A 46,019-nucleotide genomic window follows, 5' to 3' on the forward strand; every position below is an offset into this window, starting at 1 on the left:
CGGCGAGAGACATATTGAATTTCTATACACCACTAGATAAAATACCTGCCAATAAAATGTATAAGTCACTAGAGGTATCGGATAAGACGTGGGCACCGACAGTGGGTGTTCGGTTAGATGATTTGATAACCAATTTAACGAGTTACGGAAAGGACGCAGTGCTGACAGGCATATTGATTCAAGGGGATAGTGAGGCAGGGCAGAAGAAGGAGAACGTGGAGCTAATCGAGACCCAGGCGCTATTAAAGTATTCAGGCATAGCCATCTTCAAGGGAGACAGACTCGTGGGGTGGATGAATGAGGCGGAGAGCAAGGGATACAGCAACTTGACGGATAATTTGCAGAACACCTACGTTCAAGTTCCTTGCAAGTCTGGGGGGAAGGCGGGGGTGGAGGTCATGCGCTCCAAGACCAAGGTGAAGGCGAAGGTTGTAAATAATAGACCAGAAATCAATGTCATCATACGAACAGAGGCTAATGTTGCAGATGTTGAATGCAATATCGATACAAGCAAGCAGTCTACTCTTGATCAATTGGAGAAGGCGGCAGAACAAGTGATGATTAACCAATCAACCAAATCACTGCAGCGAGCGCAGGCAGTAAGTGCAGATATATTCGGATTTGGAGAAGCTGTCCACCGGGCATATCCGGGCTACTGGAATCAGCATAAGGAACGGTGGGCTGAACTGTTCAAGGAGCTACCTGTCCACATTCAAGTGGATCTGAAAATCGTACGGACAGGGACAATTGGCAACTCATTCTTACGTGACGTAAAGGATTAAGGGGGATGTGGATAAGTATTGGCTCAATTGTAATTGCGGCGATCACCTTCCTGTCTGAATCCTCTCGTATGAAGCGGCAGCAATTATCCAAGGAACGCTGGATGCTGTTGATCATGCTGCTCATCGCTGCTGGGTTTGGTATAACCCTCGGGATGAAAATGAAGATACCGAATCCTATGGATTGGATAATGATGATGTTTAAGCCTTTGAGGGAATTTCTGTAGTAAAAAACGACAAGCTAGCTAGTGAGATACTGCATCAAGGGAGGTGATAGGGCGGATGAAGGATCAATCCATCATAAGTATTCGTCAGCTGACAATCTTGACGGCACTATTTATTATCGGAAGTGCGATCTTGATTATCCCATCGAGCCTAGCGGAAGAAGCTCGGCAGGATGGGTGGCTGTCCGCTCTATTATCCTTAGGGCTCGGCCTGCTCGTCATCCCCCTGTACTCCGCCCTATGCCGAAGATACCCGGGGCAATCGATAGCAGAATATTGTGAGTTGATTCTTGGCAAGGTGCTCGGCAAGGCAGTTTCACTCTGCTTCATTATCGGATTTGCACTTACTACAGCGGCGCTTACCCTGCGGGATATCGGCGACTTCATAACGATGCAAATTATGCCAGAGACACCGGCTGTGGCGACTCATATTGTCTTTATGTTCATCATCATTTTCGGTGCCTATCTTGGAATTGAAGTGTTTGCGCGAGGAGCCGAAATATTTTTCCCATGGGTGCTGCTTCTATTTATTTGCTTTATTTTGTTTGTAATGCCGCAAGTTGAAGTGAAACAGTTCTTGCCGGTTCTCGAACGTGGATTTGTGCCGGTCATTCGCGGGGGATTGACCTTCTTCTGCTTCCCTTTCCTCGACATGGCCATCTTACTGCTTATTCTTCCTTCAGTTAAGAACCAAGGCAAAGTGGCAAATGCTTTGCTATGGGGATGTATAATTGGCGGGGCGTTCCTTATTATTACAACGTTATTGTCTATATTGGCCCTTGGAGCCGAGAGTACGGCGAGGCATATGTATCCCACTTATGCGCTGGCCAAAAAAATCAGCCTCGGTAATTTCTTGGAGCGGATCGAGGCGGTGATGGCGGTCATTTGGTTTTTGACGACCTATTTCCGAATGGCGCTGCTTCTGTATGCGACTGCGGTCGGTCTCGCCCAATCCTTGAAGTTAGCTGAATACCGCTTCCTCATTATTCCGCTAGGGATGATCACGGTCAGTTGGTCGATCTTATTCATCCCGAATTCGTCCTATCTGAGCAAGCTGCTCGATCATTGGGCGACTTATGCGCTTCTGCCCGGGCTTGTCCTACCCTTGCTCCTGCTGTTAGTCGATATGTACCGATCCAACGCTCAGGCGAAGACGCGTCCAGAAGAGGATGCTCCGCAGAATGAATCATGCAAAGAACAAAGGTTTGCGACAACGGATGAATCTACCTCCCCGGATAGAGGAGGCGGAAGTGATGTGCCCATGGATGTTGCTCCTGCTGTTCTTCGGCCAAGCAGTGGACGAACATCTCCTCCTGAACGCTAAGTACATGAATGACTGAGCATGCACCTCTCTCATGGTACAATGGAGTCATCTTAAGAAACAGGAGCGGCTTATCTATGTGGACACATCTATTGGAGTTGGCGGCGATATGGATACCGATTATTAATCTACTATTTGCGGCAATTGTTATTTTTCTAGAGAGACGCAATGTAGGGGGAACGTGGGCATGGTTAATGCTTCTCTTGCTGCTCCCATTCATCGGATTCTTATTCTATATTTTGTTCGGTCAGAATCTGGCTCGACGGAAGGTCTATCGGATCAAGCCTCGGAATGAACGTCTTGTTCGAGATGAGATTGCTGCTCAAGTACGGCGAATTCAGGAGGGCGCCTTCGAATATCAGGATGATGGCTTGAAGTACTATGAACCGCTTATTTATATGAACTTGGTAAGCAGCTACTCTCCCTTAACACAGGACAACAAGGTGAATGTCATTGCGGACGGGGATGAGATGATGGATCGGCTTGTTGAGCGAATTCAGAATGCTGAAGATCATGTCCATTTGCTGTATTACAAGCTTGCGGGGGATGCGACCGGTCGCAGAATCATTGACGCTTTGATGGAGCGCGCTGCGAATGGTGTCGAGGTAAGGCTGCTGTATGACGATATTGGATCGCCTGCCTTGAAGGATAGGGATCTTGCAGCTCTGCGTGAAGCAGGTGGAGAAGTATACCGCTTCTTTCCATCGCGGATCCCGTATCTTAATTTGCGTGTCAACTATCGCAATCACCGAAAAATCGCGGTTATGGATGGCAAGGTTGGGTTTGTTGGCGGATTTAATATCGGTGATGAGTACGTCGGACTCGATCCGAAGATTGGACATTGGCGTGATACTCATCTTGAACTGCAAGGAGGGGCTGTTCATCGGCTTCAAGGGCAATTCCTGCTCGATTGGTCCATTGCGTCTGAACAGTATCTTGCCTTTAATGAGCATTACTTCCCTGCACCCGTTCACACCGGGACTACTGCTGTCCAAATTGTTGCCAGCGGGCCGGATTCGGATAAGCAGCAAATACGAAATGGGCTGCTTAAGCTAATATTTGAGGCCAAGGATCGCATCTATGTACAGACACCGTATCTCGTGCCAGATGATAGTGTGCTCATCGCGTTAAAGGTTGCCGTACAATCTGGGGTTGATGTGCGCATCATGATTCCGAAGAAGGGAGACAGTCAGTTGGTGCAATGGGCATCAAATGCATATTTGGGTGAATTGCTTCGTGCTGGTGCCAAGTGCTATTGGTATGAGAAGGGCTTCCTGCATGCCAAGACGATGGTTGTAGATGGATGGGCTGCTACGGTGGGTACGGCGAATCTGGATCATCGCAGCTTCAGCTTGAACTTCGAAGTTAATGCCTTCCTCTATGACAAAGCGGTAGCGGGAGAGCTCGACAAGTTGTTCGAGCAGGATATGAAGGAGTCTATCGCGTTAAATTGGGATACGTACCAGAAGCGGTCAATCCGTCACCGATTTGTAGAATCCATCGCACGGCTGGTGTCGCCGATATTATAATGTGCAATACCTAATTATGGACATACTTGACATCGAATTGCGATCACACTACAATTTGTAGTGGGAGGAATTCCACGATGAAAATTCATAACTTCAAATTCCACGAGAGTGGATTGAACCGGTTCTTCGGGCCGCTGGAGGCCAAGGTTATGTCTGTCCTGTGGGAAGGTTCTGAAATGACGATTAAGGACGTGCAGAAGAAGCTTGAGGCAGAGAAGTGCGTCAACTTCAACACAGTCATGACGGTCATGAACCGACTCGTGGATAAGGGAATCCTGGTCAAGCGTACGGAGGGGCGTTCTTCCTTATTCCGCCCAGTATTGTGTCGGGATGCCTTCCTCGATACACAGTCCAAGGAATTAACGCATGAGCTGATGGATGAATTCGGTCCGCTTGTCGTGAATCACATGTTGGATGCCTTGGAGGATGTAGATGAGGGACTGCTGGACAAGTTGGAACAAAAAATCAAGCAATTGAAAAAGGATAAATAGACAATGTGGAAAAATCGATCTACGTTCATTTTCAGTTCGATGCTTCTAATTGCAGCCGTGTTGTTCTGTCAAATGGTACTATATGCGATGAAGGTGCTTGCCGGATGGGAACTGCACTTCAATCTCGTCGAGGCGTGCTCCACGCTCATGCAGAACTACGGATTGTCCAAGTTCGTGTACGTGCTTGATGCCTATGTGTTCTGTACGCTTATTAGCGTGCTGATCCTGTTCATCCGGCAGATGTGGCTGTCTCGCAAAGCATACTGGAAGCTGCATGCGTATCGCAGTCAGGAGCTGACGCTTCAGATGAATAGTCGGTTCTATGAAGGCAAGCAGCGAATGATGATTGTCGAGCATGCTTCCCCGATCGCCTTCACGATGGGGCTATGGTTGCCAATCGTGGTCGTATCGACTGGCTTAATGGAAATGCTTGATGACGATGAGCTGGAAGCTGTTGTCCATCATGAGGCTTTCCATCAGATGCACCGAGATCCATTGCGGATGTTCATTCTGTCTCTTCTCGCTTCGGTCATGTGGTATATGCCGATTATGAGATGGTCGAAGCAGCAGTATAACATCATCCGTGAAGTACTGGCCGATCATTACGCCATTGGACGTCTTGGAACATCGGCACACTTAGGGAGCGCACTGCTCAAGATGTTGAAGCAAGGCAAGGCGCCGCGCATGCCATTTGCGTATGTCTCATTCGCAGATACATCGATTAATTACCGGATTCGTCAGCTGTTGGAGCCAGATACAGATATTCCGATGAAGCTGCCGTTTACGCCGGCTATTGTGTCACTGCAAGTATTGCTTGCATTATGTTTATTGTTCTTTGCTGCTATGCCTTAATTTTTTTTAGAGTTTTACACTACAATGCGTAGTTTTAATCAAAGATTCATGAATTAACCATACTAACACATATTATGTTAAATAGGAGGCGTTTTATTATGTCAGTAAATCAAGGATTAGGTACATTGTTCATCAGGCTTGCGTTAGGGATTATTTTCTTCATTCACGGCCTGGAGAAGTTCCAAGGGGGTCTCGACAATACAGCAGGCTTCTTTGAAAGTCTGGGTATTCCGGGATTCATGGGATACGTTGTCGCGGCTGTTGAATTGATTGGAGGCCTTCTGCTCATCGTTGGTCTGGGTACAAGATGGATTGGGGCGGCGTTTACCGTCATTATGCTTATGGCTATCTTCACGGTGAAGCTGCAAATGGGCTTCGTAGGCGGCTATGAATTGGATATTGCGCTTGCAGCTATGTCGTTGTACTTAGTAGTAAGCGGAGGCGCGGACTACTCTCTTGACCGCGTATTGTTCCGCCGCAGCAAGGTAACTCAATAAGACCGAAATAAGAAGCATTCTCTCATCAATGATGTCGATGGGAGAATGCTTTTTTTCATATTTATTTCATTTCTTGAGAAAATCGCTATACTAAGTTATACGTGTACGAATTAGCAATCAGGGGGATGCCATGCTTAAGAATCGAAGAACACTGCGCTACTTGGGGCTATTCACCATTGCAGTGATAGTGTACAAGCTCATCGATAATATCGGTTATGTGCTCAAGGGAGTCATAGCCCTATTGTCTATGCTTACACCGTTTTTTATCGCTTGTTTTATTGCCTACCTTCTTCGCCCACTTGTCAATCTATTGGAGAAGAGGCTGTTGGCTAGGACAAAATCGAAGCGATTTATTAGTATTATAGCCGTGTATACCTTGTTTTTTGGCATTATTGTGCTGCTAATTACGGTCATTACACCGCGGGTTATAGAGAGTGTAAGCACATTGCTGGCTGATATGCCGATCTATATGGAGAGTACGAAGATATGGCTGCAGGCCAATGTCATGAGTAAGGAATGGTTCATTCAATCCGGAATCTCGAGCAGCATTAGCGAGCATTTCAGCTCCGTCTCCAGTCAAATTAGCGACTTCTTGAAGCTGATGCTGAACAATTTGCTGTCCAGCTTGTTTACCTTTACGTCTGCGCTGCTGAATCTCGTTATCGGCTTTATCGTCTCGATCTACTTGTTGAAGGACAAGGAGAAGATCGGGACAGGCGCGAAGCACACTTTGCACGGCCTGCTTAAGAAGGAACGGGCTGAAGGCGTCATTGATTTCGTGAGAAAAATGGACATGATTTTCTCGCAATATTTTGTAGGGGTCATTTTGGATGCAACGGTCGTAGGCAGCATCGTGTTCGTTGGACTCCTTATTATTCAAGCACCATATGCGCTGTTGTCCGCTTTGCTCGTGGCCGTAACGAATGTGATCCCGTACTTCGGCCCATTTATGGGGATGTTGTTCGTCGGTATCATTACGTTGTTTGTATCACCAGAACAGACGCTATGGATTACGTTGTTTATTTTCATCGTCCAACAGTTCGACGGTTATTATATCGGTCCGAAAATAGTGGGTAATAAAGTGGGCATAGGTCCCATTTGGATTATTTTTGCGATTATTATTGGAGGCGCTATGTTCGGCATCTTGGGCATGTTCATTGCCGTCCCGGTTGTCGCAGTGATTAAGACGGCGGTAGATTCATTTATTCAACGTCGTATTGGTGAGTAGTAAGAACGAACAGATAATAAGGAATAAGGTGCCAAAGAGGGGGCGTTTGCTCTCCCTCTGGCACCTTTTTATATGTTAGCGGCACATCTAGTGAGGGCAGGACTGAACATGAGCAAGACACATATATGATTGAATACATATTCAAATTATTTTTTATGCAACATTATGCATACTTCCTCCGTCTATGAAGACAAACCGAATAATCGTAAGGCATCAAGAAGTAGGTACATAGGTGTGCCCTAACAACATGAGATTAGAGGAGGAATTTAAAATGAAAAAATGGAACAAAGGCTTGGCAATTGCATCAATTATGGCGGTACTTAGCGTACCATTCGCTGGAGCAGTAGCTGCTGAGACCATTCAAGGTCATGTCGTATCGTCTCACCCTGTAGAGGAGGGCTCGACATTGCCAGAAGAACATGTGACATCACAAGGAATTATTGAGTCGGGGAACGGAAGTAAATTTGTTCTCCGTGGTCAACAATATTTGCATATTAATGTACAAGACAACACGGTTATCGTGAACGAGAAGGGACAGACGCTCAGCAAAGATGCCTTGAAAGAGGGCGTAATTGTTGAGGTTCAATTTGGACCGATTATGCTCATGACCTTCCCGGGAACAGTCGGAGCCGAGAAAATTGTTGTCAAAGGTGAAACAACGGCTAAGGAAGGCAACGTGCTTAGCGTAACGAAGACAGAAGGCGATGTAAATGGTCGTGTTCATGTCGATGTTGATAATGATGGCAATATCAATAATGACGTCGTTTTGAATATCTCGAAAGAAACATACATTATGGACAAGCAAGGTGTAGCTTTGAAATTGGCGGATTTGAAGGAAGGGCAGAAAGTGAAGGCATTCCACTCTCTGGCAATGACTTTCTCCCTTCCAGGACAGTCGCACGCTAGCCTTATTATCGTTGAATAATCGAGACAACAGGGAATAAGTGGTGCGGAATACAACCATACTACGTGTAGCTTGAGATATGCCGCTGATGCAGGCATAAGGAGGTTATGCGTTATGGTGGAACATGTACCGATTCCGCTGCAAGTTACAGGAGCGGCAGCCAATGATGCATTGGCTGCCGTTTTTTATTTTATGGTCTACTCGTTCGGAGGGTGGCTGCTTGAGAACATATACAGCAAGTTAACAACGGGCCGTTTCTGGAAGGAGGGCTTCCTGCAAGGGCCATTCAAACCTATGTATGGAGTTGCCCCTCTTCTCTTGCTTCCTTATGTCGAAAAAGGGGGCAATTGGGGCCTCATTCTGCTGCTGAGCTTCGTCATTCCGACGGCTGTTGAATATGTGAGCGGCTTAATGCTGGAGAAGGTATTTTACCGCAAATGGTGGGACTATTCTTCATATCGGATACAGCTTCAAGGCCATGTTTGTCTGTCCTTTTCACTATGCTGGATGTTCTTATCGCTAGCAGTCGTGTACGGACTGCATCCCTTGCTAGAGGCTGGCTACGTGCAAATTTCAGCAATCTGGAATATGGCATGCCCGATGTTCGTGATCTACTTCTGGGTGGATATGGCGTGGACCATATGGTCGCGAAGACGTGAGGGGAAGTTGATGGAAAGCAGTCGAAGTTGAGTAAAATTTAGGCAAAAAATAATAAAAGCGAGATTGTAAGAGCGGAGATAAGTCGTCTTCGCTCTTCTTTTTGTTGATATTACCCATTTTCCAGGCAAAACATGTATTTACTAAAAGTTTTACTAGGTTCGCGTGAAAGTTAGTAAAAAAATATAAAGGCAGTAAATTATTTTACTAAAACAATTGTGGATTTTACTAAGGTCAGGTAAAATTTTATTAGAAAGTGAGGATGTGAATCATCCAATATCTCAGACGGAACGAATGGTGAAACGGATGGAAATGGACGTCGTTCGTGTGAGGAATCCCCGTGGGCAGGAGGCCGTACTATGCGTGTAATGAAGCAGTGGGAAAATGTTAGTGTTACAAATTGTAACCGTATGAAGGGGAGGGCGTACTTCCGCTCCTATCCGAATCGACAACTAGCCTTGCTGGACGAGCCGAAGTATACACATCAATGGAAGAGCTTGAATGGAACATGGAAGTTCGCTTATTTGGAAGCGCCTGAGTATTCGCCGCCGGGATTCGAGCAGCCATCATTTGATTGCTCGAACTGGGACGACATTACGGTGCCGAGCAACTGGCAGCTTGAGGGTTATGGCAATATGCATTACTCGGATCTATGGTACAACTTCCCGATTAATCCGCCTTATGTGCCGACAGACAACCCGACAGGGATATATAAGCGGAGCTTTGCGATTAGCCCGCAATGGCTGGACAATCAGCAGGTAATTTTACGATTCCATGGCGTTGACTCCGCATTCCATGTATGGGTGAACGGGCAGGAAGTCGGTTACAGCAAGGGTGCAAGACTGCTGAGTGAATTTGATATTACAAGCTATGTAGAAGCAGGGCAGAATGAAGTGTGTGTCCGCGTGTATCAATGGTCGGATGGAACGTACATTGAAGATCAGGACATGTGGTGGCTGAGCGGTATATTCCGTGATGTTGAATTGTATGCCCAGCCGCTTGCGGGGATTGAAGACTTTACAGTGGTTACAGAGCTGGATTCTGCTTATACGAATGCGATCCTGCGCCTGAGCGCCGATATCCGCGGTGCGAAGCAGGGACACACGCTGTCTTACGAGCTGCTTAATGCAGCTGGACAACGGGTAGCCTGCGGCGATATGCCTGCGGGCGAACGCGTCGCGACTGCTGTCCCAATTGCAGCTCCGAAGTTATGGAGTGCGGAGACGCCGTATTTATATACCCTTCTCTTCACCTTAACAGACTGGGATGAGGTCATTGAGGTCATTCCACAGCAGGTGGGCTTCCGTACCGTTGAATTGAAGGGGGACACATTCACCGTCAATGGGGTTGCCATTAAGCTGAAGGGTGTTAACCGTCATGATGCGCATCCGATTACAGGACGAGTGGTATCGCGCGATGATATCGAGAAGGATATCCGCCTCATGAAGCAGCACAATATTAATGCGATTCGTACGGCTCATTATCCGAATTCGCCTTGCTTGTATGAACTGTGTGATGTGTATGGCATGTATGTGATCGATGAGACGGACTTGGAGTGCCATGGTTTCGAACTAACGGGCAACTTCAATTGGATTACAGATGATCCGGCATGGGAGAAAGCATACGTCGATCGTATCGAGCGCATGATTGAGCGGGATAAGAACCGCCCTTGTATTATTATGTGGTCCCTTGGCAACGAATCAGGCTATGGCCGCAATTTCAGAGCGATGGGTCTCCGCGCGAAGGAAATGGATCCGACACGCCTTGTTCACTATGAAGGGGACAGGGATACGGATATTGCAGACGTGTACTCGACCATGTATACGTGGCTGGATCATCCGGAGCGGAAGACGATGCAGTATATTATTGAGAACTCTACGAAGCCGCATATTCTATGCGAGTACGCTCATGCGATGGGCAATGGCCCAGGCAACATGCAGGAGTATCAAGATTTATTCTACGCACATGATAAGCTGCAAGGCGGATTTGTCTGGGAATGGTGTGATCACGGCATCCAGACGATTGATGAGCAGGGCCACGTCTATTACCGCTATGGCGGAGACTTCGGCGACGATCCGACGAATGGAGCCTTCTGTATTGACGGGCTTGTCATGCCAGATCGTACTCCATCACCGGGTTTGCTGGAATATAAGAAGGTTATTGAGCCTGTTCATACGCATGAGGTTGATTTGCAGCGAGGCTTGATCCGTGTCAGCAACAAGTATGACTTTGCATCGCTGGATCAATTGGCACTGCGCTATTCAATTGTGAAGGATAACTGCATTTTGCAGACAGGCGAAACGGACATAACTGGCATCGCTGCGCGCACAAGCAAGGAAGTGGAGTTGGGATACTCGCTCGATTTCACACCTGAACCGGGAACGGATTATTATGTGAATCTTTCTTATACGTTAAAGAGTGACTGTGCCTGGGCACAAGCAGGACATGAATTGGCGACTGCGCAATTCCTCCTCCCGATTGCTGGTGAGATGCTGTACATCGAGCCGAGCGGCACGCTTACGATGGAAGAGGGACACTGTGAGCTCATCGTTCGCGGGGAAGAATTCAGCATTCGCTTCGATACAGTCAAGGGCCGCATGACCTCATGGACACATCATGGCACTACGGTTGTGGAAGAGGGGCCGAAGCTGCAGTTCTGGCGCGCGCCGATCGATAATGATATGTATGTCGTGGATGATTACCGAACTAAGACATTTATGCATTTGATACATGAAATTGTAGAAGGAGTCACCTATGCACAGGAAGGCGATGTTGTCCGTGTGACGGTGTCTGTCTTGAATGGAACGACGAACGCCGCTTGGCATTACCGTTCCCGCTATGATTATCACATCTATCCGAACGGCGATGTGCTGCTCGATGTGAGCGGCGAGCCGGGTGGCGTGAAGGATCAGGCGCCGGAGATGATTCCGCGCGTTGGTGTGGAACTTCGTGTACGTGCTGCTTGTGAGAATGGCAAATGGTATGGCAGAGGTCCTGGAGAGTCGTATGTAGATTCGAAGCAGGCAAATCAGTTCGGCGTCTATGAGCGTACGGTGGATGAAATGTTCACGAATTACGTGCACCCACAGGAAAATGGCAATCATACGGACTGCCGCTGGGTTCGCTTGGCGGATCGTTATGGGGTAGGGATCATGGCAGTTGCGTATCCGAAGATGGACTTCAGTGCTTCTTATTATGAAGTTAAGGATTTGGATGCTGCCAAGCATACGGTTGATTTGAAGAAGCGGGATTACATTGTGCTGCATCTCGATACGAAGCAGAATGGTCTAGGATCGAATTCCTGCGGACAGCGCCAGCTGAGTCAATATCGCAATGGATTTGAGCCGTTCGAGTTGAATCTGAAGCTGTCTGTATATTCGAATAAGGAAATCTCTGATGTGATGAAGGCGAAGGAAACGCTGCGCCGCAACTAGCAATCGCGAGGCTTTCCTCTATGCTTTTGGGCAAGAATACAGTACAATCGTAAGGAAATGAAAGAATGACGGAATGACGGATTGCTGGCGACGCATAACGATTGGAGGGCGAAATGGCTACCCTGAAACAAATTGCGGAGCGGGCTGGTGTGTCGATATCCACGGTGTCTCGTGTGCTGAACTTCGATGAGACATTGTCGGTATCAGACGAGACGCGGCGCCGCATTATGGAAACGACTGAAGAGCTCGGCTATAACAAGTACAAGCGGAAGAAGCGGACGATGGAAATGGCTGAGCCGGAGCCTTCGATGCCCGTGCCGATAGCGGAACCGCCTGCTCCTGTGCAAATCAGGGCGAGTCAGAACACGATCGGAATTGTCATGACATATGACAAGAGTGAGGAGCTGAATGATCCGTATTATTTAACGGTGCGACTTGCGATAGAAGAAGCAGCTCGGGAGCGAAGCGTGCAGCTTGTAGAGGTAGGCAAGAAGGGAGAACGCTCCCTTCCTGCTTCTGCTGCATCGGGGTTCATCGTGGTTGGGCCGATTGGGTCAGGTCAGCTGCATGAACTCCAGCGCTCCTCCTCTCCAATCGTATATGTGGATGATGTCCATTGGGATCGCAAGTCGGATATTGTGACGGTCGATCTGCATGATGCTGTAGAGCAGGCACTGGTGCATATTCGTGCATTAGGACATGAGCGAATTGCGTATGTCGGCGGAAGAGACGTGCTGGATGGAGCCTCAACAGCGGATCGGCGCGAGGTCGCCTATGAGAAGTGGATGAAGGAAGCGGGAATCTTCGATTCATCCTTGGTGCGTGTCGGAACCTTCTCAGCCGAAGATGGCTACCGTTTGACGAAGGAGCTAATTGCATCTGTACGCGGCTGTACCGCCGTCCTTGCGGCGAATGACTCTATGGCGATCGGTGCGATTCGAGCCATACAGGAGCGTGGCTTGCGAGTGCCGGAGGATATTAGTGTGGTTGGCTTCAATGATATTGCGGTTGCTCAATTCATGACCCCTGCGCTTACCACAGTAAGACTGCATAGTGACTGTATCGGGGATACGGCGCTGGAGCTCATGATGGAGCGGCTGGAGAAGCAGCGGATCATTGGCAAGAAGGTTATGATACCGACAGAGCTGATCGTGCGGGAGAGCTGCGGACCAGCTGCCAGACTGCGTTAAGATGTAGAACACAATGGTATATCCGGAACGATGAAGGAGCCTAATTCTTAGGAATTAGGCTCCTTTTGTGTACATGGAGGGATCTAGGAATGCATATGCACGAATAATGGAAGGGGCGGTCATACATTGTGGATGAATCCGCTAATAAGGAGTGGGTGGTTGTTGCTTATCAGGTAAATCTGAGAGGCAATAGCAGGTTGGATGCACTCACCCGACGAAAGTCCAGTTCAGAACCCGTCGCCAGCATGTATTGGAATAGATGACCAATGTATAAAATGGAACTAACATCAATACAGAGAGATTGGGGCGAATGTAGCATGGGTGGATGGATGGACAGCACAATCAATGCGGGAACGGGCACAGAACAGGGTGAAGGTAAGAGGTATCCGATTTATATCGTACTGACCGATACAGGAACACTATTTTCTAAGCTCATTCGAATGTACACTAAGGCACCGCTAAATCACGTATCCGTAGCCTTCGATCCGGCATTGCGGGAAGTATATAGCTTTGGACAGAAGCCTTCCCGAAATCCATTAACGGCAGGCTTCATGCGTGAAGAGGTAGAGCGAGATCTATTGCGTGCTGACGGTAAGCCGACGAGATGCGCCATGTACCGCTGTATGGTTAATACTGCTCAATACCATATGATTCGTGCCCGCATCATCACCATGATGTTCAATAAAGCTAAATATTCGTATAACTTGCTTGGCGTGCTAGGCATTCCATTCAAGCTGCAGGTTGAGCGGGAGAAGGCGTTTTTCTGTTCCCAATTCGTCGCTACGTTATTCGAAGAATGCGGACTGAACGTGGTAGGTAAGCCTGCGGCCGCTGTTGAACCCGATGATTTCCGCAGCTCCGAGCTGCTGGAACTTGTATTTAAGGGTGATTTGCGAAATCTGGTACGGCCTGTCTACCAAGAGGAATTGGAATGGAGCGGTATGTCTGTGGCGTTATAAACGTGAGCTTACTGATAAGGGAAGAACCCTCATGATGAGGGTTCTTTGTGCATTGGTGCAGGTAGATTCAAATTGAATCTACTTTTTATTTTTATCTGAAATTTCTTCCTTCGGGTGCACCGAACTGATCACTTCGAACGTCTTGTAATTGATAAGAATGTAAATTTTGTCACCGGGTTTGTCTTTTGCATGTCCGTATAGTGCAATGTGACTGGAGGCGCTCTCAGGTTGGAATTGATGCTCTGTCCATTCTGTCTCCAAATGGTATTTTTTCTTAAAATATTCGGTTCCAGTTGCCATCGCTTGTTGAACGGCTGCTTGTTCTTGTTCAGGCTTCATAGCGGCTTCACATCCTATTAAGATTGCAAAAATGAGAATCAAAAAACCTGTATAGCGGACATTTTTTGGCATAAACGTCTTCACTCTTACAGGAAGTATTTTTATAATATTGTATGATAGATACCAAAAAATGAAAAGACAGGAGAATGGTATGGCCAATAGAAGACGTATATCAGATGAAGATTATTGGAAGATGTCGAGTTCGGCTTATGATAAGGTTCCACCTGGTGTATATGACGGGGTGGACGGCTCTTGGGAGATCGTCGAACCGAAGGGAGCGAAGCTCCACGATTCAGAGTCGGGCTTCGATGCGGTGGTTTATCGAAATAAGGATACGAAGGAGGTTGTGGTTGGATTTCGAGGTACAGAAGGGTCATCTAGCCTTGATCGATCACTGCCCGATTTCAAGACGGATTTGAATGATGTCGTGCTCGGTAAGGCGAAGGATTTGGAGGAACGATTCAGTTCCAGAGAAAATATAATTCTCTCGTACCTAGACCCGAGGAAGAATATGGAGCAAGATGTACATGACTACAAGCATAATCAGTTCCGGCAAGCCGATGTGCTCGTAAGGCAGGTGAAGGAGGAGTACCCCGAATATGAGGTTACGTTGACCGGACACTCCCTTGGCGGCGGATTGGCGCAGTATGCCGGCGCTAAAAATAGTGTTGGTGCGGTAACGTACAGTGCACCAAGTGTAACGAATCTGCTGCCTGACAAATTAGCGGAAAAGGCCAAAAATGGAGAGTTTGACGACAAAATTATCAATTATGTGCACCCGAGCGATTCGATAGGAGCGGGACCGCTCAAAGAGTATGATAGTCATGTGGGCTCAACGTATTATCTTGGCGAAGATTTTAAGACCGCGAATAGCGAATACAAGGGGATTAAGGGACGAATCAAACGGTTTATTGATACCATATCCGGCGATAAAAATTTTCATTCCTTGGATCAATACAAGTTCGATAAGGATGGCGATATCAAGAATGAGCTGATCAATCGGGCGACAGGGGAACGATTGACGATTTCGCCGCGTGCGCTGCTTGAAGGCGATTCCGTCCTTCTTGCGGGGATGCCATTAGGCGGAGGGCTCGCTCAAGCTGTCTTAGGCAGAGCCTTGGGGGCGCTAGGCGGAGGCAAGCTGATTGCACTTCGTCCGGAAGAGCTCAGCAGCGTAGCGCGAACGTTGGAACAGCATGTTGGACAATTCCATGATCAGGCGGGCTCGGCAGTTGGCAGTATTACGAAGTTGATTCATACGAGCCAGAGCAAGCGCATCGTATCGATAGCAGAGAATACCACGCAAGAGCTCACGCAGATGACGGAATGGTATGCGACAGCAGTGCAGGAGCTTGCAGGCTATATTGATCGCAAGGCCAATGAGTTCAAGACAGCTGATTTAGCTTAATGGAATGAATGGAAGGTTGAGGAGCAAAGGAGGGAATGTGATGAACGACCGTATCCTGGTCGAATTGAATGATTTGCGCCAAGCGCACAAGCAGATTGGTCAGTTGGCAGAGCTGCTGGAGCGCAATGAACAGTATGTTCAGCAGCAGCTTGCGAGGCTTCAGGATTGGGTTGGCGTCTCTGCTGATGAGATGAAGCAGCGGTTAAGCAAGTTCCAATCAGAGCTTGTCATGCGAAGGCGCTTCCTGACAGAGCGTCAGCAGGAGCTGCTCCGGTATATTCAGGATATGGAACGTGCGGATCAGTCTGCGGCTTCGGCGCGCTGGATGTGAACGGTTGATCGCAGCAGCATGATAGATATCGCATGTTTGACTACATAAGAAGCAGGTGCATAACAGAATGGAAGTCGATTACGAGAAGTTCGCTGCTCTCATCGAACGGCTAGAGAAGTCCGCGAAGCGCTCTCCGCAAGGATACAAGCTGCGCGTACTCGGATTAACAGTTCTTGGATTTAGCTATATTTATCTCATTTTAGCAATTCTGCTTGGTTTAGTAGGCGGTCTCATCTGGTATTCCGTCTCCACTGGACGAGTCAATGCAGGGGAAGTGAAGCTGTTCATTATTCTTATTCCGCTTGCGCTCATTATTTTACGTTCATTGTGGATTCGCTTCGAGCAGCCGGAAGGACGCGTGTTGTTGCGTTCAGAAGCGCCGGAGCTGTATGCAGAGGTCGATCAAATGGCACGTGAATTGAAGGCTCCCCGCGTGGACAGCATCATCGTGGATGAACAGTTCAATGCTGCGATGCTGCAGCATCCGCGCTTAGGTATGTTCGGTTGGCACAAAAATATATTGATTGTTGGCTTGCCTTACATGATGGCCTCTACGCCAGAAGAGTTCCGTTCGACGATCGCGCATGAGCTTGGGCATCTGTCTGGCGGTGACAGCCGGTTCTCAGGCTGGGTATACCGGGTCGTGAAGACATGGGGAACGATTGTAGGCAAGCTGGAGGAGAAAAATCAGTTCGGTACAGGGTTGTTCAAGAAATTCTTTAACAAGTTCTATCCTTACTACTCCGCATATACATTCGTACTGCGGCGGGCGAACGAATATAGTGCAGACCGCGCCTCTGTGCAGCTGGCTGGCGCTGAAGTAACGGCCTCCTCCCTGTATAAGGTTCATGTGCTAGGCGCTTATTTGTCGGAAGTATTTTGGCCGAAGCAGTATCGGGCTGCACAGCGTGTATCGGAGCCTCCTCGTATTAACGTATCGTTGGAACAGTTCCTGAAAGAGGGACTTCCAGAACATACGGTGCGGCAATGGGGGCGGGCGGCACTAGCAGAAAGAACGGGACTTACGGATACGCATCCATCCTTGTCGGATCGGCTGCAGGCGATTCAGCAGTCTTCTGATGCGCCTCATGTTCCTTCTTGGGAATCGTTAAGCGGCTCTACAGCGGCAGAACATTTTCTAGGCAGCTTGTACAAGGTGTTGTTGGAAGAAGTGGACAACCGCTGGATTGCGCAAATTGCAGCAAGCTGGCAGGAGCGATACCAGGAGTATGCGCCGGTACGGGCGGAACATGGAGAGCTGAAACAAGAGCTTCAGCAACAAGGCAAGCTGAGCTTCGAGCAGGGGTGCCGCTATGCGCATACGACGGAATTGCTGTATGGCGTCGAGGAGGCGCTTCCTCTTCTGGAGCATATCAATGAGGAGTATGTGAACCAGATTGAATCGCTGCAAGAGGAAGGGCGCATTCGCTTGCAGCTGATGGATGAAGACGGAATAAATCTGCTTGAACGAGTGATGAAGCTGGATATGTTCCGTACGAATCAGATGTGTCGCTGGATATACAATTATTTGGTTCACATGGGGCAATATGATCAAGCTGACTTCTATGCGGAACGCGCGATGGAATGGATGGAAGAGAACAAGGATGCGATCGAGGAACGTACGCATCTGAGTTTTCAAGACAATATCTATATCCATCATGGGCTTAGTGGACAAGAGTTGAAGGATGCCAGAGAGAAGCTTGCTTCTATCCCCATCATCCAGGAAGCCTACCTGGTTCAGAAGCAGCTGGAACATTACCCGGATCAACATGGGGTGTATCTATATGGGGTAGTCGTTGATGTACCGCAGGAAGCTGCTGGACAGGAGGCAGAATGGCTCTCCACATTTACTGATAAGTGTGTAGACGAATTGGATTTGCCAGGAGCCTATGTATACATGATTGATCATTCTGCCTATCATGGTGTGATCGAGCAAATGAAATCAATTCCTGGGTCGTTTATTTATCATGCAGGTAATGTAGACAAGCAAGAAGTTAGTTGATGCTCCTTCTATCCTAACAAAGAAAGCAGCTTGCTGAGCAGTGACTCGGCAGGCTGCTTTCCATTATGGCGACAAGGATATTAGCGAGAATTATCTCTTACACTGGGTTAGCTTCTGCGCTCCCCGCTTGTTGCAAAAATTTTTTACCATATTCACCATGATCATGCATCGCAGGATGCTCAATTTGAATCGTGGTATGCTCAATGCCGTACTTCGTCTTAAGCATATGATTGATAGCCAGAATGACGCAGAATGGCTGAATATCTTCACGGATGAAGACATGCGCTGTCAATGAATAGTGATCGGTAGATACCGCCCACAGATGAAGCTCATGCACATCGTCCACCCCTTCCACCTGGTTCATTTCCGCGCGTATTTCCTCTAGATCATATTTGGCAGGGACAGCTTCCATTAAAATGAGGATGGATTCGCGAATGATTTTCGCGCCGCCAATGCAAATGATGGCCCCAATCACCATACTAATCAATGGATCCAACACGTACAGTCCCGTGAAATAGATGAGAATGGCCGATACAATAACACCTACAGAGCTAAGTAAGTCGCCGATAAAGTGCCACAAGGCACTCTTTACATTCAGGTTGTCCTCTTCCTTCATGCTATGACTCAATACGAGCGTCAGGACAATGTTCACGATTAAGCCGATCGTAGCGATAATCAGCATCAGCCGCAGATCGACATCTTGCGGATGAACCATCCGCTTAACACCTTCGACAACGATTCCAATTGCAATCACAATCAGAGCCAGTCCATTCAGGAAGGATGCAATGATTTCGAATCGGAGATAGCCGAACGTATATCGCTGGTTGGGTTCCCGAGTTGCCATGTAAATGGCGGTCATACTGAGACCTAACGCGATAACATCCGATATCATATGAGCAGAGTCGGATAAGAGAGCAAGTGAGTTGGACAGAAGCCCGCCCACAATTTCAACAATGGTGAAGAATAGGGTCAAGGCTAATGTAATCCACAATGTACGCTTCGAAGTGACTTGCTCCTTCACATGGTTGAGGTGGTGGTAGTCATGATGAGTCATAAGGAACCATCCTTTTTATTAAAGTAAAAAGATTCTCATTTAGTAATGAGTATAATGTATTGTATCCATACCTCGCTTATTTCTCAAATGAACGTTTTATGGATAATAGAATTGATTTTCATTCTTATTGCTTGTAATTGCTCGCATACGTATCGGGCGTGTTGGGGCGATTGCGGGAATAGGCTGCTCCTAGTTGTTTATTTTCGTCTATCGCAAATCCAGCATTGTTCACGAGAAGGCGCACGCTGCCATAAGTGCTAAGGATATATTGTGCAGCGGTGGCAATGCTATTCGGGTCGTTCACGTCGAGCACTTGAATGCGATCCGCTCCCTGACGCCCTGTGCCTGTGCCTCTGCCTCATGCAGCAGGCGGGAGGATTGATGGGGATTGCGAATTGCTACTATATATGTTCGAGTAGATTGCTTGCTTGTTAGCGTCGTTCCCCCTGTCTGTTTGATATAGAGATGAAGCGTGGAGTGTGTACGGTAGTGATGGTTGGATTTGCATGAAGTGCAAGGAGGCATATAGTAAGCTGAATATGCAAGAAATCATAAAGTAAGGGGAAAGATGCTGCCTGAGTCTGTACGGCACTTCTTTCCCCCTTCGCTGGCTGCTATGAATTTGCAGGTGAGAAGCCTTCCTCTTGCAAGTACTCCTCTGCTTCCTCGCGCGTCTCGAATGTCATTTCCAGGCTCTCGCCCGCATAGATGTTCCACAACTCAAAGTCATACTCGAGCCATAGTGTCTCGTTGTTGTCATTGATATAGCGCTCTCTGCTGCTCTCTTCAGCAGTGTCCTCCATCTCGAAGTCAGCTCCCTGTGAAGCAGGCGACATGGAATCAATGGAGGCGCGAATGAGCTTGCGAAGCTCCTCTTCCGAGTATTCACGGATGTTGACCATGCCTTTGGCATCTGTATCATAACCCGATACATAGCCGGCATAGACGAATCCGTTGCCGTTCGGATGCAGGTGATAGACGACAGTCTTCTTCTCCACAATGCTGTCTTCATAGTGGAAGTTCACTCGTCCCAGTGATACATTATTACGCTCAAGCTCTGGGAACGATTCGATAACCGCTAGTTTCTGTTCAAACGTCAGCATGTTACCTCCTGAATTTATACGATGGAATCGATCTTGATGGTCCATTATACCATAGGGACGTTTCCGTGTATAATATGTGGATACCGTTGTCGTACACATACATGAAAATGTTGGCGTAGTCGGTTCTGCTGCAAGTCAGCAGGTAAGGATAGAATGAGCAAGGAGCAGTGTCTTCATGGAACAGAATGGACAACAGCGAAAGCATATATTTGCTGGTCTTGAGGTGGATATTGTGCTAAAAACAGGATCAGCGTACGGGCAAGACGACAAGAGGTATCGTGAAGGATATTCTGACGAATTCTCCATCTCATCCGCATGGCATCAAGGTACGCCTGCAGGATGGACAAGTAGGCAGAGTGAAGTCGATTTTCCATACATCATCACAAGATAGGGACTAGATTGAATTATACAGAAATGGGGTGGCCTGTCTGACGGGCTTAAATCAACGAGGATTCGCACAATTGGGAGTAACGGAGCAATTGGTGCACACATTGAATCAACATGGAATTGCGGTGCCAACACCGGTTCAGGCTGAGACGATTCCGGTCGTACTGTCAGGAGAAGATGTTGTATCACAGGCGCAGACGGGGACAGGCAAGACGCTAGCCTTCCTGCTGCCAATTATTCAACGCATTGATGCAAGTTCAACACATGTTCAGGCATTGATTGTTGCACCTACACGGGAGTTGGCTCTGCAAATTACGGCAGAAGCGAAGAAGCTTATTGAGGCTTATAAAGGCGTGAACGTGCTTGCCGTATACGGTGGACAAGATGTAGAACGTCAAATGCGCAAGCTCCAGGGCGGCCGTCAGCTTGTCATCGGAACGCCAGGTCGATTGCTTGATCATCTGAGACGCGGGACAATCTCGCTGTCGAAAGTGAAGACATTGGTATTGGATGAGGCGGATCAAATGCTTCATATGGGCTTCTTAGGGGAAGTGGAGGAAATTATTCGCCAGATTCCAACGAATCGCCAGACGCTGCTGTTCTCTGCTACTATGCCAGTAAATGTAAGACGCTTGGCGGAGCGATTTATGCGCAGTCCGATTGATATCCATGTACAGAGCGAGCGTATTACCGTGAAGAATGTGAAGCAGATTGTCGTGCAAACGACAGATCGCGCCAAGCAGGCGACTCTGTGCAAACTTATTGATGAGCATCGCCCTTATCAAGCCATTATATTCTGTCGGACGAAACGCAGAGCAAGCAAGCTGAATGAAGAATTGCTTGAAATGGGCTATGATTCGGACGAACTGCATGGCGACTTGTCGCAGTCGAAGCGGGAACAGGTTATGGAACGCTTTCGCAAGGTGAAGATGCAACTGCTTGTCGCGACGGATGTTGCGGCACGAGGGCTGGATGTAGAGGGTATTACACATGTGTTCAACTATGATGTCCCTCAGGATGCGGAGAGCTATATCCACCGCATTGGCCGTACAGGCCGCGCAGGTGCGCAAGGGATTGCTATCACATTCGCATCGCCTAGAGATCGCATGGCTGTTGAGTTGATTGAGCGCGGCATCGGACAGAAGTTGGAGCGTCGTAATCAAGATGGGGAGCACACTGAGGATGCTGGCGACGTTCGGACTGGTCGTGGCAAGAAGTCAGACAATGAACGCAGTTCCGGACGTGGCGGACGCGGCAATAGTCGTGGAACACGAAGCGACGCGAAGGATGCACGTGGTCAAGGTGCAGGTCGAGGTGGACGCGGTGCTGCTCGCGGCAAGCAAGGCAGTGATGCGGGTGGCCGTAGCGGACGGCGTGAAGCGAGAAATGAAGGCCATGGAGGACGCAGCAGTGCGTGCGACGGACGAGGCCAGGGCCGTAGTTCTCGTTCGCAGTCAAGCCAAGGCGCTGGTCGCCAAGAGAGCCGCGGCAAGTCTGGTGGCCAATCCAGCGGCCGTTCGAGCCAAGGTGGAGGTCGTTCATCCGGTCGTGGCGGCGGACGTCGTTCTCGATAGAGCATGTTACATTTAAATACAATAATCGTGTAAGGCGGTTATAATAGGAGGGCTGTCTCGAATTGGGCAGCCCTTTTGCCCATGGTGATACAGTTGCTTTTGTTTCAATAGCAGGCTGATTTCGTTATATAGTAAAAAGGACACAAATGTGGCAGTTACTTGGGGCTAAGGTATCTTCATGTCTTGTAATTGTTTGAATTTGATCCTGTCTTCCTGTAAATATATGATACTATGTTACTAATCACAACATGATTCGGATTGAAACAAGTGATAGGCGGAAAGGTTGAGAGCATCAATGCATCGCATACGAGATCCACTGACAAGCTTATTTAGTATACCGACTGTGCCTAAACAGAAAAGGATAGCCTTGGTTATCGGCTTCGTCGCGCTGGTTAGCACTCTTGTGGTCATACCGTATGCATCAACGCCGCTATGGGGGGTAACTCCCTTTTTCCCGATCTTTATTGCATGGAACATGTTTGGTGATTTCATGACTTCGCATTTGCTTTATATTCAATATCGTGCAACTGGTTATAAGCCAATCTTGATTTTATCGGGGACGTTTTTTTTACGGGGCTAATTATGATTCCGCATCTTCTGAATTTCCCAGGCATATTCAGTGATAAGGGAGTTCTGTACGCAGGGACTCGGGCTTCGGTATGGTTCTGGGGATGTTGGCATGCGGGATTTCCAGCAGGGATACTGCTGTATACGTTCAGTATCCAGAAGGAGTCCTATTCGCGATCAGAGCACAAGAATAAGACGGCTACTTCAATTGTGATGTTTATTGTTGTAGTGCTGGTTGTCGGGATGATTACGTATATATTGGCAGGTCAGCACGAATGGCTGCCTACGCTTATTTCGGATAGCAGCCATGGTCTTCTCCTTTCAACAGGGATAGGCCCTATTGTATGGGTAATTAGTCTTGTGGCTTGTGTGTATTTGTATGTGGTAACTCGTGGAAGGAGCCTGCTGCACTTATGGCTTCTTTTGTCTGTTTTCACATTCTTTTTGGATGTGTCGATCACTTTGCTGGCCAACGATAGATACACGCTTGGCTGGTACGCGGCATGCGTGAATTCGTTGCTGTCAGCAACGGTTGTTCTATTTGTCTTCTTTTATCAGATGAATCAGCTCAATGTGAAGCTCCATCATTCTCAAAGGGCGCTCCACAATTCACAGGAACAAATTGCAATTATTCTTGATAGCATTACCGATGCCTTCCTTGCAGTAGACAAGCAGTGGTGCTATACGTATATGAATAAGGAAGCGGAGAAGTATTTGGGGTTTTCCTTCGAAGTTGTAAAAGGACGATCCATATGGGATATTAATCCACACTTGAAGCAGACCAAGCTGTACGAGGTGTGCCACCAAGTCATGGAGCGGGGAGAACCGGCGGAGATTACGGAGTTTGATCAACTGCATGGCAGATGGCTGGAGAATCGCGTATTTCCGTCTCGTAACGGGGTGTCGGTGTACTTCCATGATGTAACTGAACGGATTGTAGCGGAAGAGCAGATGAAGGAAGCAAATAAGAAGCTGCAAATGGCGAATCGGCTCCTAACTGATTTCTCCTATACCGACGGGTTGACCGGGGTTTACAATCGCAGATACTTCGATCAGATGATGAATCAGGAATGGGAGCGGGTTAAGAAGCAGAGGAGTCCACTATCACTAATTATGCTCGATGTCGATTATTTCAAAAAATATAACGATGCGTATGGTCATCTAGCTGGGGATGAATGCTTGCGACGAGTAGCGCAGGCAGTTCAGAATACGGTTACACCGCCACTTGCCGTTGTTGCCAGATACGGTGGGGAAGAGTTCGGCGTGATCTTGCCAATGACGGATCTTCGTCAGGCTGAGGCCATCGGTGAGCAAATTCGCCTTCATGTAGAGTCGCTTAGTGTACCGCACGCTGGCTCAGAGGTGAGTCTAGTTGTGACCTGCTCGCTTGGTGTTGCATCATGCAGCATTGAGGATATTCAGGACTCAGAACCGAATACGCTGGTTGCCATAGCGGATCAGAAGCTGTACCGGGCGAAGCAGTCTGGCCGCAATCGATTAGTAGCAGTGGATTAATGAGGGATAGGGGATTCAGAAGCAGTTGAATCCCTCTATCCTTATTTGTTTATGTGATATATTGCTGCATATGCTGGGACGTGCTTACATATCGGATTGCCTAACTGTAAGTTCTTAATGATAAAGTTTCGGAGCTGGATAACTGCTTATTTCTCCAAATATGTTGGAGGTGTGACGTCGTTGATGAACAAGATGCCATCATATTGCTCGCTCGGAATGCTGCTTATTGGCGAGATGCCTGTTACGTATGACGTCATTGGCTGCGACATCCATGTAGTGCCTGGAACGGCTGGAGCATGGCTCATATCGATGAACGAGTAAGGCTTGCCGATGCTAGTCATAAGTTCCTCTATAGAATGCGGCATAGGCGGAAGTACGTCATAGATTTCGCGTGTGACATGCGCGTTCTGTCCTTTGCCTAGGAATAAGCCCATCACGTATCCTTGGTCTTTGTACTTGGTTGTTTGCATAATTTCGCCCATATTGCGAAGCGGCAGTGCTATGCCGAACTCTTTGGAATGTGCCTTGCTAATATGTCCGTTGTGTGCCCATACGATGATTTTCTCGTTTTTATAGACGTTGTCAGCGAGCCATACCAAGTTATCTGCCATCATTTGGTCGCGATACTCCCACGATTGGATCATGGACATATAATCGAGGTTTTTGCCCTCCATATATAGAGTAGACTTAATTGTCAGTTCCATGTATTCACGAACAATTTGAATTCGGTTGTCGATTGCGCGTTGTACAAGCTGTACGATATGCGGGTTGTCTGGGAACTGCTTGCGCAGTGCCTGTTCACGCTTTGGAATGGTCGCTTTTATTTGCTCATACAGCTTCAAGTAGCTTGGTTTTACCTTCTGATACCCCTCCAGATCCGAGCTCATTTCCCATTCGTCCAGTGCTAGTTCAATCTCCTGGAACTGCTTGGCAAGCTTTGCATCGCCCATCCAATCAGCAGCGAACATGACGCCCTGCGGCTGCATATCGTAGCCGGCCAGCATGAGCGGCTTATCGGTACGCTTCGTATCTTGAATGTATTGATACAGTGGCACGGTCTCTTGTGCTTGCCAGATGCGGAATATGGAATCTTTCATAGTCGCAATCGGCTTTTGCGAGCTTACATTGCCATAAGCTCCGGCTGCATTGCCCAAGTTGGTCTCGAAGGCGATGACATTGAAACCGAGTTCCTGATGCAAATATTGAATGAGACGTGTTTTGGCAGAGTTGTATTGCGCTGCCCCATGAGAGCTCTCGCCTAAATAGACGATTCGCTTGTCTTGCAGCAATGGCTTCAAGGCCTCTAAATCGGCAAACTTCTCGGGAGCAATTCGTGCGTCTGATCCAGTCTGTTCAGGATTGATCGAATTCAGCGAGACTGCGTTGTCGCTCAGCCAGTTCTTCCAATCTTCACGTGTTTGTGAGCTGGTACGTGCTTGCTCCAACTGACCTACCTGCTTATCGGATGAAGCCTGAGCATGTATAGGTGCTCCGAAGGAGAGCATTGTACCAAGTGCGATAACGGAAGCGAGAGCTAGAGATAAGCTTTGACGTTTCCATGTTCCTTTTTTGATTTCATCGGATTGTCCTCCAAGTGTTGGGTATCGCAGCTGCGATTCATTGTGTTTCCACCATTCGTCTGCCGGCTGCGGTTTCATTTAATCGTTCGAAAACATCTATTGGTGCAAGAAGCTGTTATTTAATCGGTGTTGGCGGCTGTACCTTGTCGATGTAGAGAATGCCGTCGTATTGCTCGCGAGGTACGAATACCTCTGGCAGCAATCCGAAGTACAGTGCGGTACGCGGCTCGTCCATCCATGATGTTCCGGAGCTCTTCATTGCATAGCGCATATCGACGAAGGAATATGGCTGATTGGCTGCCTTCATAATAGACTCGATGGAGTTAGGCGGGAGCGGCTGAACCTCTAACGGCTCGCCCAAATTGTCATGGGTAGTTCCGCTTCCTGCATAGAGGCCAATCGTGTAGCTGTAAGGTCCGAACATCGATTCCTGCATAATTTCGCCCATAAATCGCCCTGCGACAGGCATGAATGATTGCTCCATTTTAGATTCGGCCTTGCTGATATGGGCATTGTGCCCCCAGACGATAATCTTTTCCATTGGATAGATTTCAGTTGCCAGCCAGAGCAGATTGTCGGCCATCGCCTTATCCCGCCATTCCATCATCTTCGTCGCTACTGCATAGTCGCCAGTCTGCGCAGCAATATTCGACTTGATCGACAGCTCGATGTACTCATCTACGACGCGAAGGCGGTCATCCAGTGTTCGGTTCACCATCGCAACGATATGCGGATTGTCCGGGTACATGGCCTTCAACTGCGCTTCATTGGCCGCAATCTGTGTCTTAACGTCTGTGTACAGCTTTTGTAATTCCGGCTTCACTGCGGAGTAAGCTGCAAGGTCTTCGGAATTGGCCCAGCGGAACAGCTTCTTCTCCGATTCAGCAAACTGTGCAGCAAGCTCTTCATCTTTCAGTAGCTCTCCGTTCAAGAACGGTCCCAAGGATTGCATATCAAATCCGGCAAGACTGATCGGTGTTTCCGTTGACTGCGAATCTTGGATGTATTGGAACAATGGAGTCGTTTCCTTAGCCCACCATTGCGGGAATACCGACTTCTTCATCAATTGCTCCGCTGAGTTTGTCTTTACATTGCCGAAGGCAGTTGCTGCATTGCCAAGCGGCGATTCGAAGGCGACAACATTGAACCCAAGCTCCTGATGGAGAAATTGAATCAACCGTGTCTTGACAGAATTGAATTCGCCTACACCATGCGAGCTTTCCCCCAAGTACACGATGCGCTTATCCGACAGAAGCGGCTTCAGCATGTCCAAGTCTTTGAACCGCTCGCCTACAACGGTCCCGTTTTTTGTGCTCTCCGGGGTGATGGTATCTAATGTATAAGCATTATTTTTAATCCATTTGTGCCAATCCTCTGTGAATTTTGTTGAGGATGTTCCGGCTATTGCTGTGCTTTGCGAGCTAGTTGTTGCTGCTGCAGCTTGACCATGAACAGTTGGCTGCCAACTAAGCATCGAGCCTAACGCAATGACGGATGCAAACAATACAGGGATGCTTTTTCGTTTCCAAGTCGTCGAAAATGATTTCATAAATGATGTCTCCTTATGATTCGATGTGATAAATATGTAAACTGATATTATTTTCCGGGAAATACCGGCGAATATAATTGTAGCAGGAATAGATTGGATCAAGCCATATGTTTGATGACGTATACAACAAGTATGGATACTCCACAAGCAAGCAAGGCTTGCAGTCCCATTTTAACTGTCTTGTTCATAACTCCCGGGCTCCTCTCGTGTCGTTGATGAACCTATCATATCCTGAATGGGAGGGACTTGCCTTATATTCTTCTTGAATAGAGCAGCTTCTGGGGTGAATGGAGCAGTTCGGGGGATGAAAAGAACTGATGATTCTATGCGGACATTGTCGGAATATTCCGGAAAAACGATGTTTGAAGAATGTGAGGGCTCCAATTGTAGACATACTATTCATATGGGGGATAGGCAAGCATAAGGAATCACCTTCGTAGGGAAGGGAACACTGATATAGATTGTTGTTTTATTTGACTATAATTGGTAGTAATGGGGTTACTCGGCATGTGATGAAATTGGTTGATATACACAATGTTCGTATTTAGCTGGGTTATATGACTCGTTTTCTGTGTTATATTGGAATTTATGTGACCTAAAAACGAATAAATGGACAAATTAATTGACAAAGAATCGCCTTTCTAATAAGATGCCTAAGTGGAAGTTTTGTTGCTATGAAAGGAGCAAGCTTGATCCAATGGAAAAATGGTTTAAATTGAAAGAAAACGGAACGAACGCACGCACAGAAGTGACGGCGGGCATTACAACGTTCTTAACGATGGTATATATCGTTGTCGTGAATCCAGCGATATTGTCGAGTGCTGGAGTTCCATTCCAGCAAGTGTTTACCGCAACGGTAATCTCGGCAATTATCGGTACGTTATATATGGCTTTGTTCGCGAATCACCCAATTGCTGTAGCACCAGGAATGGGGATGAATGCATACTTTGCTTCTGTAGTAGCTTCACAAGGAGTGAGCTATCAGGCTGTATTTGGAGCAGTGTTCCTGGCAGGTATTATCTTCTTGTTGCTGACGTTTACGAAGCTGCGGGAAACGCTCATTCAGTCGATTCCAAGTTCGTTGAAGTTCGGAATTACGGCAGGCATTGGCCTCTTTATCGCATTTATCGGCTTGAAATCCTCTGGTATTGTCGTGCCGAATGAGGCAACCATGGTTGCTTTCGGGGATTTGCATAAACCGGTAACGGTGCTAACCTTGGCGGGATTGTTCATCACGCTTATCCTGATGGCCCGTAAGGTACAGGGTGCCCTGTTCATCGGTATGGCAGCTACGGCGATTATCGGTTACTTTATGGGCTTGATGAAGTTTGACGGCTTTATTGCGCTTCCAACAGCACCAGTGCTGTTCGATGTGGATATAGCGGGTGTATTCTCTCATGGCCTATACACAGTTGTATTTGCCTTCTTGCTCGTTACGATCTTCGATACAACGGGTACGATGATTGGGGTAGCGGAGCAGGCAGGTCTAATGAAGAACAATCAATTTCCGCGTGCAAAACAGGCATTGATGGCGGATGCGCTTGCGACAACAGCAGGTTCCTTGATGGGAACGACACCATCCAGTGCGTACATTGAATCTTCGGCAGGTGTTGCTGCTGGTGGACGTACAGGGTTGACCTCCGTTGTTGTAGCAGGGTTGTTCTTCCTGTCCCTATTCTTCTCGCCGGTTCTCGCAGGGATTTCATCCTTGCCAGCGATTACAGCTCCAGTGCTTATTATTGTTGGTTGTTTCATGATGGACGGGCTGGCACGTATTAAATGGAAAGAGTTCGACGAAGCTTTCCCGGCATTTGCAATCCTGATCAGCATGCCGCTTACCTCGAGCATTGCTACAGGGATTGCGATCGGCTTCATTACCTATCCGCTTATGAAGTTATTCAGCGGCAAAGGGAAAGAAGTACATCCGATTCTATATGTATTTGGCGTAATTTTCGCTATTCAGATGGCTTTCTTCCCAGCTCACTAAGGTTGTTGGAAGGGATGCAATATCGTAAATAGGAAATGCCTCGGAACTCTGTTCCGGGGCTTTTTTGTATTTTTCAATTCCAATTTAACGACTATTTGTAGCTCACCTGCTAGGAAAGGAATGGTTGGAGAGGCATAAAGTATGTACGTGCAGGGCAATTTATAGGACATACAGATTACCTAATATGAACCAGTGTAAGAAAAAACTACTTTATGAATCCATATCTTGATAATTGTATACTAATAAAGTGTCTGTACACATAATTGTAACATATTTCCACAAGTAGTGAGAGGAGCTTTTGCAACATGAACCGCAACGACGATAACAAAAAGCTTCGATGGTATAACATTGCCTTGATAGCTTTCGTCTCCGTGTGGGGGTTTGGCAACGTTGTTAATAACTATGCAAACCAAGGGTTAACGGTTGTAACGTCTTGGGTACTTATTATCGCGCTGTATTTCGTGCCTTACGCACTGATGGTTGGACAAATGGGTTCAACATTTAAAAATGATCAAGGCGGCGTTAGTTCCTGGGTAAAAGAAACGATGGGACCGACAGTCGCTTATTTGGCTGCTTGGACATACTGGGTTGTTCACATCCCATATCTGGCACAGAAGCCGCAAGCGATTTTAATTGCACTAGGCTGGACGGTGACTGGTAGTGGGAACTTTACGAAGCAGTTTTCGGCACTGACGCTGCAGCTTATCTGCTTAGCCGTATTTCTCGTATTCCTGTGGGTTGCTTCCCGTGGGCTCTCTTCTTTGAAGAAAATCGGTACGATTGCAGGGATGTCCATCTTCATTATGTCACTTCTGTACATTGTACTTGCGGTGACAGCACCTGCATTGACGGGCGCAACGATTGCGACGGCAGATATGTCGGTCAGCTCGTTCATTCCGGACTTCAACTTCGCATACTTCACGACATTGTCCATGCTCGTATTTGCCGTAGGTGGAGCGGAGAAAATCTCGCCATACGTCAACAATACGAACAACCCTTCGAAGGAATTCCCTCGCGGGATGCTGATTCTGGCAGGAATGGTTGCTATATGTGCCTTGCTCGGTTCGTTCGCGATGGGCATGATGTTCGATTCGAACAACATTCCGGCAGACTTGAAGATGAACGGACAGTACTATGCATTCAAGATGCTTGGTGAGTATTATGGAATCGGAAATACATTCCTCATACTGTATGCGATTGCGAATACACTTGCACAAATTTCGGCGTTGGCCTTCTCTATTGATGCACCGCTGAAAGTATTGCTGCTTGATGCGGACAAGAAGTTCGTGCCTCAGAAGCTGATGAAGACGAACGAGCGCAATACGCCAATCAATGGATACATTATGACGGCTGTGCTTGTAGGGATTCTGATTGTTATTCCGGCGATCGGAATTGGCAACATGAACTCGCTCTTCAACTGGCTGCTTGATCTGAACTCGATCGTAATGCCGCTTCGTTATCTATGGGTATTCGCAGCCTTCATGGCGCTCATGAAGCTAGGGGATAAGTTTCAATCCGATTATAAATTTGTGAAAAATCGCAAGATCGGCTTCATGATCGGTTTGTGGTGTTTCGTCTTTACGGCATTCGCTTGTATTATGGGGATGTTCCCTAAGGTTGAAGCATTTACGTCAGAATGGTATTTCCAGCTATTGCTGAACGTTATTACGCCATTCATATTGCTTGGTTTAGGCTTGATCTTGCCGATGATCGCAAGACTGAGCAAGAACAAATGATAATATACATTTATGAATAGGAAAGGAGCTCAAGCTAAGCTTGGGCTCCTTTTTTGTCTGCTTGCTTGCCTAGCAAGCGTGCAACATCACATCTTTCGCAGCAAGTAGGTCTCGATTAGCGCGGCAATGCCAGCGACAGCTAATAATACGATAAATGGATAGGTGACGGGGGCGTAGAATTGCAGTGCTGTCAGCAAGGTGGCACACCAAATGCCTGTACACCAATGGCAGCTTATTAGTGAGCCCAGCCAATTGCGAAGTCCCTTGCCTCTTGGTTCCGTAATTCGCGACACATTGCCATTCTCATCGGTTACATACGTAACAGACAAAAAAGGCTTGCGCAACCATTCCATAATGTCGTCATAGACGAGCAGATGGGTCAGGCGAAAGGAAGCCAGCGCTAATATGAACAGCTCAATCCAGGTGATCATCATACATTCTCCTTTCCGCTTGGCAGATGTCGACATGTCCAATCCATCTAGTGAGAGACTGCATATGCTAGAAACGGATATAGAGAATGGAGGTGACAGATGATGTGCTTCTGCAACCAGATGAATAAGGTCAGCAGCCCAATCAAGGTCATTCAGAGTGATGCGAAGCCGCAATCTCCGCAGGGCATCCAGATGACCGCACGGAAAGTTGAAGCGGTATCTGCAATTAAGCCGATTCGATAAGTCATGCAGCTGGTAAGATGTACTCCAACATATGCATTGGTCCACAGCAAGGTGATTTCAGTTCATGGGAAGGCTCCTGCTCCTACCTTGAGGCCTGTTCCGTCATAAGACGGGCAGGCTCTTTTTGTGTTGGGCGCATGCAATGCAATTATCAAGGATTTGCTTAGGGAGATTTGAGGTTGCCATCTATCGAAGAGGAAACTTACAATTGGAAAGGAATATTTTGGGGGATAAAATTCTAGTATGTTGTATTGAGTGCAAATTACACAATTACATATCAATATAAGAGGGGACAGAACTGCGTGAGGAAAAAATCAATTTGGGTATGGGAAAGTATATTTTTTATAATTATCGGGACAACGATAGCAGTGGTAATATGGGGGCAACAAACCAAGCAAGCTGCTTCTCCGTCCGAAACGCAAGCACTTCAACCGACTTCAGCAGTAGAGCTAAAATCAACTATGGAGAAGCCGAAGGGGAAAACGCCAGCACAAAAGCAAGACGAAAGGATGAAGTGGGTAGATGAAGCGTTTATCCAAGCGTTAAGGCCAACTGTAGAAAAAATAGCTGGGAAGTCGGTTACTTTCTCGAAACCTTATTTGGACGGTAAAGAAGTTGTCATACCTTGGGAGGATGGAAACTGTTCGGTGGAATTGATTACATCCATATCAGGGATTTTTAGATTTACCATCCCATTTAACAATTGGGAGAAGTCAAAAAAAGAAAAAGCAGTAAGTGCGCTTCGAACGGTAGTGGGAGATGCGAATTTTGAAATTGAACAAGCAAGGATCACTCGAGTATCTAATTTGAAAGAAATAGATAACAAAAGGGAGATTTATTACGTAGCGGGGCAAGGATTCAATGTGAGTTGGGAATCTGATGAGGACAAGTCTCCAAGTGTCGAAGTGATATATGAACTAGAGGATGCTGATCAAAACGCTGTACATGCAGCAAAACAAGCACTGGAGAAGGAAATAGGCAAAAAAGTTGAGTTGGTTGGGCGTGCAGTTCGATTTAAAGACTCTAAAAATAACATATGGGCCTTTGCTACATCTCAAAAGCAAGTAGCAACAGTGGACGCAGAGACATATGAAATTGAGAAAATCACAAATGGTAAACGCAAATAATATATAGCAGACACACTTCTTATCATACGGAGTGTGTTTTCTTTGTTTCTTCTGTGTGGAAAAGAGGAATGTGTGGCCTTGCTTGTTGTCAAAAAGGTAGGGTATAATAATGACATTAACTAAGAAAACTATTTTTGTTTTACGGTTTTATGTCGGCGTGAATGGAGGGAATTTCATGCGCGAACGGATTATGAAGGCATTTATAGAGGAGTTACAAGACAAAGGGATCAAATTCACGATGGATGATTTGGCGCGTCGACTTGGGATGAGCAAGCGCACTTTGTATGAGCATTTCTCCTCAAAAGCAGAACTGCTGGATACGATCATAGAACAGACGATGCACGAAAGTGATGCGAAGACTGAAGAAATCATGAAGAATGACACCTTGTCGCTTCTGGATAAATTGAAAGCGGTAATGACCGTGCTTCCGAATCACTTTGAGCTGTATGACAACCGAATCTTGGAGCAAATGAAGCGCGTATACCCTGAGCAGTGGTCAAAGATTGATAAGGCTCTCCGGGATGATTGGGAGATGCTGCGAATCTTGCTGGAGCAGGGGATGGAGGAAGGCATCATATTAAGGCATAATGCGGCCTTTATCGTGAAGGTAATTACGGATGCGTTCAATTCAACCTTGGATCAGCGATTTTTTGCTAAGCAGAACATTTCGCTGCCGGATGCATTAAAGTCGATTGCAGATATTATGCTGTATGGGCTTGTTGCTAGAGATCAATCTGAGGAACAAAGATAATCCATGCAAGGGGATTTATCTTATCGCTAATGCAAGGCTCATGCTTCACACTGGGGACATGAGGTCGTTCATATTGGAATCTTCAGGTAGGTTATATCGACTGATCCATTAGGTTCAGTCTTTCGCCTAAGAAAACTTATAAAAACAAATTAGTTTTAGGAGTGGGATTATGTCTTTCATGAGGCAGATTAGTCGCGCACAGTGGATTGGCCTCGTGCTCGTTATTGGTATTTTATTTATTGACATGTTGTTGTACAGTTTGTTCATTCCAGTTGTTCCGTATTTTACATCCGAGTATGCGATGTCTTCGACTACACTTGGGATTCTGTTCGGCAGTTATGCAGCAGCTCTGTTCATTACTACGCCTTTTTTCGGGCGAGTTGCAGATAAATTTGGCAGACGCAAGACGATTTTAACAGGTCTTGTGTTCATGATGATATCTACCATGCTGTTCGTATTCTCGCAAACGACGGCAATGCTCATTACAGCTCGCTTCCTGCAAGGCTTAGCTGCGGCTGCGTCATGGACAGCAGCAATGGCGCTGCTGGCTGATCTGTTCTCTGGGCCGGTACGCGGAGCGGCAATGGGCTTCGCCATGACAGGGATATCATCGGGCTCCCTGCTCGGTGCTCCAATTGGAGGCTGGTTATTTGAGATTGGCGATCACCATACTCCATTCTGGTTCGCAGCAGCATTGACGGCAGTTATTTCGATCATTGTCGTGTTTGCACTGCGCGAACCTGTCAGAGAGGAGCGTCAAGCCGAAGGAGGAGGCACGTTCTCCCTGCTGCGGCATCGGACGATTCTGTTCGTTGCTTCGATTATTCTGCTTGCTGAGACGACATTGACGATGTTGGAGCCGCTCCTACCGGTCTATGTTACTGAGCATTTCCAGATGTCTCCGCTTGCGCTTGGCATGCTGTTCGGTGTCATGACGCTGAGCTATGGAATGATAGCCCCAATAGCAGGAACACTTACAGCCAAGCATAATCCTTTCCGACTCATGCTGATTGGGCTTGTTGGTTTGGCGCTTACGTTACCATTGATCGCATTTGCAGGCAATGTAACTCTATTGATGATGGCAGGCTGCTTGGTAGGGGCAGCAGTAGGATTTACGCTGTCGCCGACATTGCCAACACTAGGTGCCATCGTGGATGGCGATTCATCGGGCGGTGATTATGGGGTAGCATACGCCCTATTCAATATGATTCATGCAGCGGGAATGATGCTTGGGCCAATCGCTGGAGGAGTGTTGACGGATGCGCTGCCAGTGTCGTCCTCGCTCATTGTCATCAGCGTGATCATTGTATCATCCGTATTCGGCTTGAGCTTGCTGAAGCGTCGCCATAAGCAGACCTTCTCAATAAGCATGAGCGGAGTAGAACCAGCGCAGAAGATGAAGGCTAACGGCAAGAGTGTGTATAATAATTGATGAGCGGAATCAATGAAGTGTAATTTCGATAATCTTGATGTAGGGAAGCTGTCTCGTCTATGATGGATGAGACGGCTTTTTTATCGTATGGAGGATGGAAATGAGCGGAAATCATTTACCGATAGATGATGTATTGCCAGAATTGAAATCGGCGCTGAGCAGCCATACAGGGGCGGTGTTGGTAGCTGAGCCAGGTGCGGGGAAGACGACCCGTGTACCGCTGGTGCTGCTGGAGGAGCCATGGCTTCAAGGACTGCGTATCCTCATGCTGGAGCCGCGGCGTATTGCAGCGCGTTCTGCTGCACGCTACATGGCTCGTGCATTGGGTGAACAGGCCGGTGAGACAGTAGGATATCGCGTACGTTTGGATACGTGCATAAGTGAAAAGACGCGCATTGAGGTCATTACGGAGGGAATTCTGACTCGCATGCTTCAAGAGGATCCTTCCTTGGAAGGGGTAGGACTCGTCATATTCGATGAGTTCCATGAGCGGCATTTGCATGCAGATGTCGGCTTGGCCCTCACCGCCGAATCACAATCTGTCTTGCGCGAGGATCTCCGTATCCTCGTGATGTCGGCGACGCTTGAGGCAGAACCAGTCGCGGCCATGCTGGGAGGAACGCCAATAGTGGTCAGCAAGGGCCGCAGTTATCCGGTCGAGACGATATATGCTGAACGGCGTGAAGATACTCCACTTGAGCCGCGTATCGTACGAACGATTATGCTGGCGCTTCATCGTCATGAAGGAGACATCATGGTATTCCTTCCTGGAGCGGGGGAGATTCGCCGCGTGCAGACTGCTCTGGAGCAGGAGTTGACGAAGAACGGGTGGATTGAACGTGCATATATTGCCCCATTATATGGACAGCTGTCGGCAGCTGCACAGGATGCTGCGATCAGTCCCTCAACGAATGGGATGCGCAAGATCGTACTGGCTACTGCCATAGCAGAGACGAGCCTAACTGTAGAAGGAGTACGGATCGTGATCGACGGCGGTCAGATGCGTGTGCCGCGCTTCTCTCCACGTACTGGCCTTACGCGGCTGGAGACGGTTCCGGTGTCACGTGCCTCAGCCGATCAGCGCCGCGGTCGTGCGGGTCGTCTTGGGCCAGGGGTCTGTTACCGATTGTGGACGAGAGAAGAAGAGAGACAGCTCCCTGCACATCATGTGCCGGAGATACTTGCGGCTGATCTCGCCTCGTTAGCATTGGAGCTGGCTGCATGGGGGACGGAGGCAGCTGATCTGAAGTGGCTGACTCCGCCGCCTCCTGCAGCACTTCAACAAGCGGAAGAACTGCTCGTTCAGCTCGGAGCGCTGTCCGAGTCCGGTACACTGACTTCGCATGGTCGTACGCTGGCCAAGTTGGGGCTTCACCCTCGCTTCGCACATATGATCGTGAAGGGGATGGAGCTTGGACTGGGAGAAGCCGCATGTACGCTGGCTTCGCTGCTGGAGGAGCGGGATGTCATTCGCCATAGTGGTAGCAGTGCTAACTCAAGGGGGGGATTCGGGCAAGCGGGACAGACACCTGCAGCGTTGAACCCCGATTTAGGACTGCGGCTGGAACTGTTAACGCTAGGAACACATTCACCATCACATCACTCTCGTCAAGGGGATGTAGATGAAAGTGTGCTGCGACGGATTCGTGAACAGGCGAAGCAGTACAGGATGGCCTTCCGTATGGGACAGAATGATAAGCAACAAGTACAGCGCAATGCGGATTTGACCGACGAGGATGCTTGGAGCTTGCTTGCTGCCTTCGCTTATCCGGATCGGATTGCCGAGCGTCGTTCAGATGGGCGCTACCTGCTGCGCAATGGACGCGGCGCGGCCTTTACGCAAGCTGCTGCAAGCGGAACTCTGCTGGCACAGTCGCCTTATATTGTGGCGGTGCAGCTTGACGATGCTGGCACCGATGGTCGGATTGTGCTTGCAGCGTCACTTGGCAGGGCGGTGCTGGAGCGTTACTTCGCAAGCGAGTTTACACGGGAAGACCAGATTGCTTGGGATCGGACGAACCAGTCGGTTCGAGCTCGGGAACGCGTTCGTCTAGGGGCGCTCACGCTTAAGGATATGCCGCACAGCGCACCTGATGCAGATGCGGTGCAGTATGCTTTGCTGGAAGGCATCGCCCAAGAGGGGCTTGCCCTCCTGCCATGGACGAAGCAGGCGCGCCAGTGGCAGGCGAGGCTCCAATTCATGCATCGGCATCTGCCTGAGGAATGGTCAGATGCCAGTGAAGAAGCTCTCTTTGCCACCTTAGAGGAGTGGCTAGGCCCGCATATATTCGGTATGCGCAGCCGTGATGAACTTGGCAAGTTAAGCCTTACGACGGTCTTCGAGTCAATGCTGACGTGGGAACAGCGCCAGCAGCTTGATAAGGAGGCGCCGACACATATTGCAGTCCCAAGCGGTTCGCGCATTGCGGTCGATTATCAGGATCCTGAACGTCCGCTGCTGGCTGTACGGCTGCAGGAAGTATTCGGCCTGCACGATACGCCGCGCATTGCGGGCGGACGAGTGGCACTGACGATGCACTTGCTCTCGCCAGCACAGAGGCCTGTACAGGTAACGCAGGATTTGGCCAGCTTTTGGGCGACGACTTATTTTGACGTGAAGAAGGATTTGAAGGGGCGCTATCCCAAACATTATTGGCCGGATAATCCTCTAGAGGCGATTGCGACCCGGCGCACCAGACCGGCTCCGGATAAGAAATAGACTTGGGTATGCAATGTTAAGATCCCTCGCTGGCTATTGGTATGTGAATGTAAAATTCGATATAATAGATCATACAGGAAATGACCAACGGGTCTAATGAATAGTAGGTAATAATAACGATAAATATAGGCTTGTACTTAGTGGAGGTGATGGTGCATGTCACATGCACTCGTGTCATCACAGTTGATGTCACTGATTGTGTCCTTGTGTGCGGGGACGGGGGTAATCGTACTGCGTCTGCGTGCGGCGAACAAGCCGACCTCAATGAAGAAGATAATCATGCCGCCTATCGGTATGGCAACTGGATTCGGTATGTTCATCGTCCCTGCGATGCGTATTCCGTGGCTATGGGCGATCGGAGCTTTTCTCGCAGGGGCATTGATCTTCGCCTATCCGCTTATTCGCACATCCCGGTTCGATCGAATAGGCGAGGAAGTATATTTGAAGCGATCGAATATGTTCATTGTCGTCATTGTTGGATTGCTCGTACTGCGGCTCATTCTGCATGATGTTGTGGAGCAGTATGTGTCAATCTCACAGAGTGCGTCCTTGTTCTTTATTCTGGCATTCGGCATGCTGCTGCCATGGCGCTTGGCTATGATGATGCAGTATAAGAAGCTGATGGCAGAGAGAGTGGAGCAGTAACAATTGTTGAGGTTAAGGTAAATTAGAGGCTGTACCCGCCTTCATGGAGTAAGGTTGGGTGCAGCTTTTTTGTATTGTGTTAGAAGGACGGAGGGTTGCTGGATTTGAATACCTGTCCACGAGAACGTGACGGGTGTCATTGTCCTGTTGAGTGCTGAGCGTCATCATGGAAGGACTAGAAGCACGTGTGCTAACGGAAAAAGGATGGGATTACGACATGGCACAACAAGACTCACAACATACTTCTCGGCAAGCTTCCTCATCTAACATGCAGCAGCCTTATCAGGGTGCGGCTTGCGCAAAACAAGAGCCGAATTCAGAAAACAATGAGGGCGCCTCTACCTGTTCACAAGGAGCTTCAACTTCAACCACTCACTGTAATGGCCAATTTGCAGCTGACAAGGCTTCTTCTAGTCAGCCTATGGTGACATGGCGTCCTTCACGGTTCAATGCGCAGACTAAGGTTGATGATGGAGGGCTCGTATTATATAACAGCTATTCTGGAGCAATTGCTTCGTTCTCTGCGGAAGAACAGACACGAGTGCTGTCTTGGCTGCGGCCAGGACAGGCTGAGGTGGAACCGAACAATGCCGTCTATCGCGATTTATTGGAGCATGGCTTCCTTGTTCCGGCTGACACGGACGAGATGCGGCGCGCACAGTTCCTTCATCAGGCGATGCACCAGCTTGATGCGATGCATTTGGTGCTGCTTGTAACAGAAGCGTGCAACTTCCGCTGCAACTACTGTTACGAATACTTCCCACGGGGAAATATGCGGGACGAAGTCGTAGAGGGATTAATCGCCTATATGGAGCAGCGGGCCAAGACGCTCAACTTCTTGACCATCAGCTGGCATGGAGGAGAGCCGCTGCTTGCTCCGCATGTGATCGAGCAGTTGTCGAGCGCGTTCATCGATGTTTGCGACAAATACGATGTTGCTTATCAAGCGGAAATATCCACGAATGGATATTACTTAACACGGGAGCTATTCGAACAACTGCTAAATTTACATATTGATCGGTACATGGTTACGATTGATGGTCCTGCTGAAGTGCACAATGCACGAAGAGGATTATTTGGGGGCGGAGATACCTATGAGCGCATCATCGCGAATTTGCTCTCGCTTAAGCAGGTGAAGCGCCCATTCGAGATTAACATTCGTGTGAACTTTGACAACAGCAATCTGGATGCGGTTCATGCATTCATCCCTGTGCTGCATGACTTGTTCGGCGATGACAAGCGGTTCTCCGTCTACTTCCGTCCAGTCGGCTGCATGGGAGGAGAGAATGATCTGACGCTCCCGGTATGTGATGCCCGCACCAAGGACAAGGAAATATGGGCATTGAATGAAGAAGCCATCCAGGCAGGCTTGCAAGTAAGCTCCTTCATTAAGGACATTTTGCTGCCGACAGGGGCGGTCTGCTATGCGGCGAAGCCGAACTCGATGATTGTCGGATCAGATGGCAATCTGTATAAGTGCTCGGTAGCTCTTGAACAAGTGAACAATCAACTGGGGTGTATTTATAAGGATGGGACACTAGAGCTCGATATGGACAAAATGGCCGTCTGGACCACTTCCGGTGAAGAAACAGATGAGAACTGTCAATCCTGCTTCTTCCGCCCAGCCTGTCAGGGCAACCACTGTCCCTTATATCGGATGCGGTCGAGCGAGCGGCCATGCTCGTATGAGAAGCGGCAGATTAAGCAGGTGCTGCGTACGATTTGGCTTCAATCTGTGGAGCACATGTCAGTTATTCAATAACTATAGCGACCTTGGCCTTGTCATTCTGACAGCGGGTCTTCCATTTGCTGTACATCCAATGATTGCAAGGAGGTGAGTAAGAAAGTGAAAGTGATTCGTCCAGCAGCGAAGCCAACATCCATCAAGACAGGGCGCTTGTCCAAGTCTGTGCCTGGAAGCTTGAGCTAATCCATATCCATATGTCTAAGCTTATGTTTGTCACAGCAGAAATGTTTGTGATTGTATGTAACGCCAAAAGCCTGGGAACCCCACTCCCAGGCTTTTCTCTATTTCCCTGCAATAAGAATTAACCGCAACAAGGAATGATAGGATAGACATCTCAACATTCCGGTTACGTTACGCCGTACCCCACACAACACCAAGCTCCTTCAGATATTGGCGGTAGGCGATGCTGACACGGTCGCATTTCAGTGACAGCTCGACTTGCAAATCAAGCGGCAAATCCTCTGGCTTTTGATTTTCTACAATTGGCTTGTCCTGTGCGAAAATCATGTCTTGGAACTTTACGATATCTTCGTCCGATAGGCCTGGATCGTAACTGAAGGACAGAACCCCGTAAGCCACAGAGGTCGTTGCATCCTTCGGCTGCACCGTAAGCAGAATGGACATGAGATGTCCGGTCTCCTTATCGCGCTTCGTGAACTTCACTGTAAGCGGGCGGGCAATCTCATACGTATAATAGACATTCTTCGATTGACCGGAACCGTCTGGATCGGGCTGAAATACTTCGATTTCCTCGGAACGGATGCCCTCCGGTACACGATGAACCCGGTAGTCTCCAATCTCTGTGTGCGTTTCTACGCCTAAGTAGCCCTCATGGACGACAGCGAGATGGCCTACATCCAGGAAGTTCTCTACAATGCGCGGCGGCTTGGCTTCTACGGACTGCGGCCCCCATATCACATTACGCCAGCCCTCGGCACCGAACTCTTCGAATGGGAACCATGGTGTATCCGTGTTGCCGAGGTTGACCCAAATAAGGCCATAGCGCTCCTCACAACCGTACGTAATCGCATGCGCCTTCTTCGGAACGGCTTGATCCGTTGGCAGCTGTGGAATGCGTGAACAAGCGCCGGAGCCCTCGAACTCCCATGCATGATACGGACAGACAAGCTTCCCATCCTTCACACAGCCTAGCGACAGTGCAGCCCCGCGATGCACACACAAATCCTTGAATGCATGCACGCCTTCTTCTGTCCGGAAAATGACGACACGTTCTCCCATTATCAGCACCTGCAGCGGCTTCTCCTGCACATCCTGTGCACGGCAAGCAACAATCCATTCATTACGCAATACGGCATCATTTACGATCATGATGTAGACAGTCTCCTTTTTAATGATCCGGGTATCCATGGCTGAATCCGAATGTAATGTTTTTAATCTATTGGATGAAATACATGAAATCTTCGTATTATTGCTGTTTACACAACTATTTTAGGAAATATATTGGGACTAGTCAACACAAAACACGAACAATAATTAAGTATAAATAATAAACATTCGTAATTTATCTATACAAAATGAAAAGTTCCCTCTATAATCAGGGTGTGATCAAAATCATAACGAACGTTACAGCATACGTGGGGGGAAATGAGCACACATGGAACAATCAGCAAAGTCGAACACGCTTGTCGTTGGGGTGGATGATAAGATTGGCGCCGGGAAGGCCTTTCTATTAGGACTCCAGCACGTGTTGGCTATGGATTTGTACATTGCACCGATCATTATTGCAGGCTTGCTGTCACTAAATGCAACTGACACATCATTCTTTATTCAAATGTGCTTTATCGGAACAGGAATTGCGACCTTAATCCAAACGGGCTTCGGCTTGCGACTGCCAGTCGTACAGGGGCCGTCCTATGTGCCTATTGGCGCAATGGGGGCGATTGGAAGCAAGCTTGGATTAGGGGCCATGACAGGGAGCTTAATACCGGGGGCATTGCTCATGATGCTGCTCGGCATGCCGATGAAATGGTTCGCGAAGGCTGTACGCCGTATGATTCCGCCGCTGGTAGGGGGAACCGTAATACTGATTGTCGGTATTTCCTTGATGCCAACGGGAATGAACAATATTTATCGTGCAGAAGGCGATTTGTGGACGAATATTCTCATCGCTGCTGTATCAGCGGGGATTCTTATTGTTTGTATGCTTCTTGGACGGCAATCGAAGAAGCTGGGTACGGTATCGCGCCTTATTTCGGTCATTGTAGCTATTGTCGCGGGTACGCTGTTTGCTTCCATGTTTGGCAAGGTTGATTTCTCAAGGGTAGCAGAGGCTGACGCATTTTCGATTCCTAGCTTTTTCCCATTCGGTGCGCCTGAATTCAATCTCAGCGCGATTATGACGATGATGTTCGTCTACTTCATCATTCTGATTGAAACAACAGGAACGTGGTTCGTTATTTCTTCCATTACAGGCAAGGAGCTCACGGATGAGCGCTTGAACCGTGCAGCGGCTGGGGAAGGCCTAGGGTGCTTCGTTGGGGCATTGTTCGGTGGAACGCCAATGACAGGCTATTCTTCCAATGCAGGACTGATCGCGGTTACAGGCGTAGGAAGCCGGATGGCAATTATGGCCGGCGGCGGTATCTTGATAGCGCTTGGTCTGATGCCGAAGCTGTCTGCAGCGATTACGTGCATTCCAGAGCCGGTTATTAACGGCATATTCGGTGTTGTCTGTGTAGCCATTGTCGTGAATGGATTGAAGGTCATTCAATTCGTTGACTTGGATGAGCGTGCTATGATGATTATTGGCGTGCCAATCCTGCTTACGATGGCTGTAACTGTACTTCCTGAGGGCGCCTTGACGGGTCTGCCTGATTTCGCGGTATACGTATTGTCCTCCGGTATTACTGTCGGGGCGCTGGCGGCATTGATTCTGAATTTGGTCATCCCAAGCGGCAAGAAGAAAGGTATGTCGGATTCCACTGCGGTGGGTTCTGGCGGAGAACAGACTGCCTAGTAGAACCTTATGTGCTTACGGATCAATCTGAATTACGTCTTGTGCAATTCGGCAGTAGTCATATATACAGAGAAATAAAGAAGGCAGCAAGCGATGCTTGCTGCCTTTTGCTGTGTTGTTCTATCCGATCATGATCTTGCCCTCTGGATAACGATACAGAGACTGTTCCTTGCGGTTGCCGAGCGCATAGGCGAGTGTCATTGGACCAATCCGGCCGATGAACATGGTGGCACAGATGACGAACTTGCCGAATGCCGACATTTCAGGTGTAAGCCCCATAGACAATCCTACTGTTGCTACAGCGGACACTGTCTCGAAAAGCAAGGTAATAAACGGCTGATCTTCCGTTATCGCCAGCAGCATGGATACACCGAGCACCATGAAGATGGCAAGGAAGATAATCGTCAACGCCTTGATGATCTGATCCTTAGCAAGCCGATGACGGAATAGCACCGCATCTTCGCGTCCGCGCAGCATCGCATATACGGCGGCCAAGAGGATAGCGAACGTCGTCGTCTTAATCCCGCCGCCCGCAGAGCCTGGAGAGGCACCGATGAACATGAGAATAATAAGACCGAACTGTGTGACCTGCTTCATATGAGACACATCTACCGTTGTCGTTCCCGATGAACGAGCGGAGATGGACTGGAAGAAGGAAGCGTATATTTTGCCGTCCCAATTGAGCGATCCTAGCGTGTAAGCATTTTGGAACTCGAAGATAAAGATGAAGATAGCTCCTGCGACGACCAGAATACCGGTCATGGACAATACGACCTTCGAGTGCAGCGTCAACCGTCGCGATTTCGGAAATTCATACAATTCTGCAAGTACGATAAAGCCAAGTCCGCCAGATAGTACGAGGAAGATGGCAACTACATTCGTTACGAAATCATCGACATGCAATTGGAAGCTGGAACCGAACAGATCGAATCCCCCGTTGTTGAACAGGGAGATCGAATGGAACAGTCCGTAATAGAAGGATTGCAGCAGCGGCATGTCGAATGCCCAGCGCAATGTCAGTATAATGGTTCCCGTTCCCTGGATAATAAAAACAAATATAATCACGCGGCGAATGGTCCGTACAATGCCTTCCATGCTATTTGCGTTGATCGACTCCTGCAAAATAAGTCGTTCCCGCAAGGAAATGCGCTTGCCGAGCATGAGATAGAAGAGCAGGGCCACGGACATGAAGCCGATGCCGCCGATTTGTACGAGTGATATAATTACGCCTTGTCCAAATGCAGAGTAGGTTGTCCCAATATCAACAACAACCAGACCGGTTACGCATACCGCCGAAGTAGCGGTGAACAAGGCATCAATGAAGGAAAGGGAGTGTCCAGCTGCCAATGATAGCGGCAGCATCAAGATGCATGTCCCGATTGTGATAATGGATAAAAAGCCAAGAACCAGCACACGGGCAGGCGTCCAATGCATCGTCCGTTTTCTCCATGAAGTCATGTGAACGTCTCCTTTAGCCATAAATAAGTAGTGAGGAAGGATCGAATCCTGTTTCAATATCTTGCGTACGTTGGATCATCATTCGAGTCGATCATTTTCCAAAACGTTCACTAGTATATCGTTCCCCAGAGTGGATGTAAATGGTCGATTTTCATTTACGAACATTTTCCTATTTTATAAAGAACATTGCAAGGGCAGTTGAGCAGTCGGCGAAGTGAGTTCATAAGGGGTCGAGATGTGATAGATCTGAATGGGAAAGTGGAGAGAAGTTGACGCTGTGGAGAGGCACTGGGAGAGTGCTTATCGAGTCAAAGAGAAATGAGGAAACGGGATGCATTCGGACTAACGTTTTAAATCGAGCCGCTTGAGTTTGAGTTGTGAGCTTGTACTTAGGTGTGGAGCGTTGTTCGGATGTTATCTTATGTGCTCAAATGATGGGATGGCATGCTGTCGAGGCTTTAAGGAGAGTAGGGTGCCGTTCAAGACACCCATAACTTGCCGTATACTTTCCAATTTACGAATCCGCGGCTAATCCAATATGTCGATACATGAAGCACGATAAATGCGATAAGCAATGTTGGTTGAATAATTGCAAATGCAGCCCATAATATGACTAAAATCCATGGAGACAGCTTCTGCAGCATCTGCGCAGGCCACCATACGAAGCGGAACCAAGGGTGAGATTTCTGCAGGGCATCCATATATTCTACTCTTACCTGATTATCTTCAGGATTGAGACGTATGGCATCTTGCATGAACTGCATGGCGCGTTCGGCCTCACCGCGCTGATCCGCTGCCCAAGCAAGCTGCATAAGCGTGTAGGAATGTCTCTCCTGCCATGCTAACGCTTGGCGTTCTGCTTCACGGGATTCTGGATAACGTCTCAATTGCGCCAGCACATAGCTATAAGTAGCGTAAGCAATGCCGGCAGGCTCAATGTCAATGCTGCGTTCAAGCGATAGAAGCGCTTGATCCAGTGCGCCTTTGCGCAGCTGGTACTGTGCAAGCAGCAGATGAGGCGTAGGATCTTCCTCAGCTACCGTAGAAAGCTGCCTCGCAGCAGTCTCGAAGGCTGGCCATTCTTGGCGCTCGTAATAAATGGACATGCGCACGCGCCAGGCATCAGGCAGTCTTGTATCGCGTTTCAACGCTTCAGAGGCCCAATAGAGCGCTTGATCGGGTGCGACAGGCTTATGGACGACTGCTGCCAGCGCCATGATAGTCGGGTGCTCTGGATACTGCTGCTGCAGACGCATCACTTCCTCCAGTGCTTCTGTGTGTCGCTGCTTCTG

39 protein-coding genes and 1 pseudogene are annotated in these 46,019 nt (G+C 48.2%); 30 read left to right on the forward strand and 10 right to left on the reverse strand.

Features of this window, described 5'->3' with window-relative positions; genetic code table 11:
- The 13 genes from AZ66_RS03465 to AZ66_RS03525 form a co-directional block, all read left to right on the forward strand.
- A partial coding sequence (locus tag AZ66_RS03465; protein WP_044353598.1) for a Ger(x)C family spore germination protein occupies window positions 1-782 on the forward strand: 782 nt, incomplete at its 5' end.
- 5 nt (window positions 783-787) lie between these two features.
- Window positions 788-1,006 carry a hypothetical protein gene (locus AZ66_RS03470; RefSeq protein WP_044353599.1) on the forward strand — a complete coding sequence of 73 codons (219 nt, stop codon included), beginning with the start codon at window positions 788-790 and terminating at the stop codon, window positions 1,004-1,006.
- 55 nt (window positions 1,007-1,061) lie between these two features.
- Window positions 1,062-2,327 (forward strand): GerAB/ArcD/ProY family transporter, encoded by a 1,266-nt coding sequence (locus tag AZ66_RS03475; protein WP_052648365.1) that lies wholly within the window; start codon window positions 1,062-1,064, stop codon window positions 2,325-2,327.
- A 74-nt stretch (window positions 2,328-2,401) separates the two neighbouring features.
- A complete protein-coding gene (cls, locus tag AZ66_RS03480) occupies window positions 2,402-3,853 on the forward strand; it encodes a cardiolipin synthase (protein ID WP_044353600.1) in 1,452 nt (483 codons plus the stop codon).
- 77 nt (window positions 3,854-3,930) lie between these two features.
- The gene (locus AZ66_RS03485) at window positions 3,931-4,344 is read left to right on the forward strand and encodes a BlaI/MecI/CopY family transcriptional regulator (RefSeq protein ID WP_021262304.1); all 414 of its coding nucleotides are present in this window, start codon (window positions 3,931-3,933) and stop codon (window positions 4,342-4,344) included.
- A 3-nt stretch (window positions 4,345-4,347) separates the two neighbouring features.
- Window positions 4,348-5,196, forward strand: coding sequence for a M56 family metallopeptidase (locus AZ66_RS03490; RefSeq protein ID WP_021262303.1), 849 nt, complete (start codon window positions 4,348-4,350; stop codon window positions 5,194-5,196).
- Between the two features lie 98 nt (window positions 5,197-5,294).
- Entirely contained in the window at window positions 5,295-5,693 is a 399-nt protein-coding gene (locus AZ66_RS03495) for a DoxX family protein (protein ID WP_021262302.1), read from the forward strand.
- 130 nt (window positions 5,694-5,823) lie between these two features.
- Window positions 5,824-6,921: an AI-2E family transporter gene (locus AZ66_RS03500; RefSeq protein WP_044353601.1), complete on the forward strand. Its 1,098-nt coding sequence runs from the start codon at window positions 5,824-5,826 to the stop codon at window positions 6,919-6,921.
- A 271-nt stretch (window positions 6,922-7,192) separates the two neighbouring features.
- A complete protein-coding gene (locus AZ66_RS03505) occupies window positions 7,193-7,846 on the forward strand; it encodes a hypothetical protein (RefSeq protein ID WP_052648366.1) in 654 nt (217 codons plus the stop codon).
- Between the two features lie 93 nt (window positions 7,847-7,939).
- Window positions 7,940-8,515 (forward strand): putative ABC transporter permease, encoded by a 576-nt coding sequence (locus AZ66_RS03510; RefSeq protein WP_021262299.1) that lies wholly within the window; start codon window positions 7,940-7,942, stop codon window positions 8,513-8,515.
- A gap of 326 nt (window positions 8,516-8,841) precedes the next feature.
- Window positions 8,842-11,916, forward strand: coding sequence for a beta-galactosidase subunit alpha (gene ebgA, locus AZ66_RS03515; RefSeq protein ID WP_156159884.1), 3,075 nt, complete (start codon window positions 8,842-8,844; stop codon window positions 11,914-11,916).
- A 113-nt stretch (window positions 11,917-12,029) separates the two neighbouring features.
- On the forward strand, window positions 12,030-13,106 hold the full coding sequence (locus tag AZ66_RS03520; RefSeq protein ID WP_044353602.1) for a LacI family DNA-binding transcriptional regulator: 1,077 nt from the start codon (window positions 12,030-12,032) through the stop codon (window positions 13,104-13,106).
- A 317-nt stretch (window positions 13,107-13,423) separates the two neighbouring features.
- Window positions 13,424-14,065 carry a hypothetical protein gene (locus tag AZ66_RS03525; protein ID WP_021262296.1) on the forward strand — a complete coding sequence of 214 codons (642 nt, stop codon included), beginning with the start codon at window positions 13,424-13,426 and terminating at the stop codon, window positions 14,063-14,065.
- Between the two features lie 78 nt (window positions 14,066-14,143).
- Here the strand turns inward: AZ66_RS03525 and AZ66_RS03530 are convergent, their stop codons facing one another.
- Window positions 14,144-14,404: a hypothetical protein gene (locus AZ66_RS03530; protein WP_156159885.1), complete on the reverse strand. Its 261-nt coding sequence runs from the start codon at window positions 14,402-14,404 to the stop codon at window positions 14,144-14,146.
- A gap of 151 nt (window positions 14,405-14,555) precedes the next feature.
- Here AZ66_RS03530 and AZ66_RS03535 point away from each other — a divergent pair, with 151 nt between their 5' ends.
- The 3 genes from AZ66_RS03535 (at window position 14,556) to AZ66_RS03545 (ending at window position 18,145) form a co-directional block, all read left to right on the forward strand.
- Window positions 14,556-15,812: a lipase family protein gene (locus AZ66_RS03535; RefSeq protein WP_052648367.1), complete on the forward strand. Its 1,257-nt coding sequence runs from the start codon at window positions 14,556-14,558 to the stop codon at window positions 15,810-15,812.
- 40 nt (window positions 15,813-15,852) lie between these two features.
- Window positions 15,853-16,143, forward strand: a complete 291-nt coding sequence (locus AZ66_RS03540; RefSeq protein ID WP_044353604.1) for a hypothetical protein — start codon at window positions 15,853-15,855, stop codon at window positions 16,141-16,143.
- Window positions 16,144-16,210: 67 nt separating this feature from the next.
- Complete coding sequence (locus tag AZ66_RS03545; RefSeq protein WP_044353606.1) at window positions 16,211-18,145, forward strand: M48 family metallopeptidase; 1,935 nt, start codon at window positions 16,211-16,213, stop codon at window positions 18,143-18,145.
- Between the two features lie 97 nt (window positions 18,146-18,242).
- Here the strand turns inward: AZ66_RS03545 and AZ66_RS03550 are convergent, their stop codons facing one another.
- From AZ66_RS03550 to AZ66_RS03560, 3 genes are all read right to left on the reverse strand, one after another.
- A complete protein-coding gene (locus AZ66_RS03550; protein WP_044353608.1) occupies window positions 18,243-19,199 on the reverse strand; it encodes a cation diffusion facilitator family transporter in 957 nt (318 codons plus the stop codon).
- Window positions 19,200-19,323: 124 nt separating this feature from the next.
- Complete coding sequence (locus AZ66_RS03555) at window positions 19,324-19,512, reverse strand: hypothetical protein (protein WP_044353609.1); 189 nt, start codon at window positions 19,510-19,512, stop codon at window positions 19,324-19,326.
- Between the two features lie 301 nt (window positions 19,513-19,813).
- Entirely contained in the window at window positions 19,814-20,302 is a 489-nt protein-coding gene (locus AZ66_RS03560) for a hypothetical protein (RefSeq protein ID WP_021262289.1), read from the reverse strand.
- A gap of 175 nt (window positions 20,303-20,477) precedes the next feature.
- On the opposite strand from AZ66_RS03560, the pseudogene AZ66_RS03565 reads away from it, so the two are divergent.
- The 4 genes and pseudogenes from AZ66_RS03565 (at window position 20,478) to AZ66_RS03575 (ending at window position 24,345) form a co-directional block, all read left to right on the forward strand.
- Window positions 20,478-20,700: pseudogene (locus AZ66_RS03565) on the forward strand (YwbE family protein).
- A 63-nt stretch (window positions 20,701-20,763) separates the two neighbouring features.
- The gene (locus AZ66_RS03570) at window positions 20,764-22,263 is read left to right on the forward strand and encodes a DEAD/DEAH box helicase (protein WP_231586715.1); all 1,500 of its coding nucleotides are present in this window, start codon (window positions 20,764-20,766) and stop codon (window positions 22,261-22,263) included.
- A 295-nt stretch (window positions 22,264-22,558) separates the two neighbouring features.
- The gene (locus AZ66_RS31215; RefSeq protein ID WP_156159886.1) at window positions 22,559-22,843 is read left to right on the forward strand and encodes a hypothetical protein; all 285 of its coding nucleotides are present in this window, start codon (window positions 22,559-22,561) and stop codon (window positions 22,841-22,843) included.
- A 2-nt stretch (window positions 22,844-22,845) separates the two neighbouring features.
- Window positions 22,846-24,345 (forward strand): sensor domain-containing diguanylate cyclase, encoded by a 1,500-nt coding sequence (locus AZ66_RS03575; RefSeq protein ID WP_044353612.1) that lies wholly within the window; start codon window positions 22,846-22,848, stop codon window positions 24,343-24,345.
- A 146-nt stretch (window positions 24,346-24,491) separates the two neighbouring features.
- On the opposite strand, the gene AZ66_RS03580 is transcribed toward AZ66_RS03575, so the two are convergent.
- Together AZ66_RS03580 and AZ66_RS03585 are read right to left on the reverse strand one after the other, a co-directional pair.
- Window positions 24,492-26,003, reverse strand: coding sequence for an erythromycin esterase family protein (locus AZ66_RS03580; protein WP_082061436.1), 1,512 nt, complete (start codon window positions 26,001-26,003; stop codon window positions 24,492-24,494).
- 37 nt (window positions 26,004-26,040) lie between these two features.
- Complete coding sequence (locus tag AZ66_RS03585) at window positions 26,041-27,474, reverse strand: erythromycin esterase family protein (RefSeq protein ID WP_044353613.1); 1,434 nt, start codon at window positions 27,472-27,474, stop codon at window positions 26,041-26,043.
- Window positions 27,475-28,171: 697 nt separating this feature from the next.
- Here AZ66_RS03585 and AZ66_RS03590 point away from each other — a divergent pair.
- Complete coding sequence (locus AZ66_RS03590; RefSeq protein WP_021262284.1) at window positions 28,172-29,461, forward strand: NCS2 family permease; 1,290 nt, start codon at window positions 28,172-28,174, stop codon at window positions 29,459-29,461.
- Between the two features lie 305 nt (window positions 29,462-29,766).
- Window positions 29,767-31,197, forward strand: a complete 1,431-nt coding sequence (locus AZ66_RS03595; protein ID WP_021262283.1) for an amino acid permease — start codon at window positions 29,767-29,769, stop codon at window positions 31,195-31,197.
- An 86-nt stretch (window positions 31,198-31,283) separates the two neighbouring features.
- On the opposite strand, the gene AZ66_RS03600 is transcribed toward AZ66_RS03595, so the two are convergent.
- Entirely contained in the window at window positions 31,284-31,628 is a 345-nt protein-coding gene (locus AZ66_RS03600) for a DUF1360 domain-containing protein (protein ID WP_044353614.1), read from the reverse strand.
- A 99-nt stretch (window positions 31,629-31,727) separates the two neighbouring features.
- Between AZ66_RS03600 and AZ66_RS31220 the strand changes: the two genes are divergently transcribed.
- From AZ66_RS31220 to AZ66_RS03630, 7 genes are all read left to right on the forward strand, one after another.
- Window positions 31,728-31,871, forward strand: coding sequence for a hypothetical protein (locus AZ66_RS31220; RefSeq protein WP_155987347.1), 144 nt, complete (start codon window positions 31,728-31,730; stop codon window positions 31,869-31,871).
- Window positions 31,872-32,173: 302 nt separating this feature from the next.
- The gene (locus tag AZ66_RS03605; RefSeq protein ID WP_044353615.1) at window positions 32,174-32,998 is read left to right on the forward strand and encodes a hypothetical protein; all 825 of its coding nucleotides are present in this window, start codon (window positions 32,174-32,176) and stop codon (window positions 32,996-32,998) included.
- A gap of 175 nt (window positions 32,999-33,173) precedes the next feature.
- Window positions 33,174-33,749 carry a TetR/AcrR family transcriptional regulator gene (locus tag AZ66_RS03610; RefSeq protein ID WP_021257287.1) on the forward strand — a complete coding sequence of 192 codons (576 nt, stop codon included), beginning with the start codon at window positions 33,174-33,176 and terminating at the stop codon, window positions 33,747-33,749.
- Window positions 33,750-33,918: 169 nt separating this feature from the next.
- Window positions 33,919-35,181, forward strand: coding sequence for an MFS transporter (locus tag AZ66_RS03615; protein WP_021262280.1), 1,263 nt, complete (start codon window positions 33,919-33,921; stop codon window positions 35,179-35,181).
- A gap of 100 nt (window positions 35,182-35,281) precedes the next feature.
- Window positions 35,282-37,900 carry an ATP-dependent helicase HrpB gene (gene hrpB, locus AZ66_RS03620; protein ID WP_044353616.1) on the forward strand — a complete coding sequence of 873 codons (2,619 nt, stop codon included), beginning with the start codon at window positions 35,282-35,284 and terminating at the stop codon, window positions 37,898-37,900.
- Window positions 37,901-38,056: 156 nt separating this feature from the next.
- Window positions 38,057-38,545: a CcdC family protein gene (locus tag AZ66_RS03625; RefSeq protein WP_082061437.1), complete on the forward strand. Its 489-nt coding sequence runs from the start codon at window positions 38,057-38,059 to the stop codon at window positions 38,543-38,545.
- A gap of 421 nt (window positions 38,546-38,966) precedes the next feature.
- Window positions 38,967-40,307: a radical SAM/SPASM domain-containing protein gene (locus AZ66_RS03630; protein WP_044353626.1), complete on the forward strand. Its 1,341-nt coding sequence runs from the start codon at window positions 38,967-38,969 to the stop codon at window positions 40,305-40,307.
- A 336-nt stretch (window positions 40,308-40,643) separates the two neighbouring features.
- Here AZ66_RS03630 and AZ66_RS03635 read toward each other — a convergent pair whose 3' ends face one another.
- Window positions 40,644-41,621, reverse strand: coding sequence for an aromatic ring-hydroxylating oxygenase subunit alpha (locus AZ66_RS03635; RefSeq protein ID WP_044353617.1), 978 nt, complete (start codon window positions 41,619-41,621; stop codon window positions 40,644-40,646).
- Between the two features lie 286 nt (window positions 41,622-41,907).
- On the opposite strand from AZ66_RS03635, the gene AZ66_RS03640 reads away from it, so the two are divergent.
- Window positions 41,908-43,269, forward strand: a complete 1,362-nt coding sequence (locus tag AZ66_RS03640) for a nucleobase:cation symporter-2 family protein (RefSeq protein WP_021262275.1) — start codon at window positions 41,908-41,910, stop codon at window positions 43,267-43,269.
- 120 nt (window positions 43,270-43,389) lie between these two features.
- On the opposite strand, the gene AZ66_RS03645 is transcribed toward AZ66_RS03640, so the two are convergent.
- Together AZ66_RS03645 and AZ66_RS03650 are read right to left on the reverse strand one after the other, a co-directional pair.
- On the reverse strand, window positions 43,390-44,727 hold the full coding sequence (locus AZ66_RS03645) for a TrkH family potassium uptake protein (RefSeq protein ID WP_044353618.1): 1,338 nt from the start codon (window positions 44,725-44,727) through the stop codon (window positions 43,390-43,392).
- A 479-nt stretch (window positions 44,728-45,206) separates the two neighbouring features.
- The coding region (locus AZ66_RS03650) for a tetratricopeptide repeat protein (protein WP_044353619.1) at window positions 45,207-46,019 on the reverse strand (813 nt) is incomplete at its 5' end.

It is taken from the genome of Paenibacillus sp. E194 (assembly GCF_000935845.1).
GTDB lineage: Bacteria > Bacillota > Bacilli > Paenibacillales > Paenibacillaceae > Paenibacillus_B > Paenibacillus_B alvei_B.

Coding starts and splice junctions, on each gene's coding strand:
- AZ66_RS03470 (WP_044353599.1), top strand. CDS start 788: ATGTGGATAAGTATTGGCTCAATTGTAATTGCGGCGATCACCTTCCTG.
- AZ66_RS03475 (WP_052648365.1), top strand. CDS start 1,062: ATGAAGGATCAATCCATCATAAGTATTCGTCAGCTGACAATCTTGACG.
- cls (WP_044353600.1), top strand. CDS start 2,402: ATGTGGACACATCTATTGGAGTTGGCGGCGATATGGATACCGATTATT.
- AZ66_RS03485 (WP_021262304.1), top strand. CDS start 3,931: ATGAAAATTCATAACTTCAAATTCCACGAGAGTGGATTGAACCGGTTC.
- AZ66_RS03490 (WP_021262303.1), top strand. CDS start 4,348: ATGTGGAAAAATCGATCTACGTTCATTTTCAGTTCGATGCTTCTAATT.
- AZ66_RS03495 (WP_021262302.1), top strand. CDS start 5,295: ATGTCAGTAAATCAAGGATTAGGTACATTGTTCATCAGGCTTGCGTTA.
- AZ66_RS03500 (WP_044353601.1), top strand. CDS start 5,824: ATGCTTAAGAATCGAAGAACACTGCGCTACTTGGGGCTATTCACCATT.
- AZ66_RS03505 (WP_052648366.1), top strand. CDS start 7,193: ATGAAAAAATGGAACAAAGGCTTGGCAATTGCATCAATTATGGCGGTA.
- AZ66_RS03510 (WP_021262299.1), top strand. CDS start 7,940: ATGGTGGAACATGTACCGATTCCGCTGCAAGTTACAGGAGCGGCAGCC.
- ebgA (WP_156159884.1), top strand. CDS start 8,842: ATGCGTGTAATGAAGCAGTGGGAAAATGTTAGTGTTACAAATTGTAAC.
- AZ66_RS03520 (WP_044353602.1), top strand. CDS start 12,030: ATGGCTACCCTGAAACAAATTGCGGAGCGGGCTGGTGTGTCGATATCC.
- AZ66_RS03525 (WP_021262296.1), top strand. CDS start 13,424: ATGGGTGGATGGATGGACAGCACAATCAATGCGGGAACGGGCACAGAA.
- AZ66_RS03530 (WP_156159885.1), bottom strand. CDS start 14,404: ATGAAGCCTGAACAAGAACAAGCAGCCGTTCAACAAGCGATGGCAACT.
- AZ66_RS03535 (WP_052648367.1), top strand. CDS start 14,556: ATGGCCAATAGAAGACGTATATCAGATGAAGATTATTGGAAGATGTCG.
- AZ66_RS03540 (WP_044353604.1), top strand. CDS start 15,853: ATGAACGACCGTATCCTGGTCGAATTGAATGATTTGCGCCAAGCGCAC.
- AZ66_RS03545 (WP_044353606.1), top strand. CDS start 16,211: ATGGAAGTCGATTACGAGAAGTTCGCTGCTCTCATCGAACGGCTAGAG.
- AZ66_RS03550 (WP_044353608.1), bottom strand. CDS start 19,199: ATGACTCATCATGACTACCACCACCTCAACCATGTGAAGGAGCAAGTC.
- AZ66_RS03560 (WP_021262289.1), bottom strand. CDS start 20,302: ATGCTGACGTTTGAACAGAAACTAGCGGTTATCGAATCGTTCCCAGAG.
- AZ66_RS31215 (WP_156159886.1), top strand. CDS start 22,559: ATGCATCGCATACGAGATCCACTGACAAGCTTATTTAGTATACCGACT.
- AZ66_RS03575 (WP_044353612.1), top strand. CDS start 22,846: ATGATTCCGCATCTTCTGAATTTCCCAGGCATATTCAGTGATAAGGGA.
- AZ66_RS03580 (WP_082061436.1), bottom strand. CDS start 26,003: ATGAAACCGCAGCCGGCAGACGAATGGTGGAAACACAATGAATCGCAG.
- AZ66_RS03585 (WP_044353613.1), bottom strand. CDS start 27,474: ATGAAATCATTTTCGACGACTTGGAAACGAAAAAGCATCCCTGTATTG.
- AZ66_RS03590 (WP_021262284.1), top strand. CDS start 28,172: ATGGAAAAATGGTTTAAATTGAAAGAAAACGGAACGAACGCACGCACA.
- AZ66_RS03595 (WP_021262283.1), top strand. CDS start 29,767: ATGAACCGCAACGACGATAACAAAAAGCTTCGATGGTATAACATTGCC.
- AZ66_RS03600 (WP_044353614.1), bottom strand. CDS start 31,628: ATGATCACCTGGATTGAGCTGTTCATATTAGCGCTGGCTTCCTTTCGC.
- AZ66_RS31220 (WP_155987347.1), top strand. CDS start 31,728: ATGATGTGCTTCTGCAACCAGATGAATAAGGTCAGCAGCCCAATCAAG.
- AZ66_RS03610 (WP_021257287.1), top strand. CDS start 33,174: ATGCGCGAACGGATTATGAAGGCATTTATAGAGGAGTTACAAGACAAA.
- AZ66_RS03615 (WP_021262280.1), top strand. CDS start 33,919: ATGTCTTTCATGAGGCAGATTAGTCGCGCACAGTGGATTGGCCTCGTG.
- hrpB (WP_044353616.1), top strand. CDS start 35,282: ATGAGCGGAAATCATTTACCGATAGATGATGTATTGCCAGAATTGAAA.
- AZ66_RS03625 (WP_082061437.1), top strand. CDS start 38,057: ATGTCACATGCACTCGTGTCATCACAGTTGATGTCACTGATTGTGTCC.
- AZ66_RS03630 (WP_044353626.1), top strand. CDS start 38,967: ATGGTGACATGGCGTCCTTCACGGTTCAATGCGCAGACTAAGGTTGAT.
- AZ66_RS03635 (WP_044353617.1), bottom strand. CDS start 41,621: ATGATCGTAAATGATGCCGTATTGCGTAATGAATGGATTGTTGCTTGC.
- AZ66_RS03640 (WP_021262275.1), top strand. CDS start 41,908: ATGGAACAATCAGCAAAGTCGAACACGCTTGTCGTTGGGGTGGATGAT.
- AZ66_RS03645 (WP_044353618.1), bottom strand. CDS start 44,727: ATGACTTCATGGAGAAAACGGACGATGCATTGGACGCCTGCCCGTGTG.